Raw genomic sequence first — 57,671 nt, forward strand, 5'->3', positions numbered from 1 at the left:
CCAGTAGTGCGATCCACGCTCGATCATCGTTCAGCCATCGGCGCTTTTGCCCTGGTCAAGCGCGCGATGCTCAACGGGACTCTGCTCCAGCGTTTGCTGGAAAGCTAAAGCCGCTTTATAGTTTCGCCTTTCTCCAACGATGTCGGACAGTTCATGACCATTCAAAACATAATTTGTGATATTGACGGCGTGCTGATGCACGACAATGTGGCCGTGCCGGGCGCCGCTGAATTCATCAAGCGCATTCTCGAAAAAGAGATGCCGCTGGTGATGCTGACCAACTACCCTTCGCAAACCGGGCAGGACCTGGCAAACCGCTTTGCGACGGCGGGAATCGATGTCCCTGATACCGCCTTTTATACCTCGGCGATGGCCACTGCCGATTTTCTGCGCCGTCAGGAAGGCAAAAAAGCCTATGTGGTCGGTGAAGGCGCGCTGATTCACGAACTGTACAAAGCCGGCTTTACCATCACCGACGTCAATCCGGATTTTGTTATCGTCGGTGAGACGCGCTCCTTTAACTGGGAGATGATGCATAAGGCCGCTTTTTTTGTCGCTAACGGCGCGCGCTTTATCGCCACTAACCCCGATACCCACGGTCGCGGCTATTACCCGGCCTGCGGCGCGCTGTGCGCCGGTATTGAAAAAATCTCCGGCCGCAAGCCGTTCTACGTGGGTAAACCGAGCCCGTGGATTATCCGCTCCGCGCTCAACAAAATGCAGGCGCATTCAGAACAGACGGTCATCGTCGGCGATAACCTGCGCACGGATATTCTGGCGGGTTTCCAGGCCGGGCTGGAAACCATTCTGGTGCTTTCCGGGGTAGCCACGCTTGATGATATCGACAGCATGCCGTTCCGCCCATCCTGGATTTATCCATCGGTTGCGGAAATCGATATTTTCTAAATAAAACCACGTCCTGCGACGTGGTTTCTTATTTTCAAGCCTCTTCTGAACGCTTTCATCTAAAAGAAAAGCGTTATTACTGAATATTCATCAACAAAAGCGCTCAAAACATACTCTTTTTTCACTATTCGACAATCACAATTGCGTTATTTTCTTTTGCTGGCGTAAACCCCTTGCGCCCTTCGCCCCTTTGCGGCATTTTCTAAAGCATGCACTGAGGCTTCGCGATTAGACGAAGCCTGCACAACATCAAACAAGACAGGGTAACGGAGAAGGCTATGTGTTCGATTTTTGGCGTACTGGATATTAAAACTGACGCGGGTGAGCTGCGTAAAAAGGCACTGGAGCTTTCCCGCCTGATGCGCCACCGCGGTCCGGACTGGTCAGGCGTCTATGCCTGTGATAAAGCCATCCTGGCGCATGAACGCCTGTCAATCGTCGACGTGAACGCCGGCGCGCAGCCGCTGTACAACGCTGCAAAAACTCACGCCCTCGCCGTTAACGGTGAAATCTACAACCACCAGGCGCTGCGCGCGGAATACGGCGACCGCTATGCGTTCCAGACCGGTTCCGACTGCGAAGTTATCCTCGCGCTGTATCAGGAAAAAGGTCCGGACTTCCTCGACGATCTGCAGGGGATGTTTGCTTTCGCTCTCTACGACAGCGAAAAAGACGCGTATCTGATTGGTCGCGACCACATCGGCATCATCCCGCTGTATATGGGTCACGACGAACACGGCAACTTCTACGTTGCCTCAGAAATGAAAGCGCTGGTTCCGGTATGCCGCACGATTAAAGAGTTCCCGGCAGGCAGCTACCTGTGGAGCAAAGATGGCGAAATCCGCGAGTACTATCAGCGCGACTGGTTCGACTATGACGCGGTCAAAGACAACGTCACGGACAAAAACGAACTGCGTCAGGCGCTGGAAGAGTCGGTGAAAAGCCACCTGATGTCCGATGTCCCGTACGGCGTCCTGCTCTCCGGCGGCCTGGATTCATCGGTGATTTCCGCCATCACCAAAAAATATGCCGCGCGCCGCGTCGAAGATCAGGAAAAATCAGAAGCCTGGTGGCCGCAGCTGCACTCCTTCGCCGTCGGTCTGGAAGGCGCGCCCGATCTGAAAGCCGCGCAGGAAGTGGCTAACCATCTGGGCACCGTGCACCACGAAATCCACTTTACGGTGCAGGAAGGCCTGGACGCGATTCGCGATGTTATCTATCACATTGAAACCTATGACGTGACGACGATTCGCGCGTCAACGCCGATGTACCTGATGTCGCGTAAAATCAAAGCCATGGGCATCAAAATGGTGCTGTCTGGCGAAGGTTCTGACGAAGTATTTGGCGGCTACCTTTATTTCCATAAAGCGCCAAACGCCAAAGAGCTGCACGAAGAGACCGTACGCAAGCTGCAGGCGCTACATATGTTTGACTGCGCTCGCGCCAACAAAGCGATGTCCGCATGGGGCGTTGAAGCGCGCGTGCCGTTCCTGGATAAGAAATTCCTCGATGTGGCAATGCGTATCAACCCGCAGGACAAAATGTGCGGCAACGGTAAAATGGAAAAACATGTCCTGCGTGAATGTTTTGAATCTTACCTGCCGGCAAGCGTCGCCTGGCGCCAGAAAGAGCAGTTCTCTGATGGCGTCGGTTACAGCTGGATCGATACTTTAAAAGAAGTGGCCGCTGAACAAATTTCCGATCAGCAGCTGGAAACCGCCAGCTTCCGCTTCCCGTACAACACGCCATCATCGAAAGAAGCGTATCTGTACCGTGAGATCTTCGAAGAGCTGTTCCCGGTTCCAAGCGCGGCCGAATGCGTTCCTGGCGGCCCTTCCGTCGCATGCTCTTCAGCAAAAGCGATTGAGTGGGACGAATCTTTCAAAAAAATGAACGATCCGTCAGGACGCGCGGTTGGCGTACATCAGTCGGCCTACTAACCGGCGCGGTTTTCCAAACGGACTCTTCGGAGTCCGTTTTTGTTTTGTGCCTTATTTAAGCCGTTAAAAACGATAAATAACCAATAATTGCCGATTATTGCGCCACGCTGTTCGCAACCTAACCAAACAGTTACGTTCAGCCCATTTTCGATGAAAAAGGGGTTGACGCTTCAAGGCTCAATACGCATAATGCGCCCCGCAACGCCGATAAGGTAACGCGCAAAAAGATGGCTACGTAGCTCAGCTGGTTAGAGCACATCACTCATAATGATGGGGTCACAGGTTCAAATCCCGTCGTAGCCACCATCTTTTTTGCGGGAGTGGCGAAATTGGTAGACGCACCAGATTTAGGTTCTGGCGCCGCAAGGTGTGCGAGTTCAAGTCTCGCCTCCCGCACCATTTACTCTTTCGCGTTGGCAGTAAAAGATTTTTGTTGGGGTATCGCCAAGCGGTAAGGCACCGGTTTTTGATACCGGCATTCCCTGGTTCGAATCCAGGTACCCCAGCCATCGAAAATAGAGTAAGATTTTGGCTACGTAGCTCAGCTGGTTAGAGCACATCACTCATAATGATGGGGTCACAGGTTCGAATCCCGTCGTAGCCACCATACAAAGGAATTATTGATTCAGTTCGATAAATCCAAAAGAATTGTTGGGGTATCGCCAAGCGGTAAGGCTCTGGTTTCTGATACCAGCATTCCGAGGTTCGAATCCTCGTACCCCAGCCAATTTTAAAAGTCGCTCACGCTGTGCGCGCACTCGTTGGAGTATTTCCAGGCGCTAAGCCACCGGTTTGACCCCGGTACGAAATGGTCAACGTAAAATTGGGGTATCGCCAAGCGGTAAGGCACCGGATTCTGATTCCGGCATTCCGAGGTTCGAATCCTCGTACCCCAGCCAACAAAAGCAAAAAGCTCGCTTCGGCGAGCTTTTTGCTTTTTGGCGTTTACGCTATGCGCATCACCGTTCCGCACCCCGACCTAACCTTTGCAAGCCGGGGTCTTTCTCGTTACAAACCTAACGCATATTTCAACGCCTGACGCTTTAATCCGCCGGCGCGCTCGGCCGCCATCAGCCCTAAATTTCGCAGCATACGCACCGGCGGCAGGTCGTTGCTGAATCCGGCGTAAAACAGATCCATTCCCGACTGCATAATAAAGTTGTCCGCCTGACGCCGCGTCTGGTAGCGCTTAAGTACCGGCAGGCTGGCCCACTCCTCGCCGTGCGCTTTTGCTCTGCCAAGAATATCAAGCAGCGCCTCGACATCGCGATAGCCGAGGTTCACCCCCTGCCCCGCCAGCGGATGAATGGTGTGCGCAGCATCGCCCACCAGCGCCAGCCCCGGCTTCACATACTGCAATGCGTGGCGGCGGGTGAGCGGGAAGGCGCCCGCGCTCAGCGGCCTAACCTCTCCCAGCCGCGACGGGAAGTGACGAGTAATTTCCTGCTGTAGCTGAGCCATGCTCATGCCCTGCAGCTGGCGGATCCGCGCCGGCGCGTCGTACCACACCAGCGAAGCCCAATGGTCAAACAGCGGTAAAAACGCGCGCGGCCCCGCTGGGGTGAACTGCTGCCAGGTACTGTCGCCGGGATCGCCCGCGCACTGTACGCTTATCAACATACAGGATTGCTGATACTGCCACGCGTGGATGCCGATTCCGGCCAGCTGCCGCACCTGCGAACTGGCGCCGTCCGCGCCCACCACCAGACGCGCATCGATCTGGCTGCCGTCAGTCAGCGTTAACGACGTGTACATTTCTTCGCGCCGCATCGCCTGGAGCGATGTCCCCACCCGCAGCGATATGCGCTCATGGGCTTCCAGCGCCTGCCACAGGGCAAGCTGCAGGACGTTGTTTTCCACCATATAGCCCAGTTCAGGTAGCTTCAGCTCCGCGGCGTTGAAGACAACGTGGGCGCTTTCCCACTCCCAGGTCTCGAGCTGGCGATAGGCATGGGCGCGCATTTTCCGCACGCTATCCCAGACGCCGAGTCCTCTCAGCAGCCCTACCGATGAGGCGCTGATTGCCGAAATACGCACGTCAGGCGGTGAAGATGCATCAAAAGCCGGTGGCGCGTTTTTTTCAATAACCGTCACCGTAAAGCCCTGCTGCGCCAGGCCAAGCGCCAGGGCGCCGCCAACCATTCCGCCGCCGACGATAACGACATCTGTTGCATGAATTGTCATGGCTATTATCCTTAAACCCGAATCCCCTCAGTTTACCGGATTTTTATTCGGCTTGTGGTGATTACGGTCGTACTGGTCAGGGCGCGGTCAAAGCATTACAATACGCGCCCTGCAATCCTGGCTTTATATCCGTCACCCTTCACATTGCAGAGCAACATCCGGTGAAGACGCTGACTTTGGGTATACCTAATTAAGCATGAGCAAGTCGATGACAAAAAAACTCCATATTAAAACCTGGGGCTGTCAGATGAACGAATACGATTCATCAAAGATGGCCGATCTGCTGGATGCCACCCACGGGTATCAACTCACTGAAGTGGCGGAAGAAGCGGATGTGCTGCTGCTCAATACCTGCTCAATCCGTGAGAAGGCTCAGGAAAAAGTATTCCATCAGCTAGGACGCTGGAAGCTGCTGAAAGAGAAGAATCCCAATCTGATCATCGGCGTTGGCGGCTGCGTGGCTTCTCAGGAAGGCGACCATATTCGCCAACGCGCCCATTACGTCGATATTATTTTTGGGCCGCAGACCCTGCACCGTCTGCCGGAAATGATTAACTCGGTACGAGGCAACCGCAGCCCGGTCGTCGATATCAGCTTCCCGGAAATCGAAAAGTTCGACCGCCTGCCGGAACCGCGCGCCGAAGGCCCAAGCGCCTTTGTTTCCATTATGGAAGGTTGTAACAAGTACTGCACCTACTGCGTGGTGCCTTACACCCGCGGCGAGGAAGTGAGCCGCCCAAGCGACGATATCCTGTTTGAAATCGCCCAGCTGGCGGCACAGGGCGTGCGTGAAGTCAACCTGCTCGGGCAGAACGTGAACGCCTGGCGCGGGGAAAACTACGACGGCACCACCGGCAGCTTTGCCGATCTGCTGCGTCTGGTTGCGGCGATCGACGGTATCGATCGGATCCGCTTTACCACCAGCCATCCGATCGAGTTCACCGACGATATCATCGAGGTTTACCGCGATACGCCAGAGCTGGTCAGCTTCCTGCACCTGCCGGTGCAGAGCGGTTCTGACCGCGTGCTGAACCTGATGGGCCGAACCCACACGGCGCTGGAATATAAAGCGATTATCCGCAAACTGCGCGCGGCGCGCCCGGATATTCAGATCAGCTCCGACTTTATCGTCGGCTTCCCTGGCGAAACCACGCAGGATTTCGAGCAGACCATGAAACTGATCGCCGATGTGAATTTCGATATGAGCTACAGCTTCATCTTCTCTGCGCGTCCGGGAACGCCGGCGGCCGACATGGTCGATGACGTACCGGAAGAGGATAAGAAGCAACGTCTGTATATTCTGCAGGAGCGTATCAACCAGCAGGCGACGGCCTGGAGTCGCCGTATGCTCGGCACCGTGCAGCGCATTCTGGTGGAAGGCACTTCACGCAAGAGCATCATGGAGCTGTCTGGCCGCACCGAGAATAACCGCGTGGTGAACTTCGAAGGCTCGCCTGAGATGATCGGCAAGTTTGTCGACGTCGAAATCACCGACGTCTGGACAAACTCCCTGCGCGGTAAAGTGGTGCGCACCGAGGACGAAATGGGTCTGCGCATCGCGGAAACCCCGGAGTCGGTGATTGCCCGCACCCGTAAAGAAAACGATTTGGGCGTCGGTATCTACCAGCCATAATCCGTTCAGGCCTGCCGCTCCGGCAGGCCTTGTATTTCCTCTCCTCAACCCAATATCTACAGGGATGCTTGCGCCATATTCCGATGACGTGAATAATTTCCTGACAGGCCATCTTCTGGCTACCTATGCATAAGAGGAACAGTTTGAACACAGACACTCGCGAAATCACCCTTGAGCCCGCAGACAACGCCCGTCTGCTGAGCCTATGCGGCCCGTTTGATGACAACATTAAACAGCTGGAACGCCGTCTCGGCATCGAGATTAACCGTCGTGACAACCACTTTAAACTGACCGGTCGACCGATTTGCGTCACCGCTGCGGCGGATATCCTGCGCAGTCTGTACGTCGACACCGCGCCAATGCGCGGCGAGATTCAGGATATTGAACCGGAACAAATTCATCTGGCGATTAAAGAAGCCCGCGTGCTTGAGCAAAGCGCCGAAAGCGTGCCGGACTACGGTAAGGCCATCAATATCAAAACCAAACGTGGCGTGATTAAGCCGCGTACGCCGAATCAGGCGCAGTACATCGCCAATATTCTCGACCACGACATTACCTTCGGCGTCGGCCCCGCCGGTACCGGGAAAACCTACCTGGCGGTCGCCGCCGCGGTGGACGCGCTGGAGCGTCAGGAGATCCGCCGTATTCTTCTGACCCGTCCGGCGGTTGAGGCCGGCGAAAAACTGGGCTTCCTGCCCGGCGATTTGAGCCAGAAAGTGGACCCGTACCTGCGACCGCTGTACGACGCGCTGTTTGAAATGCTCGGCTTCGAAAAAGTCGAAAAGTTGATTGAACGCAACGTGATTGAAGTCGCGCCGCTGGCCTATATGCGCGGCCGTACGCTGAACGACGCGTTTATCATTCTCGACGAAAGCCAGAACACCACCATTGAACAGATGAAAATGTTCCTGACCCGTATCGGCTTTAACTCTAAAGCGGTTATCACTGGCGACGTCACGCAGATTGACCTGCCGCGCAGCACCAAATCGGGCCTGCGCCACGCAATTGAAGTGCTGGCAGAAGTCGATGAGATTAGCTTCAACTTCTTCCACAGCGAAGACGTCGTGCGCCATCCGGTGGTTGCCCGTATCGTTAACGCCTATGAAGCCTGGGAAGAAGCAGACCAGAAACGTAAAGCAGAGCTGGCCGCCGAGCGCAAACGCGAAGCCCAGGAACAGGAGCATAAATGAGTCAGGTCATTCTCGATTTACAGCTGGCTTGCGAAGATAACGGCGGAATGCCGGATGAAGCCCTGTTTCAGCGCTGGGTCGATAGCGTTATCCCGCAGTTTCAGGAGGAGTCGGAGCTGACGATTCGTCTGGTTGATGAAGCGGAAAGCCACGAGCTGAACCTGACCTATCGCGGGAAGGATAAACCGACTAACGTGCTCTCTTTCCCGTTCGAAGCCCCGCCGGGCATCGAAATGCCGCTCCTTGGCGACCTGGTTATCTGCCGTCAGGTGGTTGAACAGGAAGCGAAAGAGCAAGGCAAACCGCTGGAAGCGCACTGGGCGCATATGGTGGTCCACGGTAGCCTGCATCTTTTGGGCTATGACCACATCATCGACGAAGAAGCGGAAGAGATGGAATCCCTCGAAACAGAGATAATGCTTGCTCTGGGCTATGAGGATCCGTACATTGCCGAGAAGGAATAACCCGTTGCCGGCTTTGCCGGCGACTGGCCGCTATGCCGGGCGCTGAGTATACGCGTGACGAGCGACTATTTAATCAACATGAGAACCCATACGACGCCATGAGCGACGACAATTCACACAGTAGCGACACAGTAAACAGCAAAAAGGGATTCTTCTCCCTGTTACTCAGCCAGCTCTTTCACGGTGAACCCAAAAATCGTGACGAACTGCTGGCGCTGATCCGTGATTCCGGGCAAAACGACCTTATCGACGAAGATACGCGCGATATGCTCGAAGGGGTAATGGATATCGCCGACCAGCGCGTCCGCGACATCATGATCCCCCGCTCGCAGATGATTACCCTGAAACGCAACCAGACGCTGGACGAGTGCCTCGATGTGATCATCGAATCCGCCCACTCGCGTTTCCCGGTGATCAGCGAAGATAAAGATCACATTGAAGGGATTCTGATGGCCAAAGATCTGCTGCCGTTTATGCGCAGCGATGCCGAAGCCTTCAGCATGGAAAAAGTGTTGCGCCCGGCGGTTGTCGTGCCTGAAAGCAAGCGGGTTGACCGCATGCTGAAGGAGTTCCGCTCCCAGCGTTATCATATGGCTATCGTTATCGATGAGTTTGGCGGCGTCTCGGGTCTGGTGACCATTGAAGACATTCTTGAGCTGATCGTCGGTGAAATCGAAGACGAATACGACGAAGAAGAAGACATCGATTTTCGTCAGCTAAGCCGCCATACGTGGACGGTGCGCGCGCTGGCTTCAATCGAAGACTTCAACGAAGCGTACGGCACCCACTTCAGCGATGAAGAGGTCGACACCATCGGCGGCCTGGTGATGCAGGCGTTTGGTCATCTGCCTGCCCGCGGCGAGTCTATCGACATTGATGGTTACCAATTCAAGGTCGCAATGGCTGACAGCCGACGTATTATTCAGGTACATGTAAAGCTTCCTGATGATGCCCCGCAGCCGAAGCTGGAAGACTAATCCAACGGGACGATTAACCTAAATGGTATTTGCCTCTCTTATTGAACGCCAGCGCGTACGCCTGCTGCTGGCGCTGTTATTCGGAGCCAGCGGAACGCTGGCTTTTTCACCTTATGACTTCTGGCCGGCGGCGATTATTTCGCTAATTGGCCTGCAGGGTTTAACGCTCAACCGCCGTCCTTTACAAAGCGCCGCGATTGGCTATTTCTGGGGACTCGGGCTATTCGGCTCGGGTATTAACTGGGTTTACGTGAGTATCGCGCAGTTCGGCGGCATGCCCGGTCCGGTTAACGTTTTCCTGGTGATTCTGCTGGCCGCGTATCTCTCCCTTTATACCGGGTTATTCGCCGGTATTCTTTCGCGCCTGTGGCCGAAAACCAGCTGGATACGCGTGACCATCGCCGCGCCGGTGGTCTGGCAAATCAGCGAATTTCTGCGCGGCTGGGTGCTCACCGGCTTCCCGTGGCTACAGTTCGGCTACAGTCAAATCGACGGCCCGCTTAAAGGCCTGGCGCCCGTGATGGGCGTTGAGGCGATTAACTTCCTGCTGATGCTCGTCAGCGGCCTGCTGGTACTCGCTATCGCGCAGCGTAGCTGGAAGCCGCTGATCGCCGCCGTCGTGTTGTTCGCCCTGCCCTTCCCGCTTCGCTATATTCAGTGGTATCAACCGCTGCCGGAACGCGCAACCACGGTTTCGCTGGTACAGGGCGATATCCCCCAGGCGATGAAATGGGACCAGAATCAGCTGCTCAACACCCTGAAAACCTATCTGGATCTCACCCAACCGCACATGGGTAAATCGCAGCTGATCGTCTGGCCGGAGTCCGCAATTCCCGATCTGGAAATCAATCAGCAGCGTTTCCTGAGCATGATGGACGATCTGATGCGGTCGAAAAACAGCGCGCTGATTACCGGTATCGTCGACGCGCGCCTGAACGCGCAGAATCGCTACGATACGTACAACACCATTATTACGCTGGGCAAAGATAACCCATACAGCTACGACTCAAAGAATCGTTACAACAAGAACCATCTGGTGCCGTTCGGTGAGTTTGTGCCACTGGAATCGATTCTGCGTCCGCTGGCGCCGTTCTTCGATCTGCCGATGTCCTCTTTCAGCCGCGGGCCTTACGTGCAGCCGCAGCTGGTTGCGCATAATATGCGTCTCACGGCGGCTATCTGCTATGAGATCATTCTTGGCGAGCAGGTGCGGGATAACTTCCGCCCGGATACGGATTTTCTGTTAACCATCTCTAATGACGCGTGGTTCGGCAAATCTATCGGCCCGTGGCAGCACTTCCAGATGGCGCGGATGCGCGCGCTGGAGCTGGCCCGTCCGCTGCTGCGCAGTACCAATAACGGCATTACCGCGGTCATCGGCCCGCGCGGTGAAATACAGGAGATGATCCCGCAGTTCACCCGCGCCGTATTGACCACCAAAGTGACCCCGACTTCAGGGCTGACGCCGTACGCGCGTACGGGGAACTGGCCGCTGTGGGCGTTAACCGCGCTGTTTGGCTTTGCAGCGCTGCTGATGAGTCTGCGCCAGCGCCGTCGCTAATTGCTTCTCCCGCGGCGGCATTCGTCGCCGCGGTCACCTCTCCTTCTTGTCCATTTTGGCACGACCATTGCTTAATAAATTGATGTAGCAGCGCGATCCTTGAGGGTACAACCTGGTTGCACCACCACCGATCGCCATGCTGCGCTATTTTGGTGCAATGGGGGATTTTTGCCTTTAAATGGTGCGGTGCGCTTCGCAAAAATCAACAATATAAGAGCAAAATCTTTACATTAAGCCAAACTAAATGCTAACAAACACATACAAATGCTGCACGCAAAGACGGCAGCAATAAAAAGCACACACATTCACAATGGGTATCAATAGCGTCTGATGGCGCTGAGGATAAGGAGTCGGATATGCAATTACGTAAACTGGCCGCAGCAATGCTGGTCATGGGACTGACCGCCGGTGCGGCGCATGCAGAAGATGCGGCATCCACCGCTGGCCAGAGCACTCTGGATAAAATTGCCAAAAACGGCGTTATCGTCGTCGGTCACCGTGAATCATCCGTTCCGTTCTCTTACTATGACAACAAACAGCAGGTCGTCGGCTACTCTCAGGACTACTCGAACGCGATCGTTGATGCCATTAAGAAGAAGCTGAACAAACCGGATCTGCAGATCAAACTGATCCCGGTCACCTCACAAAACCGTATTCCGCTGCTGCAAAACGGCACTTATGATTTCGAATGCGGTTCCACCACCAACAACCTTGAACGTCAAAAACAGGCAGCGTTCTCCGACACCATTTTCGTTGTCGGTACCCGTCTGCTGGTGAAAAAAGGCGGCGCGATTAAAGATTTCCCGGATCTGAAGGATAAAGCCGTCGTCGTCACCTCCGGCACCACCTCGGAAATTCTGCTGCACAAGCTGAACGACGAGAAAAAAATGAATATGCGCATTATCAGCGCAAAAGATCACGGTGACTCCTTCCGTACTCTGGAAAGCGGTCGCGCGGTGGCCTTTATGATGGATGACGCTCTGCTGGCGGGCGAACGTGCGAAAGCGAAGAAACCGGATAACTGGGAGATTGTCGGTACCGCTCAGTCTCAGGAAGCCTATGGCTGCATGCTGCGCAAAGACGATCCGCAGTTCAAAACGCTGGTGGACGACACGGTTGCCCATGTTCAGACTTCCGGTGAAGCCGAAAAATGGTTCGATAAGTGGTTTAAAAATCCTATTCCGCCAAAGAATCTGAATATGAACTTTGAACTCTCTGACGAAATGAAAGCGCTGTTCAAATCACCTAACGACAAAGCTCTTAACTAATTAAAAAAACAAAGGGCGGGGAATCCTGCCCTCCCGATTGTTGCCACGGCGCGGACAGACTATACGGCGGCTGGTCGTTCCCCAGCGGCCGCGAATACCGAAACAGGCTGAGCAACAATCTTCGAGGGTAGCGCTGCTACCCTTTTTTTTCCAGGAGTCATTTATGTCAATAGACTGGAACTGGGGGATATTCCTGCAACAGGCCCCGTTCGGCAACACCACCTATTTAGGCTGGCTGTGGAGTGGTTTTCAGGTCACCGTCACCCTGTCGGTAACGGCCTGGATTATCGCGTTCTTTGTGGGGTCGCTCTTCGGTATTCTCCGTACGGTCCCGAACCGTCTGCTGTCAACTATCGGCACCTGTTACGTTGAGCTTTTTCGTAACGTTCCGCTTATCGTTCAATTTTTTACCTGGTATCTGGTGGTACCTGAACTGCTGCCGGAAAACATCGGTATGTGGTTTAAGTCCGAGCTGGATCCCAATATTCAGTTCTTCGTTTCCTCGATGCTGTGTCTGGGATTGTTTACCGCCGCGCGCGTCTGCGAACAAGTTCGCTCCGGCATCCAGTCCCTGCCGCGCGGGCAGAAAAACGCCGGGCTGGCGATGGGACTAACGCTACCGCAAACCTACCGCTACGTTCTGCTGCCCAACGCCTATCGCGTTATCGTGCCGCCGATGACCTCTGAAATGATGAACCTGGTGAAAAACTCGGCCATCGCCTCCACCATCGGACTGGCCGATATGGCCGCGCAGGCGGGCAAGCTGCTGGATTACTCGGCCCATGCCTGGGAGTCGTTTACCGCTATCACCCTCGCCTACGTGTTTATCAACGCCGTTATTATGCTGATCATGTACGTGGTCGAACGTAAGGTCCGCCTGCCGGGCAATATGGGGGGTAAATAATGTACGATTTTGACTGGAGTTCCATTATTCCTTCCATGCCGTATCTGCTGGCTGGACTGGTTATTACCTTAAAAATTACCGTGACCGCGATTGTTATCGGGATTGTCTGGGGGACGATTCTGGCCGTCATGCGCCTGTCGAGCTTCCTGCCGCTGGCGTGGTTTGCCAAAACCTACGTTAACGTCTTCCGCTCCATTCCGCTGGTGATGGTACTGCTGTGGTTTTATCTGATTGTTCCGGGGTTCCTGCAGAACGTGCTTGGCCTGTCGCCGAAAACCGATATCCGACTGATTTCAGCGATGATCGCCTTCTCCATGTTTGAAGCGGCGTATTACTCGGAAATTATTCGCGCCGGTATTCAGAGTATCTCTCGCGGCCAGTCCAGCGCTGCGCTGGCGCTGGGCATGACCCACTGGCAATCCATGAAGCTGGTGATTCTGCCGCAGGCCTTCCGCGCCATGGTACCGCTGCTGCTCACCCAGGGCATCGTGCTGTTCCAGGATACCTCGCTGGTCTACGTCCTGAGCCTGGCCGATTTCTTCCGTACCGCCTCCACTATCGGCGAACGTGATGGAACCCAGGTAGAAATGATCCTGTTCGCAGGCGCCGTATATTTTGTATTTAGTCTCAGCGCATCGCTGTTGGTCAGCTGGTTGAAGAAAAGGACTGTGTAATGATTACCCTGAAAAATGTTTCAAAATGGTATGGTCACTTTCAGGTGCTGACCGATTGCTCCACGGAAGTGAAAAAAGGCGAAGTGGTGGTGGTCTGCGGGCCATCAGGCTCGGGTAAATCCACGCTAATTAAAACCGTCAACGGTCTGGAGCCAATCCAGCAGGGTCAAATCATCGTCGACGGCACCACGGTTAACGATAAAAAGACCAATCTGGCTAAGCTGCGCTCGCGCGTCGGAATGGTATTCCAGCACTTCGAACTGTTCCCGCATTTGTCGATTATCGATAACCTGACGCTGGCGCAGGTTAAGGTGCTCAATCGCGATAAAGCCGCTTCACGCGCAAAAGGGCTCAAGCTGCTGGAACGCGTGGGACTTTCCGCTCATGCAGAAAAGTTTCCCGCTCAGCTCTCTGGCGGCCAGCAGCAGCGCGTGGCCATCGCTCGCGCATTGTGTATGGACCCCATCGCCATGCTGTTTGATGAACCCACTTCCGCGCTTGATCCAGAGATGATTAATGAAGTACTGGACGTGATGGTTGAACTGGCGAATGAAGGGATGACGATGATGGTGGTCACCCACGAAATGGGCTTTGCCCGCAAAGTAGCGAATCGGGTTATCTTTATGGATGAGGGGAAAATTGTCGAAGACGCGGATAAAGAAGCGTTTTTCGCTAACCCGCAATCAGAACGGGCGAAAGACTTCCTCGCCAAAATACTGCACTAAGCCTCCGGCGCGCACGCAAAGTGCGCGTCGTCCTTTTATTCCCCTTATCATATTGAATTATAATCACTCGCCCACGCTTAAATAACCGCCACCCATATATTCACACCCCATCGCTGATAATTCACAAGTTGAAATGACCAATTCAAATAAAATTCAGGATTAACATCGTAGCCTCGATAATCCTGCATCGCTAACATAGCACGACTATTTACGAGGACACTGAGTACTTAAAAAATTCGCTTTGGTATTTTATAAAAAATAAAATTCTTAAAATTGAAAACCACGAGCTGCTGGCGAGCTCATAACACCAGTCAGAACAAAACTCAATTTCCTTTACAAGGGCATCATTATCGAATGAAACAAATGGATATTGCTTCATGAAATACAACAATAACAAACTGTTAAACGCGCTTTTTCTTTACTTTATTTTTACTGCCTCCACGTTTGCGGATGTTGCCAACAACACTCATCAAACTGAACAGGATAAAGCTCGCCAGAGCGCATTAAAGCCCGAGCAGCAAGATTATCAATCATCGCGCACTGGCTCGCATAAATATAAACTTATTTTTCCGGTGGAGGAGACCTGCCGGTATATCAGCCACGTCAATATCATTTCCTCAAATGAAAAACTCACGCAGCGTCTCCTGCGCAATATCGCCGTCCAGGCAGAAAAGAAATGTCTGGGTATTAAAGGCATTCGCCAACTCGCTACGGCATTACAAAATGAAATCATAGTCCAGGGGTATATTACTTCACTTATTGATATACCTTCACAGTCACTGGAAGATGGCGTTTTAGACATTACCCTCACCTACGGTAAGATAGGCAATATGATATGGTCTGCCGACAGCGGCGCCACGTCCAGCCTGTGGAATGCCATACCTACCGCCACGGGTGAGATCCTCAAACTAACCGACCTTGAGCAAGGGATGGCCAATCTGCAACGGCTACCCGGATCGTCGGCGCAAATGAAAATCCAGCCCGGGAAAAACAACGCGGAAAGCGATATTCAGATAACGCGTAATCTGGATAAAAAATGGCAGGTAAGCGCGTGGATGGATGATGCCGGCAGCCGGGAAAGCGGTCGCTATCAGTCCGGGGGTGCACTCTATCTCTATGATATGGCTACGCTTAACGATATTTTCTATGTCTCCGCCGGAGGCGACGTCGAATTTAATCAGCATAATGACGGCAACCACAATAGCAGCCTCTATTATTCGGTTCCTGTCGGGTACTGGTCGCTAAGCCTTTACGGCTCGCAGAGCGAATATCGTCAGCAATTTAAAGCCAACTATTCAACCACCGAATACAAAAGCGAAAACCGTTACGCCAGCGCGACGCTCTCGAGGCTGCTTTCCCATACGCGGCAGCAAAAAACCACCCTGGACGCCCGGGTTGCAAAAAGCACGTCTCGTTACTATTTTGGCGGCAACGAACTCAAGGTTATGCGCAAGCAGAACCCGGTTTGGGAATTGACCCTTCGCCAGCAGCGCTACTTCAATAAAAAAATCATCGATGCCAGCCTGGGCATTCAGCGCAGCTTGCCCTGGCTTAGCTCCATGCCAACCCTTGAGGAAAAAGCGGGTCTCTACAGCCCACTTTCGCGGGTGATACATGCTGATATTCAGGCATTTATGAAATTTGATATTACCGGCGATCGTTTCAGCTACGCGCCGCATATTAATGCTCAGTTTAGTCCCGATATTTTATCCACGGATAATAAATTTAATATCGGCAGCCGCTGGACGGTACGGGGTTTTGATGGAGAAAATTCGCTGTCCGGCAACCAAGGCTGGTACTGGCGTAATGATTTTATCTGGGATATGCCAACCCCGGATCGGCAATTATATTTTGGTCTGGATATTGGCCGCATCACCGGCAGTGAAAAATATAAACAGGGTAAAGTTATTTCCGGCGCCGTAAGCGGGCTGCGCGGCCAGCTATTTTCCACGCAGTATGATTTTTTTATCGGTACGCCGTTCATTAAACCCGATCGTTTTCATAGCGATCCGCTCAACCTTGGTTTCTCGCTCAACTGGAGGTATTAACGTCGTTAAATAAACTAATAAATATTCATTAACTTTTAAGCAATTTATTTAAAGGAATAAACGCAATGTTCAAATTTAAATTTACTTATGTCGCCCTGGCGGCAGCACTCAGTTCGTCTTACGTCTATGCCGATCCGACGGTCTGGACCCACTCATCCGGAGCTACCGTCGTTGATATTGAAACGCCTAACGCAGCGGGCGTTTCTCACAATATGTACCGTGACTTTAATGTCAGTAACAAGGGCATGATTCTCAACAATAGTTCCAGCGATCTTACTCACGACACCTTAGGCAATATCGCTAAAAACAATAATCTGGCTAATGGCGGCGCTTCGGTGATCCTCAATGAAGTGACCTCAAATAAATCCAGCTCGCTCAATGGATTTATTGAAGTCGCCGGTCAAAAAGCCGACGTTATCATCGCTAACCCAAACGGAATCTCCTGCTCAGGCTGTAGCTTTATTAACACCGATCGCGCGGTTTTAACCACCGGCCAGGTAAAGCTCAACGACAGTGGCGCGATTGACAGCTATACCATCTCCCAAGGTCAGATCACTATTGGGCAAAACGGGATGAATGCAACAAATAGCTATGCCACCCTGCTGGCAAATGCTATTGCCATTAACGGTACCGTCAGCACTCCCAACGCGACGGTAGCCGCAGGAAACTTCACGCTTGACAACAATACAGGGCAAATGACCTCTGCGGGTAAAACGCCTACGGTACTACAGATGCTGATTCCGGAATACAGCATTGATATTAGCAATCTTGGCGGAATTAAAGCTAACAGCATCAGCATGATTGGCAACGACTTAGGTCTCGGCGTACGCAATAAAGGCGCGATTGTCGCCAATAGCACACTGACAATGTCCAGTAACGGTTCACTGACCAACGAAGGATCGATCACCAGCAACGGTATGCTTACGCAGATCGCCGCCGCCGGGAATATTAAAAACACGGGTAACATCTCGACGACAAACATTACAATTATCAATGGATTACAAACACTTACCAACAACGGAACCATATCCAGCAGCAAACAGTTGATGGTCAGCGCCTCTGGAAATATCGAAAACAACGGCACCATCAAAAGCAGCACGGCATTAAGCGTAGCGACTAACGGCAACCTGAAAACGGCTCACGGCTCTAATCTTCTTTCTGATAATCAACTGCTAGTATCGGCTCTTGGCAATATCGATAACGGCGGTTCAACCCGGGCGAAAAATACCAGCATTGCTTTTAGCGGTAGCTCGCTCAAGGTAACCGGTAACATTCACGGAACGGACAATCTCGTGATTCAATCGGTTAAAGATAAAGCGCTCTCATCCGGTGAAATCAGCAACTCGGGAACCTTAAAAGGGGGTAACGTCACCATCCAGACGAATGGTACGCTGGCGTTAAACCGTGATAGCAAAATACTCGCCAGCAATATGCTGACAACCAACAGCAACTGGCTGAATAACGATGGGGGAACCGTTCGCGGCGATTCTGCTGTCTTAAACTTTAATAACAACGCGATGCAAAACAGCGGAGAAATTATTGGCGGGACCATCAACATTTCCACCAACTCAGATCTGGTAAATAAATGGATTATGGAATCCTTTGGCGATTTCACCATTGATACCCACAATAAAGGCAACATTATCAACCGCGACAAAATCGTAGCTGGCGGAACGATGACCTTAAATGCAAAACAAGTGGTTAACGGCGGCTATAAATGCGGGTTCCTGAAAATGTTCACCTGCGATGCCGGCTTACTGAGCGGCAATAAACTGGTCCTGAATACTTCTCAGCGATATGCTTCTGAAGTGGGTGGCGAACAGTATTTCAAGTTAACGGAAGTTAACACCACCAAATAAATTATTAACCAAAAACCAGCCATCTTATTGAACTACACTCTAAAATGCCGGCGCTACCAGCGCCGGCATTTTATAAAATTGACATGAGCCGCTGAGTTTATCAGAGGCCCGGTATATTCAACTCCGGGCCTTATCGTTTAGGGCTCAAATGGCCGACGCTGGAACTGATCGTGCCCGCATTTGGGGCAACGCGGCAGCACATCCGGCGTATACACCGGCAGATGGTAATGGCACTTCTCACACACCAGATTGCCGAGCCCGACCACTTCGCCGCTATGATAAACGCCGTGGTGGCTGAGGTCCTGGAACACTTCGCGCCACTCAAGCTGGGTTTTGTCGGTAATATCCGCCAGCTCCTGCCACAGGCTCTCTTTGATCACCCGCATAAAGACGCTGTCCGTTAGCTCATCCTGGCTCTCTTCATAGCTGAGGGCGAACTCTTCCAGATCGCGTCTGACGGCGCGAATAACGTTGTCGATTTCACTCTGCGTTAACTCGCCGGACTGGCTAATCCTGACCCTGGCCTGCTCCACCAGCGCGTCAATATCGCGTTCTCCATTGCGTAACCGCTCGCTGAGCGTCGACACCAGCTCTCGGTAGAATTGAGCAACCTTGTTCATCTTTTCGCCTCCGGTGTGGTTAACTTCTTATAATGGTAGACGTTATCTGCGGATTGCTCTGCAAGCCAAGCCACAGAGTCGCGAAATTTTCTCTACCGCTTTCATCTCGGTAAGTGTGTGAAAGGCTGTTTTGACGTTGGCGTTTGGGCTATGCTATGCCGATCTGAAATAAAACATCCATTGGCTACATTTTGTAGCTGTATTGAAAACAGGACCACTGGCTGCCATGCAAGAGCAATACCGCCCGGAAGAGATAGAATCAAAAGTCCAGCAACACTGGGACGAGAAGCGTACCTTTGAAGTTACCGAAGACGAGAGCAAAGAGAAGTATTACTGCCTGTCGATGCTTCCCTATCCTTCTGGTCGACTACACATGGGCCACGTGCGCAACTATACCATCGGTGACGTGATTTCCCGTTACCAGCGTATGTTGGGCAAAAATGTCCTGCAGCCTATCGGCTGGGATGCGTTTGGCCTACCTGCGGAAGGCGCAGCGGTGAAAAACAACACCGCGCCGGCCCCGTGGACCTATGACAACATCGCCTACATGAAAAACCAGCTGAAGAAGCTGGGCTTCGGCTATGACTGGAGCCGTGAAGTGGCGACCTGCACCCCGGAATACTACCGCTGGGAGCAGAAGTTCTTTACCGAGCTGTATAAAAAAGGCCTGGTCTACAAAAAAACCTCCGCGGTGAACTGGTGCCCGAACGACCAGACCGTACTGGCGAACGAGCAGGTTATCGATGGCTGCTGCTGGCGCTGCGACACCAAAGTCGAGCGTAAAGAGATTCCGCAGTGGTTTATTAAAATCACCGCCTACGCTGACGAGCTACTGAACGATCTGGATAACCTGGATCACTGGCCTGACACCGTTAAAACCATGCAGCGCAACTGGATCGGCCGCTCCGAAGGCGTCGAAATCTCCTTCGATGTGAACGACTACGCCGACAAGCTGACCGTCTACACCACCCGCCCGGACACCTTTATGGGCTGCACCTACCTTGCCGTCGCTGCGGGCCACCCGCTGGCGCAGCAGGCTGCCGCCAATAACCCCGCGCTGGCGACCTTTATCGACGAATGCCGCAATACCAAAGTTGCCGAAGCCGATATGGCGACCATGGAGAAAAAAGGCGTCGATACCGGCTACAAAGCCATCCACCCGCTGACCGGCGAAGCGATCCCGGTATGGGCGGCAAACTTTGTGCTGATGGAGTACGGCACCGGCGCGGTGATGGCCGTCCCGGGTCACGATCAGCGCGACTACGAATTTGCCAGCAAATACGGTCTGAACATCAAGCCGGTTATCCTGGCCGCCGATGGCTCAGAGCCCGACCTCTCTGAACAGGCGCTGACCGAAAAAGGCGTATTGTTTAACTCTGGCGAGTTCGACGGTCTGGATCACGAGGCGGGCTTTAATGCTATCGCCGATAAGCTCGCGTCTCTTGGCGTCGGCGAACGTAAAGTGAACTACCGCCTGCGCGACTGGGGCGTTTCCCGTCAGCGCTACTGGGGCGCGCCGATCCCAATGGTCACCCTTGAAGACGGCACCGTGATGCCGACGCCGGAAGATCAGCTGCCGGTTATTCTGCCGGAAGATGTCGTGATGGACGGGATCACCAGCCCAATTAAAGCCGATCCGGAGTGGGCGAAAACCACCGTTAACGGCCAGCCGGCGCTGCGCGAAACCGATACCTTTGACACCTTTATGGAGTCCTCCTGGTACTACGCGCGCTACACCTGCCCGCAGTACGACCAGGGTATGCTGGACCCGGAAGCGGCGAACTACTGGCTGCCTGTCGATATCTATATCGGCGGGATCGAACACGCCATTATGCACCTGCTCTATTTCCGCTTCTTCCACAAGTTGATGCGCGACGCGGGCATGGTGAACTCTGACGAACCGGCTAAACAGCTGCTTTGCCAGGGGATGGTGCTGGCGGATGCCTTCTACTACGTTGGCGAAAACGGCGAGCGTAACTGGGTGTCGCCGAAAGAAGCGACTACCGAGCGCGACGAGAAGGGCCGTATCGTTAAAGCCTTCGACCCACAGGGCCGCGAGCTGGTCTATACCGGCATGAGCAAGATGTCCAAGTCGAAAAACAACGGCATCGACCCGCAGGAAATGGTTGAACGCTACGGCGCGGACACCGTGCGTCTGTTTATGATGTTCGCTTCTCCGGCCGACATGACGCTTGAGTGGCAGGAATCCGGGGTGGAAGGTGCGAACCGCTTCCTGAAACGCGTCTGGAAACTGGTCTACGAACATACCTCCCAGGGCGAAGCCGCTGCGCTGGACGTTGCCAGCCTCAGCGAAGATCAAAAAGCGCTGCGTCGCGACGTGCACAAAACGATCGCGAAAGTGACCGATGATATCGGCCGTCGTCAGACCTTCAACACCGCGATTGCGGCGATTATGGAGCTGATGAACAAGCTGGCGAAAGCGCCGCAGGAAGGTGAACAGGATCGCGCGCTGATGCGTGAGGCCCTGCTGGCCGTGGTTCGTATGCTCAACCCGTTCACTCCGCATGCCAGCTTTACCTTGTGGCAGGAGCTGGGCGGCGAAGGCGATATTGACAACACGCCGTGGCCGGTCGCTGACGAAAGCGCGATGGTTGAAGACACCACTCTGGTCGTGGTCCAGGTAAATGGTAAAGTTCGTGGTAAGATTACCGTTGCGGTGGATGCAACCGAAGAGCAGGTTCGTGAGCGTGCGGGTCAGGAGCATCTGGTTGCGAAATATCTCGACGGTGTGACCGTACGTAAAGTGATCTACGTTCCGGGTAAACTGCTCAATCTGGTCGTTGGCTAAGCGCAGGAGGAAGCGTGCGATATCTGGCAACATTGTTGTTATCTCTGGCGGTGTTAATCACCGCCGGCTGTGGCTGGCACCTGCGTAGCACTACGCAGGTTCCGACCGCAATGAAAACCATGATCTTCCAGTCGGGCGATCCTAATGGTCCATTAAGTCGTGCCGTCCGTAATCAGCTGCGTCTGAACGGGGTTGAACTGGTCGATAGCAGTACGCTGCGCAAGGATATTCCTTCCCTGCGTCTGGAGACATCGTCCATTCAGAAAGATACGGCATCTATTTTCCAGGACGGCCGTACTGCGGAATATCAGATGGTGATGACGGTAAACGCCAGCGTCCTGATCCCAGGTCATGATATCTATCCCATCACGACCAAAGTCTACCGCTCGTTCTTCGATAACCCGCAGGCGGCGTTAGCGAAAGATGCCGAGCAGGACATGATCGTTCAGGAAATGTACGACAAAGCGGCAGAGCAGCTGATCCGTAAGCTGCCGAGCGTACACGTTGCGGATGTCGAAGCCACCAAAGAGGATGAGAAGCCGGTCGCCACGACCCCAGCCGCTTCCACCTCCGGCAATCGCGTCTCCACCACGCTGGGTAACTGATGATTCGGTTGTACCCGGAACAGCTCCGCGCGCAGCTCACTGAAGGGCTGCGCGCGGCCTATCTGCTGCTTGGCAACGATCCGCTGCTGCTGCAGGAGAGCCAGGACGCCATCCGCGAAGCGGCCGCGACCCAGGGCTTTATCGAACACCACACCGCCACCGTTGATGCCAGTACCGACTGGCCCGCCCTCTTCTCGTTAAGTCAGGCCATGAGCCTGTTTTCCAGCCGCCAGACGCTGCTGCTGATCCTGCCCGATAATGGCCCTAATGCGGCAATTAACGAACAGCTTGCGACGCTCGTCGGCATGCTGCATGACGATTTACTGCTGATCGTTCGCGGTAATAAGCTAACGAAAGCGCAGGAGAACGCCGCGTGGATGACGGCGCTGACCAGCCGGGCGGTGCAGGTTAGCTGCCAGACGCCGGAATATGCCCAGCTGCCGCGCTGGCTCGCCGCGCGCGCAAAGCAGAATAATCTGCAGCTTGATGACGCGGCCAGCCAGCTTCTGTGCTACTGCTATGAGGGTAATCTGCTGGCGTTGGCCCAGGCTCTTGAGCGCCTTTCGCTGCTGTGGCCGGATGGTAAACTGACGCTGCCGCGGGTTGAGCAGGCCGTGAATGATGCTGCGCATTTCACACCTTATCACTGGGTGGATGCGCTGCTGGCCGGTAAAAGCAAGCGCGTTCTCCACGTTCTGCAACAGCTGCGTCTGGAAGGCAGCGAGCCGGCTATCCTGCTGCGCACCCTACAGCGCGAGCTGCTGCTGCTGGTCAACCTGAAGCGGCAATCGGCCCATACGCCGCTGCGTTCGCTGTTTGACAAGCATCGCGTATGGCAAAACCGCCGCCAGCTGGTCAGCGACGCGCTGGCACGCCTGAGCGCCGACCAGCTGCGTCAGGCCGTCACGTTGTTGACCCGCGCGGAGCTTACCTTCAAGCAGGATTACGGGCACTCCGTATGGCCCGAGCTGGAAAGTCTCTCTTTATTGCTCTGCCATAAAGCGCTGGCAGACGTTTTTATTGATGGTTGATATGACTCAGTTACAGGCGATGTACGGCGGCACCTTCGATCCGGTGCATTACGGTCACCTTAAACCGGTGGAAATTCTGGCCAACCTTATCGGCCTCAATAAAGTCACCATCGTGCCCAACAATGTGCCGCCGCACCGCCCGCAGCCCGAAGCCACCAGCGACCAACGCAGGCATATGCTGGCGCTGGCCATCGCGGATAAGCCGCTGTTTATCCTCGACGATCGTGAGCTTAAGCGCGACACGCCGTCATATTCAGCGCAAACCCTGCGCGAGTGGCGCCAGGAGCAAGGTCCACAGCGCCCCCTGGCGTTTATCATTGGCCAGGATTCGCTGCTCACCTTTACCACCTGGCACGAGTATGAAAGCATTCTTGATAACGTACATCTGATCGTTTGCCGACGCCCGGGTTATCCGCTGACCATGGCGTGCGAGCAGGATCAGCAGTGGCTGGACAAACATCTCACTCATGACGTCGAGCGGCTGCATAGCAGCCCGGCGGGCGTTATCTACCTGGCCGAAACGCCGTGGTTTGATATTTCTGCCACCCTGATTCGCCAGCGTCTTGAAGCTGGCGAGCCCTGCGCGGACATGCTGCCGGAAACCGTGCTCGACTATATCCATGAGCAGAAGCTCTACTGCTAGCCTTGCCACAAGGAGAGTCTTATAGACTCCTTTCGAGAGGGTCATCATGAAGTTATGGTTAGTTCGTCATGGCGAGACCGAGGCCAACGTCGCGGGCCTCTATAGCGGACATGCTCCCACAGCCTTAACCGAACGCGGAATCAGACAAGCGCAAACGCTGGGAAAGCGGCTGCAGGCCGTTCCTTTTCAGCGCGTGTTTTGCAGTGAACTTGAGCGCACCCAGCGTACGGCCAGCCTGCTGCTTGGCGACCGTGACGTCCCTCGCCAGTCCTTCGCCGAGCTCAATGAAATGTTCTTCGGCGACTGGGAAATGCGCCACCATCGCGATTTACAGCATGAAGATGCGGAAAACTACGCCGCGTGGTGCGCCGACTGGCAGCATGCGGCGCCCACTAACGGTGAAGGCTTTCAGGCGTTCGCCGAACGCGTCTCCGGCTTCACCGCCGCCCTCCCTCAGCACCGGGAACTTAGTCATCTGCTGATCGTCGGCCACCAGGGCGTGCTTAGCCTGTTAATCGCTCAACTTCTGAATATGCCGGATTCGGCGATGTGGCACTTCCCCATCGAGCACGGCGCGTGGAGCCTTGTCGATCTCCAGCCCGATTTCACTACCCTGCGCGTGCTGAATAGCCAGGCAGTTTGGCTGGCGGAAGAAGAATTGCGCGCAGACCATTGACAGGGCAAAGCAGGCTGTTATTCTCCGCAGCCAGGCTGCATTTACCATTTGAACTTTGCAGAAATTGTTTTACAAAAATGGCGATGCAATCATCGGCGATGGATGGGATGATAGCGGCCTTAACCGCCTATTTATCGACATTTATCCCGATTTTGCTACCAGTTCAGGTATACTGTCAGGCTGTTTATTATTATCACTCTTCACACACCCAGGGGGAACTCTTGCAGGGTAAAGCACTCCAGGATTTTGTTATCGACAAAATTGATGACCTGAAAGGTCAGGACATCGTTGCCATTGACGTTCATGGCAAATCCAGCATCACCGATTGCATGGTTATCTGCACAGGCACTTCTACGCGCCATGTTATGTCCATCGCCGACCACGTAGTGCAAGAGTCTCGCGCCGCCGGTATGCTGCCGCTGGGCGTTGAAGGCGAAGCCGCCGCGGACTGGATTGTCGTCGATCTCGGCGACGTTATGGTTCACGTCATGCAGGAAGAGAGCCGTCGTCTGTACGAGCTGGAAAAACTCTGGAGTTAACGCGTGAAGCTGCACCTGGTAGCCGTTGGCACCAAAATGCCGGACTGGGTTCAGACCGGCTTTAGCGAATATCTGCGCCGTTTTCCAAAAGATATGCCGTTCGAACTGGTGGAAATCCCCGCCGGAAAACGCGGCAAAAATGCCGACATCAAGCGAATTCTGGAAAAAGAAGGTGAAATGATGCTGGCGGCCGCAGGCAAAAACCGCATCGTCACCCTGGATATTCCGGGGAAACCATGGGATACGCCGCAGCTGGCGCGCGAACTAGAACGCTGGAAACAGGATGGCCGGGACGTCAGTCTGCTCATCGGCGGCCCGGAAGGCCTTTCACCCGCCTGCAAAGCGGCAGCGGAACAAAGTTGGTCGCTCTCAACGCTCACCTTACCTCACCCGCTGGTTCGCGTACTGGTGGCCGAGAGTCTGTATCGGGCGTGGAGCATTACCACCAACCACCCTTACCACCGTGAGTAATGATGACCAGGGTAGACTAAGCAGCGAATGAAATTACAGAATTCTTTCCGCGACTATACGGCTGAATCCTCGCTGTTCGTGCGCCGGGCGCTGGTCGCTTTTTTGGGGATTTTGCTGCTTACCGGTGTATTGATCGCCAATCTTTATAACGTGCAGATTGTGCGTTACACCGACTATCAAACGCGTTCAAACGAAAACCGCATCAAGCTGGTCCCTATTCCGCCAAGCCGCGGCATTATCTACGATCGCAACGGCACGCCGCTGGCGCTCAACCGCACGATTTACCAGCTGGAAATGATGCCGGAGAAGGTCGACAACGTTCAGCAAACGCTGGATGCGCTGCGCGACGTTATCGATCTCACCGATGACGATGTAGCGAACTTTAAAAAAGAGCGTGCCCGCTCCCACCGCTTTACCTCCATTCCGGTGAAAGTCAATCTCAGCGAAGTACAGGTCGCCCGTTTCGCGGTTAACCAGTACCGTTTTCCCGGCGTAGAAGTCAAAGGCTATAAGCGCCGCTACTATCCCTATAATTCAGCCCTGACCCACGTTATCGGCTACGTCTCCAAAATTAACGATAAAGACGTCGATCGCCTGGATAAAGAGGGAAAGCTGGCTAACTACGCCTCCACGCACGATATCGGCAAGCTGGGGATCGAACGCTATTACGAAGATGTCCTGCACGGGCAGACTGGCTATGAAGAAGTTGAAGTAAACAACCGCGGCCGGGTAATTCGCCAGCTGAAAGAGGTTCCGCCGCAGGCCGGACGCGATATCTATTTAACGCTCGACCTGAAGCTACAGCAGTATATTGAAACGCTGCTGGCCGGCAGCCGCGCGGCGGTCGTGGTCACAGACCCGCGTACCGGCGCCATCCTCGCGCTGGTCTCGACGCCAAGCTACGACCCCAACCTGTTCGTTGATGGTATTTCCAGCAAAGACTACTCCGGGCTGCTTAACGATCCTAATACGCCGTTGGTCAACCGCGCGACCCAGGGCGTTTATCCACCAGCATCAACGGTTAAGCCTTACGTGGCCGTCTCGGCGCTCAGCGCCGGGGTTATTACCCGCAACACCAGCCTGTTTGACCCCGGCTGGTGGCAGCTTCCCGGCTCGGATAAACGCTACCGCGACTGGAAAAAGTGGGGCCACGGCCATCTGAACGTCACTAAAGCGCTGGAAGAGTCGGCCGATACTTACTTCTATCAGGTTGCCTACGATATGGGTATCGATCGCCTGTCGGAGTGGATGGGCAAATTCGGCTATGGCCACTATACCGGCGTTGACCTGGCGGAAGAGCGCTCCGGCAACATGCCGACCCGCGAATGGAAGCTCAAGCGCTTCAAGAAACCCTGGTACCAGGGCGATACCATTCCGGTCGGGATCGGACAGGGCTACTGGACCGCAACGCCTATCCAGATGAACAAGGCGCTGATGATCCTGATTAACGACGGTGTGGTTAAAGTGCCGCACCTGCTGCAGAGCACGGTGGAGGACGGCAAACCGGTGCCGTGGGTTCAGCCCCATGAACCGCCGGTCGGCGATATTCACTCTGGTTTTTGGGAAATCGCCAAAGACGGGATGTTTGGCGTCGCCAACCGCGGCAACGGTACCGCGCATAAATACTTCGCCAGCGCGCCGTATAAAATTGCGGCCAAATCGGGTACCGCTCAGGTCTTCGGCCTGAAAGCCAACGAGACCTATAACGCGCACAGAATCGCTGAACGCCTGCGTGACCATAAACTGATGACGGCGTTTGCCCCTTACAACAACCCCCAGGTTGCCGTGGCCATTATTCTTGAGAACGGCGGCGCAGGTCCGGCAGTCGGTACCATTATGCGTCAGATTCTCGATCATATAATGCTGGGCGATAACAACACCAACCTGCCGAGTGAAAACCCGGCGGTAACGGCTGGGGAGGATCAATAATGACTGATAATCCGAATAAAAAATCGCTATGGGATAAAATCCACCTCGACCCCACCATGCTGCTTATCCTGCTGGCGCTGCTGACCTATAGCGCGCTGGTTATCTGGAGCGCCAGCGGTCAGGACATGGGCATGATGGAGCGTAAAATCGGCCAGATCGCCATGGGGATTGTTATTATGATCGTCATGGCGCAAATTCCGCCGCGGGTCTATGAGGGCTGGGCGCCCTATCTCTATATATTCTGTATTATCCTGCTGGTGGCGGTTGATGCCTTCGGCGCCATCTCTAAAGGGGCGCAGCGCTGGCTGGATCTCGGCATCGTCCGCTTCCAGCCGTCGGAAATCGCCAAAATAGCCGTACCGCTGATGGTGGCGCGCTTTATCAACCGCGACGTTTGCCCGCCATCGCTGAAAAATACCGCTATCGCGCTGGTGCTGATTTTCCTGCCCACGCTGCTGGTCGCCGCGCAGCCGGACCTCGGGACCTCGATTCTGGTCGCCCTGTCCGGTCTATTCGTGCTCTTTCTGTCTGGTCTGAGCTGGCGTCTGATCGGTATCGCCGTGGTGCTGGTCGCCGCCTTTATTCCGATCCTCTGGTTCTTCCTGATGCATGATTATCAGCGCCAGCGCGTAATGATGCTGCTCGACCCGGAAACCGATCCGCTCGGCGCGGGGTACCACATTATTCAGTCAAAAATTGCCATCGGCTCCGGCGGGCTGCGCGGGAAAGGCTGGCTGCATGGAACCCAGTCGCAGCTGGAGTTTCTGCCTGAACGCCATACCGACTTTATCTTTGCCGTACTGGCGGAAGAGCTGGGGCTGATTGGCGTGCTGATCCTGCTGGCGCTCTATATTCTGCTTATCATGCGCGGGTTGTGGATTGCCGCCCAGGCGCAAACCACCTTTGGCCGGGTCATGGCCGGCGGTTTAATGTTGATTTTATTCGTTTATGTCTTCGTAAATATTGGTATGGTAAGTGGTATTTTACCGGTGGTGGGGGTACCTTTGCCGCTGGTCAGCTACGGGGGCTCTGCCCTAATCGTATTGATGGCCGGGTTTGGTATCGTTATGTCGATCCATACTCACAGAAAAATGTTGTCGAAAAGCGTGTAAGGGGTTCGCGATGCGTAAGCAATGGCTGGGGATCTGCATAGCAGCAGGGCTGCTGGCGGCATGTTCGGGTGAAGACGTTCAACAAAAAACGGTCAGCACTCCACAGCCGGCCGTTTGCAATGGCCCGACGGTGGAAATTAGCGGCGCCGATCCGCAGTATGAAACGCCTAACGCAACGGCGAATCAGGATTACGAACGCGATGGCAAAAGCTATAAAATCGTTCAGGATCCCTCTAACTTCACCCAGGCGGGCTTCGCAGCTATCTACGACGCCGAGCCTAACAGCAATCTGACCGCATCGGGTGAAGCGTTTGATCCCACGCAGCTTACCGCAGCCCACCCCACGCTGCCGATCCCAAGCTACGCGCGGATCACCAACCTGGCGAACGGCCGCATGATCGTAGTACGTATCAACGATCGCGGCCCCTACGGTAACGATCGCGTGATTTCACTGTCGCGCGCCTCAGCCGATCGCCTCAATACCTCGAATAACACCAAAGTGCGCATCGATCCGATCGTCGTCGCGCCGGACGGCTCGCTTTCCGGTCCGGGGATGGCATGTACGACAGTGGCCAAACAGACCTATGCCCTGCCTGCCCGCCCGAATCTTGACGGCGATAACAGCGCGGGGATGAGTCAACCCGCACAAACTGACGTGCACGCCATCAGTAACTCAACCCTGAAGCCGGAAGACACTACCGGCGCTCCGGTTAGCAGCGGCGGTTTCCTCGGCGCGCCGACGCCGCTGAATAACGGCGTGCTGGAAGGCAGCGAGCCTGTCGTGCAAACCGCGCCGGTTACCGCACCAGGCTCAGTACAAGGCAGCGTTGCGCCTGCCGTAGCCGCCACTGCCGCCGTGACGCCTGCCGCAGCGGCCAGCGCCGGCGGAGATTTCGTCGTGCAGGTCGGCGCCGTCAGCGATCAATCGCGCGCCCAGCAGTACCAGCAGCGTCTGAGCCAGCAATTTTCCGTCCCGGGCCGCGTCACGCAAAACGGCGCGGTATGGCGGATTCAGCTCGGCCCATTCAGCAGCAAAGCGCAGGCCAGCACGATCCAGCAGCGTCTGCAAAGCGAAGCTCAGCTGCAGTCATTTATTACTCGCGCCAACTAAAGGCATCGCACCCGCGTCCCCTGCTCGTTGCGCATGACAAAGTCATTAACAAAGTCGTGCGCAATGTCGGATGCTGGTTCGTAGTGCGTTTGTTATAGTAAGGCACTTTTTTAACTCCATCACGGATGCCGTTGTTCAGACCATGAAGACCTCTTTTACCGCTCGTTTACTCGTTACGGCGCTCTCCGTGGCAGCGCTGTCCTCCGCTGCCCGCGCCGATGACCTGAATATCAAAACTATGATCCCAGGCGCCCCGCAGATTGACGCCGAATCCTGGATTCTTATCGATTACAACTCAGGCAAAGTACTGGCAGAAAACAACGCCGACTCCCGCCGTGACCCGGCAAGTCTGACCAAGATGATGACCAGCTATGTGATTGGTCAGGCCATGAAGGCGGGCAAGTTTAAAGAGTCCGATCTGGTCACCGTGGGTAACGACGCATGGGCGACCGGCAACCCGGTCTTTAAAGGCTCCTCGTTGATGTTCCTTAAACCGGGTATGCAAGTGCCGGTTTCCCAGCTGATCCGCGGTATCAACCTGCAGTCCGGCAACGACGCCTGCGTGGCGATGGCCGACTACGTCGCCGGTAGCCAGGATGCCTTCGTCAGCCTGATGAACAACTACGTTAACGCCCTTGGCCTGAAAAACACCCACTTCCAGACCGTTCACGGCCTGGATGCCGATGGTCAGTTCAGCTCCGCGCGCGACATGGCGCTTATTGGCCAGGCGCTGGTGCGCGATGTCCCGAACGAATACACCATCTATAAAGAAAAAGAGTTTACCTTCAACGGTATTCGCCAGCTCAACCGCAACGGACTACTGTGGGACAACAGCCTGAACGTCGACGGGATTAAAACCGGCCATACCGACAAAGCGGGCTATAACCTCGTGGCTTCCGCAACCGAAGGCCAGATGCGCCTGATCTCCGCCGTAATGGGCGGCCGTACTTACAAAGGCCGCGAGTCCGAAAGCAAAAAGCTGCTGACCTGGGGCTTCCGCTTCTTCGAAACCGTTAACCCGATTAAAGCCGGTAAAGAGTTCGCCTCTGAACCCGCCTGGTTCGGCGATAGCGATCGCGCCTCTCTCGGCGTGGATAAAGACGTTTATCTGACTATCCCGCGCGGCCGCATGAAAGATCTGAAGGCCAGCTACGTGCTAAATAACGCCGAGCTGCATGCGCCGCTGCAGAAAAATCAGGTGGTCGGCACGATTAACTTCCAGCTGGATGGCAAAACGATCGATCAGCGCCCTCTGGTCGTACTGCAGGAAATCCCGGAAGGCAATTTCTTCGGCAAAATCATTGATTACATTAAGTTAATGTTCCATCACTGGTTTGGTTAAAAATCGACCACTTGAAAGTGTGATTTACATCCCCATATACTAGATATCCTGATAACTCCCACACGTCGTGGGAGTTATTATTTTTTGTTGTAACACCGGAGCTGACATGAAAACCAAACTTAACGAACTGCTTGAATTCCCTACTCCATTTACTTACAAAGTAATGGGACAGGCGTTGCCGGAGCTGGTTGACCAGGTGGTTGAAGTGGTACAGCGCCATGCACCAGGTGATTACTCTCCGACGGTAAAACCCAGCAGCAAAGGCAACTACCACTCAGTCTCTATTACCATCAATGCAACCCACATTGAGCAGGTAGAAACCCTGTATGAAGAACTGGGCAATATTGAAATCGTACGGATGGTGCTGTAAATCGATTCCCCCGACCCGGCCCTGCGCCGGGTCTTTCTCGCTGTGATATACTCCCCCACTCAAATCATTCTCTCTCTGCGGAGACGTTGTTTTGCAGCACAATAAAATCCTCATCCGCCAGCTCGGCCTGCAACCTTACGAACCTGTCTCGCAGGCAATGCATGAGTTTACCGATAGTCGCGACGATGCCACCCTGGATGAAATCTGGCTGGTGGAGCATCATCCGGTGTTCACGCAGGGTCAGGCCGGAAAGGCTGAACATGTTCTGGTCCCCGGCGAGATACCGGTTATTCAGAGCGATCGCGGCGGACAGGTCACCTATCATGGCCCCGGACAGCAGGTGATGTACGTTCTGCTGAATCTTAAACGCCGCAAGCTGGGCGTGCGTGAGCTGGTGACTCTTTTAGAGCAAACTGTCGTTAACACCCTGGCGGAGTATGGTATTGAATCGCACCCGCGGGCAGACGCGCCCGGCGTCTACGTGGGCGAACAGAAGATCTGCTCTCTGGGTTTGCGTATCCGCAAAGGTTGCTCATTCCACGGTCTGGCGCTGAATATCAACATGGATCTGTCACCATTCCTCAGGATTAACCCATGCGGTTATGCCGGAATGGAGATGACGCAGATGCGCCAGTGGCGGCCTGATGCTCGTACGGATACCGTCGCGCCACGCCTCGCCGCCAATTTGCTGGCTTTACTGAACGATCCGCCGGCGGAATTTATTCAATCCCGCTAGCCATCACGTCCCGTGAGCGCGGGACGTCACATTTTTCCATCAGGCTGGATTAAGTCTTTATTTTTGCAATCAATTATCACTAATAAAATCATTGTGCCCGCTATAATGGTGCTAATCATCACTAGCGGAAATATAGAGTGGACGAAAATAACTCTCAGCCAGAACCAACCGAACGCCTTGACGATCGCCACGATCGACAGATGTTTCGCATTCTGCGTAATATTGATCTCAATTTACTCACTATTTTTGAAGCGGTTTACGTCCATAAAGGTATCGTCAACGCGGCCAAAATACTGAATATCACGCCCTCTGCGATTAGTCAGTCCATCAACAAACTGCGCGCCCTCTTCCCTGACCCGCTTTTTATCCGTAAGGGCCAGGGCGTGACGCCAACGGCTTATGCCTCGCATCTTCATAAGCATATTAGCCAGGGTATGGAAGCATTTCTCAACGCCCTGGATTTAACCGGAAATACCCGTAGCGAGCGGGTGATAACCGTGGCTACCTCGCCGGCCATTGGCGCGTTGATCATGCCGGTTATCACCAGACAGCTGCGGAGCGTCTTTCCCCAGATTTTGCTGCACAATGTCGCCATCACCGACGCGGCCAGCCAGTTAAACCAGCGTCAGGTTGACCTGCTGATTGACAGCTTCCCCCATAGCGGGCAGGCGATTACGCACCATGTGCTGTTTCAGGATAGCGTACATATCTTCTGCCGGGCAGGGCATCCGGCCCTGGCGCTGCCGGCAACCTCAGCAAACCTGAGTCAATATGAATTCGCGCTTCTGCAGCCTGAAGGCCAGCGCTATACGACCATCCTGCGCCACCTGCAGGAGCATCTCGGCGAACGTCGCTATGGGTTCAGCAGCTACAATCTGTTAACTCAGGCAGCCCTGGTCAACGACAGCGATATGCTGGGGCTAATCACGTCCGGAATGTTCTCGCTGGTCGAGAAGATTTGGCCCTTAAAAATGATCGATTTTCCGCCTCTACGGGAAGAAAGAATTGATATTGCGCTGCACTATAACAAGCTCAGCGCGCAGGAGCCCTTGTTGAAAGAGATCGTCGAGACGATTCGCCATGCTTTTTAGTCGATAAAGCACGTGAGGGAAAAGCATAAAACAACAACTATTTTACAATTTGCCGGCCAGCAGGCTGCTTTATCCCCCGTATCAATGATATACTGCCTGCGTTTAATTCAAAAATAGTTGATAAATGCAACATTTACTTGAATTGATTCGCTTTCCTTCGTCACTCGCAACTGGAACACGCACGCTATGAGTAAACCCATTGTGATGGAACGCGGTGTTAAATACCGCGATGCCGATAAAATGGCCCTTATCCCGGTGAAAAACGTGGCAACTGAGCGTGAAGCTCTGCTCAGAAAACCGGAATGGATGAAAATCAAACTTCCGGCTGACTCGTCCCGTATCCAGGGGATCAAGGCAGCGATGCGTAAGAACGGCCTGCACTCCGTGTGCGAAGAAGCCTCTTGCCCCAACCTCGCGGAATGTTTTAACCACGGAACGGCAACCTTTATGATTCTGGGCGCCATCTGTACCCGCCGTTGCCCGTTCTGCGATGTTGCCCACGGTCGCCCGGTGACGCCGGACGCCAACGAGCCGCAGAAGCTGGCGCAAACCATCGCCGATATGGCGCTGCGCTATGTGGTGGTGACTTCCGTGGATCGTGACGATCTGCGCGATGGCGGCGCTCAGCACTTTGCCGACTGCATCAAAGCGATTCGTGAAAAAAGCCCGACGATTAAAATTGAAACCCTGGTACCGGACTTCCGCGGCCGTATGGATCGTGCGCTGGAAATCCTCCAGGCGACGCCGCCGGACGTGTTTAACCATAACCTGGAAAACGTGCCGCGCCTGTATCGCCAGGTACGCCCGGGCGCCGACTACAACTGGTCGCTGAAGCTGCTGGAACGCTTTAAAGAAGCGCATCCAGAGATCCCGACGAAATCAGGCCTGATGGTTGGTTTAGGCGAAACCAACGCTGAAATCGTTGAAGTGATGCGCGATCTGCGTCGCCACGGCGTCACCATGCTGACGTTAGGCCAGTATTTGCAGCCGAGCCGCCATCACCTGCCGGTACAGCGCTACGTGAGCCCGGATGAGTTCGAAGAGATGAAAGCCGAAGCGATGGCCATGGGCTTTACCCATGCTGCCTGCGGCCCGTTCGTTCGTTCATCCTATCATGCCGACCTGCAGGCCAAAGGCATGGAAGTGAAGTAACCCCTCCGGCCGCGGCGTAATATTTTTCGCGCTGCGGCCCATCCTGCCGATGCATTCCATTACTCAGTAAAAAACCCGACGCGGTAACAGTTGGTTGCATCTTTTTCGGCGAAACTTCGTGCATATAACATAAAGAGGCCGCAGCGTTAACGCTGCGGCCTCTTTGCCGACGCGGTCTCCCCGTCGGAAGCGAGCCTCCTTCATCAGGAAACTCGTCGCGAATTACTCTTTATGAGAGAGCTTCTGTGCCGGCGCTTCTTCAGCACTGGTCTTCTTCGCACTGTCATCGTCATCGCTCATGGCTTTTTTAAAGCCTTTGATAGCCGAGCCCAGGTCTCCACCCAGCGTGCGTAACTTTTTGGTACCAAACACCAGGATAATCAGCGCTGCGACTACCAGCAGTTTGGTAATACTAATCTCACCCATAGCTAACCTTCTTCTCTAATACAAGCTGCGAATACGCCATCATACACGCATACAATTAACGGCTATTTGACGCGCGGACACAATAGCAATCTGTAACAAGGTGAATCAAGCCTTGTTTAAAAAAACGTCATAATAATTGCGGTGGCGCAAAGCGGCGATTGCGCAACACCGGCAGGCGCTCGCGTACCTGCTGAATATAATCAGCTGAAAGTTCGGCAAAAATCAACTGCGGCCGCTCTCCCGCCCCGGCAAGCGTTGTCCCTAAGGGGTCGATAATACGGCTTTGACCGATATTACGCGTCCCGCACTCTCCTGCGGCGACAATATAGCAGGTTGTATCCAGCGCCCGCGCCGCCAGCAGCGTCGCCCAGTGATGTTCCTTCAGCGGCCCTTTTACCCACGCGGCAGGCAACACTATGAGCTGCGCGCCGCTGAGCGCTAACGACAGGGCCAGCTCAGGGAAACGTAAATCGTAGCAGGTCATCAGCCCGACGCGCATCCCGTCGACTTCGATCAGCGGCGGAATTTGCCACCCGGCATCGACCAGCCTGGATTCCTGGATATTGAACGCATCATAGAGATGCAGTTTCTGATATTGCGCCACAATCTTCCCCTGACGCAGGGCCACCAGCGTATTCGTCGCTCGACCTTCGCCGGAAGGGATATGCAGGGTCAGCACCGTCGTCAAAGCGCTGTTTTCGCTCTCCGCCAGCAAGAGCTGTAAGAAGCCGCCATCCAGCTGCTGGGCGGATTTAACCGATAAATCCGCATCGTTATCGTCTCGCGCCAGCAACGCCTCAGGCAGAACCAGAAGCGACGCCCCCCGCTCCGCGGCCTGGCGCATCATGCTGACGCAGGTCTGCGCGTTTCCCGTCCAGTCCGGCGTTACGGCAAATTGTCCGGCAGCAACAAGCATCTTTTCTCTCCCATCAGGTTAGTCGTAGCCAGTGAGGTCTTTCGCGCGCTACACTCGAAGTTTAGTCTCGATCAATAAACAGGGAATGACCGTGTTGCAACTCCTTTTGGCTGTGTTTCTTGGCGGCGGCACCGGCAGCGTTTTGCGCTGGTGGCTGGGTATGAAGTTTAACCCCATGCATCATGCTATCCCCATTGGTACGCTCACCGCTAACCTGCTGGGCGCTTTTATTATCGGCGCAGGGCTGGCATGGTTTAATCGCCTGACGGATATCGATCCGATGTGGAAGCTGCTTATCACCACTGGCTTTTGCGGCGGGCTGACCACCTTCTCCACTTTCTCCGCCGAGGTGGTGTTTCTCCTGCAGCAGGGGCGCTTTAGCTGGGCGTTACTCAACGTACTCGTCAACTTATTAGGCTCATTTGCCATGACCGCCGCTGCGTTCTGGCTGTTCTCTCATGCCGCCAGCCGCTAACCGCAGGCAAAAAAAAACCCGCCATGAGCGGGTTTTTATATTCTACTGACGCGTTGCTTAGATAGGCATTACGTTTGCAGCAGAAGGGCCTTTGGCACCGTTAGTGATTTCGAACTCTACGCGCTGACCTTCAGCCAGAGTTTTGAAACCGTTGGACTGGATTGCAGAGAAATGTACGAATACATCTTTGCTGCCATCTTCCGGAGTAATGAAACCGAATCCTTTGGACTCATTAAACCACTTAACGTTACCTTTAATCTTAGACATCAAAATTACCTTTATATGAAAAAATCGACACTAATACTGTGTCGGGTATCAGTACACCAATTGTGGTACCTTTTGTCCAGCGCAACTTTGCTAAAAAGTGATAAAAGTCTCTATCTTTTTGTACCTCGTTCCCTTTAGTCTTTGTTTTTCCACAAGACAGTCCGCTTATCTCTTTTATGGCTATCAAAATTCGCATCAAAACTGAATGCGCGCCCAGGCAAAGTAAACGTTACCGTTGTTGTAGGTACCGGGTATATAGGTCATCTGGAACGTTGCCGGGCCGTAACCGATGGAAGCCAGGGGCAGCACGACCGGAATCGGGATATATTTCCAGTTATCACGCGCCGTCACGCCAAGCGTGTAGCCCAGACCAAGGTGGAAATTATCGTCCGCCAGCGGACGCCAGGTCTTCTCCCAGCCATAGCCGCCGATAGGCTCCCATTTGTTATAAGAGTCTTTAAACGCCATCAGATAGATGCCATGCCAGTTCCCTTTATCGTCCCAGCGCGAGACCCCGAAGCCGGCGCCCCACGGGCGTTCGTTATAGCGGTCCGTTTTCTCTTTATCGTAGGCGAAACGGGCATGCCAGGTCACCGCGGGGATATAAAGATCGTAGTGCTCAGGCTCATTCCACGTCTGCGAGACGTTATCGCTTAGCGTATTGTAGCCGTCGCGAAGCGTCGAGCTAAACGATGCGTTAGCGGAGGTGGATGATAGCAGCAGGCCCAGGCATCCAAGAAAAAATCCTATAAATCGACGTCGCATTAACACGTTCTCTTACCAGTATCATTTTTAAAGCGGAGTAAGATAGCAAAGATAAACTTAATACTACCTTAACGGAATTAGGCAAACTCTTGATTTGCCCGGTACAAAAAATCTGAAATCCCCCTCGCCTGACGTTTAACTATGCGGCCTTGTACCGTCAGAGAGAGATTCTCATCGATTTATTGATTTGCATCAGCGAGTTTCGCCCGTTTTTTAGGCACATTCGCTCACTTAATTTTTCCTTCGCTTTATTTATCAGCAGATTCTTTGGGTTAATGGTTTAGGGGTAAAAGAATGCTTACGCTAGTAGAGATCCTGATTGGGATTGTGGTCATTGTGGGCGTCGCCCGCTACATCATTAAAGGCTATTCCGCCACCGGCGTGCTGTTCGTCGGTGGCTTAGTATTACTCATCGCCAGTGCGCTAATGGGGCATAAGATTTTACCTGGCGACGCAAAGAGCACCGGTTACTCCGCCACCGATATTGTTGAATATATCAAGATACTGCTTATGAGCCGCGGCGGCGACCTCGGCATGATGATCATGATGCTCTGCGGGTTCGCGACCTATATGACGCACATCGGCGCCAATGACATGGTGGTGAAGCTGGCGTCGAAACCGCTGCGCTTCATTAACTCACCCTATCTACTGATGATCGCCGCCTATTTCGTTGCCTGCCTGATGTCGCTGGCCGTCTCCTCGGCAACCGGTCTGGGGGTGCTGCTGATGGCGACGCTGTTCCCGGTCATGGTCAACGTTGGCATCAGCCGCGGTGCCGCCGCCGCTATTTGCGCCTCTCCGGCGGCGATTATTCTGTCCCCGACCTCCGGTGATGTCGTGCTGGCCGCTAAGGCCGCCGAAATGCCGCTGATTGACTTTGCCTTTAAAACCACGCTGCCTATCTCGATTGTCGCCATTATCTGCATGGCGATCGCTCACTTTTTCTGGCAGCGCTACCTGGATAAAAAAGAAAACGTCGCCCATGAAATGCTCGATGTAAACGAGATAACCACCACCGCTCCCGCCTTCTACGCCATTTTGCCGTTTACCCCGATAATCGGAGTACTGATTTTCGACGGCAAATGGGGCCCAGAGCTGCATATCATCACTATTCTTGTTCTCTGCATGCTTCTGGCGGCGGTTCTGGAATTCTGCCGCGGCTTTAACACCAAAAATGTGTTTAACGGCCTGGAGGCGGCGTATCGCGGCATGGCTGACGCGTTTGCCGGAGTGGTGATGCTGCTGGTTGCCGCCGGCGTCTTTGCTCAGGGGCTGAGTACCATTGGCTTTATTAACGGCCTGATCTCCATTGCGACTTCTTTCGGCTCCGCCAGTATTATTCTGATGCTGGTACTGGTCATTCTGACCATGCTGGCGGCGATGACCACAGGCTCTGGTAATGCCCCCTTCTATGCTTTCGTTGAGATGATCCCGAAGCTGGCGCACTCTTCCGGTATCAATCCGGCTTATCTTTCGATTCCGATGCTGCAGGCGTCTAACCTTGGCCGAACCATTTCGCCGGTATCCGGCGTGGTGGTCGCCGTCGCCGGGATGGCAAAAATTTCGCCGTTTGAGGTGGTAAAACGGACCTCTGTCCCGGTTCTGGTGGGTTTGTTAGTGGTGATTATCGCCACCGAAGTGCTGGTTCCCGGCAGCGCAATCCGCTAACGGTGAAACCCTGTGAAAAGGCGCCTGTTGGCGCCTTTTTTATGCTTTAATAACGCAATGTTATCAATGACCATTCGTCATCAGGAATAAAAATGTTCAGGAAGGATTTCGTCGCCATTGCCCTTTTGCTTAGCGCCGCCCAGGTCAGCGCGGATCCGCTGATCGCCACGCAATACGGTGATTTTGACCGCTACGTGCTGGCTCTCTCCTGGCAAACGGGGTTCTGCCAAAGTATGCAAGACCGAAACCGCGGCGAGCCGGAAGAGTGTCGCCTGCAGCAGGAACTCAGCAATAAAGCCGATTTCCTCACCGTTCACGGCCTGTGGCCGAGCCTGCCAAAATCCATTGCCGCGCGCGGAGTGGACGAGCGCCGCTGGATGCGTTTTGGCTGCGCGACCCGCCCTGTTCCCAACATGCCTGAAGCGAAAGCCGGGCAAAAATGTCGGGCGGCGGAAACCGGTCTATCGCTGGAAATGGCAAATAAACTTAACGGCGTCATGCCGGGTTCGGGCGGCAACTCATGCCTTGAACGTTATGAATACGCCAAGCATGGCGTTTGCTTTGGGTTTGATCCTGACAACTATTTCGGCGCCATGGTGCGCCTGAACGGCGAAATTAAGCAAGGGCCTCTTGGCGCTTTCCTGGCCAAACATTACGGGCAAACCGTTAGCCGGGATGACTTCAACGCCGCGGTCGCTCAGGCCTATGGAAAACAGAACGTTAAGGCGTTTAAGTTGACCTGCAACGGCAACCCCCCCTATCTGACAGAGATGCAAATCTCCATCAAAGCCGCGGCTATCAATGCTCCGTTATCCGCTAACTCACTCTTACCCCAGCCCCATCCGGGGAACTGCGGTAAGCAATTTCTGCTGGATAAAGCCGGCTAGGTTTTATACGACTTAGCTATCGTTCGTTAATGAATGTGCGTTTAATCACTTCAAACCACCAGCAAGTCTCAGTATGATGAGAGGACATTAACCCTTGCCATTTTCGGTGAGGGTTTTCTTTTACGGACAGGTTCCTGGATAACATGGAGTATGAGATGACCAGACCCGCAATCATCATTAATGAACTTGACGCAGAGCGCATTGACAGGCTGCTGGAACAACCGGCTTTCGCCAACTCGCCGGTCGCGGACGCGCTAAATGACGAGCTTGACCGCGCGCAAATGCTGGCCCCTGAAGCCATGCCGCATGATGTTGTCAGCATGAATAGCCAGGTCAGGTTTCGCGATTTAACAACCGGCGAAGAGCGCATCCGCACCCTGGTTTTCCCGGCCCAGGTAACGGATAGCGCCACTCAGCTATCGGTTATGGCCCCGGTTGGCGCCGCCCTGCTGGGATTGAAAGTCGGCAGCGCGATCCACTGGGAATTACCGGGCGGCACCTCAACGCACCTTGAAGTGCTGGAACTGCTCTATCAGCCGGAAGCCGCTGGCGATTTCCACCGTTAACCCCCTTCCTGCCTGAGGCGTTTCACGCTTTATCCAGAGGATGTATCTACATCCTCTTTCTGAGCTTTTCACTCTTCACTTCTCATTTGACAAACTTTTACGCCGCACTCCAGCCGATCTGACAATTTTGCGACCTGAATGGCACAATACTTTCCTATAATGTGTTGATATAAAAGCAGACGAACAAGGAGGAATGCATATGTATAAAACAATCATTATGCCCGTTGATGTCTTTGAAATGGAGTTAAGCGATAAAGCCGTTCGCCATGCCGAGTTTTTAGCCCAGCAGGACGGGGTTATCCATCTTCTCCACGTACTACCCGGCTCATCAAGCTTCACGATGAGTCGTTTTACCGCCGACCTGCGCCGCTTTGAAGAGCACTTGCAGCACGAAGCAGAAACGCGCCTGAAAACGATGGCCGGACATTTCAGCATTGACCCGTCGCGAATCAAAATGCACGTCCGCTTTGGCAACGTGCGCGATATGGTCAATGAACTGGCCAATGAAATAAAAGCCGATGTGGTCGTGATTGGCTCCCGCAATCCTTCCATCAGCACGCACCTGCTGGGCTCCAACGCCTCAAGCGTGATTCGTCATGCCCATATTCCGGTGATGGTGGTCAGATAACTCCAGCGAGCTAAAAAAAAGAGGCTACCCAAGGGTAGCCTCTTTACTGTGCAGGTTGAGTCTTACTTTATTATGAATTATGCAGTTTTAGTGCGAATCAGGTAATCGAACGAGCTCAGCGACGCCTTCGCACCTTCGCCGGTGGCGATAATGATCTGTTTATACGGAACGGTCGTGCAGTCGCCGGCGGCGAAAACGCCCTTCACGTTGGTTTCACATTTCGCATCAATGATGATTTCACCCATGCGGTTGCGCTCAATCGCGCCTTCCAGCCAGTTGGTATTCGGCAGCAGACCTATCTGAACGAAAATCCCCGCCAGCGCCACGTGGTGTTCATCGCCGCTCACCCGGTCGCGGTACTGCAGGCCGGTGACTTTGCTGCCGTCGCCCACCACTTCTGTGGTCTGCGCGTTAAGGATGATATCGACGTTTTTCAGGCTACGCACTTTATCCTGCAGAACCTGGTCGGCCTTCATTTCCGGCGCGAACTCCAGCAGAGTAACATGCTCAACAACGCCTGCCAGATCGATTGCCGCTTCCACACCGGAGTTACCGCCGCCGATCACCGCCACGCGCTTGCCTTTAAACAGCGGGCCGTCGCAGTGCGGGCAGTAGGTTACGCCCTTGGTACGATACTGATCCTCACCCGGCACGTTCATGTTACGCCATTTCGCGCCGGTGGCAATGATCACGCTGCGCGCTTTCAGCACCGCGCCGGAGGCGGTTTCAATCTGATGCAGACCGCCTTCAACCGCCGCAGGGATCAGTTTTGAGGCGCTCTGGGAATCGATAACATCAACATCGTATTCGCTAACGTGCGCTTTTAATGCGCCAGCCAGTTTCTGGCCTTCCGTTTTAGGTACTGAGATATAGTTTTCGATATCCACGGTATCCAGCACCTGGCCGCCAAAACGCTCGCCCATCAGGCCGGTACGAATGCCTTTGCGCGCGGAGTAAACGGCTGCAGCTGCGCCGGACGGGCCGGAACCGACGATTAAGACATCGTAGGCTTCACGTTTATTCAGCTCTTCCGCCGCACGTTTTTCCGCACCGGTATCCACTTTAGCCACGATTTCAGTCAGCGTCATGCGGCCCTGACCAAATTCCTTACCGTTCATAAATACCGCCGGTACGCCCATCACGTTGCGTTCGGTGATTTCATTTTGATACGTTCCGCCGTCAATCGCCGTGTGCTTGATGCGCGGGTTCAGTACCGCCATCAGGTTCAGCGCCTGAACCACATCCGGGCAGTTATGGCATGAAAGCGAATAGTAGGTTTCGAATTCAAAATCGCCGTCGATATTGCGGATCTGCTCCAGCAGGGTCTGGGCTTCTTTTGACGGATGACCGCCGGTCCACAGCAGAGCCAGAACCAAAGAGGTGAATTCATGTCCCAGCGGAGAGCCGGCAAAGCGCGGTCCCTGGCTGGAGCCGGGGTTGGTAATCAGGAATGACGGCTTACGCACCGCCAGGCCGTTATCTTCTTTGAAGGTGACTTTATCTGAGAGTTCAGCAATTTCAGCCAGCAGTTCCCTGATTTCTGCCGATTTAGCGCCGTCATCCAGCGTGGCAATCAGCTCAACAGGTTTAGTCAGCTTCTCAAGGTAAGCCTTGAGCTGGGTTTTCATGTTGGTGTCGAGCATTTTTATCTCCTGGGCTTAAAACATCATCATGCAAGCGGCCTCGTCCAGGCAGCCTGAATACGCTTGCATCATGGTGTTGGAATAAAACGGGCGCCGGTGCGCCCATGACTGAAATAATTTCCAAACTATTTCGCGTCAGAGCAAGGCGGCGAGCCTGAGAATCCCCGGGAGCTTACTGAAGTAAGCGACCGGGGTGAGCAGGCGACGCCAACGCAGCTATGGCGTGAAAGACGATGGAAATTTAGATTTTGCCGACCAGGTCCAGGGATGGAGCCAGAGTCGCTTCGCCTTCTTTCCACTTAGCCGGGCAAACTTCGCCTGGGTGAGAAGCTACGTACTGAGCTGCTTTGATTTTGCGCAGCAGGTCAGACGCGTCGCGGCCGATACCTTCAGCGGTAACTTCGATAGCCTGGATAACACCCTGCGGGTCAACAACGAAGGTGGCGCGATCTGCCAGACCTTCATCTTCACGCATGTTGTCGAAGTTACGGGTCAGGGCGCCAGTCGGGTCGCCGATCATCGCGTATTTGATTTTGGCGATGGTTTCAGAGCTGCTGTGCCACGCTTTGTGGGTGAAGTGGGTGTCGGTAGAGACGGAGTACACGTCTACGCCCAGCTTCTGCAGTTCTTCGTAATGGTCTGCGACGTCGCCCAGTTCGGTCGGGCAAACGAAAGTGAAGTCAGCCGGGTAGAAGAAGAAGACGCTCCAGCGGCCTTCGGTATCTTTCTCGGTTACTTCGATGAATTCACCGTTTTTGAACGCCTGGTTTTTGAAAGGTTTGATTTTGGTATTAATTAAGGACATCTATACTTCCTCCGTGTTTTCGTTGAGGTCTAAGTTAACGAATTTTTCCTGACTCGACCAATGCGTTTGCATTATCGAATCAATAAGCGTTATCTAACAACCGGAACAAGACAACTTTGTGAACCTGTCAACGCGATGGCAAACTTCTGCCGCGTTTCGCATGATATGCGCTGAAAAGTAAAAAGGCCGCCCTCGCAGGCGGCCCCGTTACCTGAAACACCCGCAGGTAGGTTCAGCGCCAGTAGCTGGCAATGTGTTGCGCTCTACACCTTAATGTAACAGCTCAGCGATTACATCACCCGCTGAACGAAAGGGCAATCCATGCGTCTTCAGGTCTTACCTATGGCTGTAATAGGTTTTACCGCAGCCCTGGCTTTTATCATTGATTTTACAGGTCTTCACTAAATTGCCCCCTGTTCATACGGATCTGAATCCCCGGCTTCCGCGATGAGCTTCCTCCCGGCCGGCACATAGGAAGCGCCTTAATGACCCTCATCGGTTGATAAACGATACAGGCGTCAACGTCATAACGGCAATTGACCCTATGATAACGAAAATAGGCTTCAACACGCGATTAGGCCGCAGATAAAGAAAAACTACAGATTATGAAGGAGGTAAAGTCAGACTTCATAAACGCCCTTCAGCCTCAGGCGTTGCGGTAAACAAAAGGATCTGGCGGAATGTACGACGGTGGTATATATTTAGATAAACTTAATGACGACGCGAGTAATAAATAATAAGAAACAAATATTCACCCAGCAAATATGATGCGACCATATAATAATCTATTTTTCTTACCGCCAGCTTAACAGGACGTTGAAAATGGCTAATCTTTACGATCTCAAGAAATTCGATCTGAACCTACTCGTTATTTTTGAATGTATTTACCAGCACTTAAGCATCAGTAAGGCGGCGGAAACGCTATTTATTACTCCCTCTGCCGTCAGTCAATCACTCCAGCGTCTACGTAACCAGCTCAATGACCCGCTATTCGTTCGTTCAGGTAAAGGGATAACGCCGACTACGGTAGGCGTTAATCTGCATCATCATCTGGAAAAAAATCTAAATCAATTAGAACAAACTATTTATCTGACCAATCGTTCTGAATTAAAGAAACGTCTTGTGGTTTATGCCCCGCAGCTTTTTATTACCCCTAAAACAACCAATTTGCTTCATATGTTATTAAATGATTCAAACCTGTACGTTGAGCATCACGATCTGCTGGCATCAGGAGAGTCGGTAGAAAGCTTGTTATCCTACCGTAAAGCCGACCTGGTATTCAGCACTCTGCCGCTGTCATCGCGAGCCACCGTCTGTAAACGCATCCAGGAAATGGACATTTCGCTGGTGTGTAATGAAAACCATCCCAGGCTGGCATCACTGACCACGACGAAGGCCATACTGCAGGAACGATTTACTTATTACCTGTCTAACGATCAGGGAACTAAATCCTTTCAGAACCAGGCTGCCGGCATTCTTGCTGATAGAAAAATCGCTTTCAGTAGCGATTCATACACTGCCATACTTAATGTTATTCAACAAACTGATTTAATCGGTTTTGTGCCGACCTGTATTTTAGAATACATTAGCTTTCAAAATAAGTTTAAAATTATAGAGGCGCCATTTAAGATCCCCGCCATCAACATTTACATGATTTACAACCGGGTAAATATAGACGATCCAAAGTTTGCAAAATTCATCGATGATTTCGAAAGAAATAACGTCATCAAATAATTAAAATAATTTCATTGAATTGATGAATAATAACCAACCTCTTGATTACAAAAAGAGTATGATATAAGTAAAAAGTATCTTTCGCATTAAAGGAATAATGGCTGTGTCTTTTATAAAACTTCCATTACCAGAGTCCGTTCTGCAGGCTAGCCAGCAAAGAATAGAGTGGGTAATGGAAAACTTCTCCCGTATTTGCGTCTCTTTTTCTGGCGGTAAAGATTCAACAACCATGCTGCATCTCACGGCGCAGCATGCCCGCCATACAGGCAAAAAGATTTGCGTCCTGTTTGTTGATTGGGAAGCGCAGTTTTCCTGCACCATTGCGCATTGCGAAAGGATGCGCGAAGAGTATCGCGACGTTATTGAGCAATTTTTCTGGGTGGCGTTGCCCCTCACCACGCAAAACTCGCTGACCCAATACAACCCCGAATGGCAGTGCTGGGAACCCGGTGCGAACTGGGTGCGCCAACCGCCGAAAGATGCGATTACCGATCCCGGCTATTTCCCGTTTTATCAATCGGGTATGAGCTTTGAAACGTTCGTCCGCGAATTTGCCGATTGGTTTTCGCAAAACCGTCCCGCGGCGGTTATGGTCGGCATCCGCGCCGATGAATCGCTTAATCGGTTTATCGCCATCTCCTCGCAGCGTAAGCTTCGCTTTGCCGACGATAAACCCTGGACCACCTCAGCGCCGGGCGGTCACGCGTGGTACATCTATCCTATCTACGACTGGAAAACCGCCGATATCTGGACCTGGTTTGGTAAAAGCGGCCTGTCCTATAACCCGCTCTATAACTTGATGTATCAGGCGGGCGTTCCGCTGCGCTATATGCGTATTTGCGAACCCTTTGGCCCGGAACAGCGCCAGGGGCTGTGGCTCTACCATGTGCTGGAGCCTGAACGCTGGGCTGCCATGTGCCAGCGCGTCAGCGGCGTCCACTGCGGCGGGGTCTATGCCGGTCACGATAATCAGTTCTACGGTCATCGGAAGCTGGATAAGCCGGAGCACCACACGTGGAAAAGCTATGCCCTGTTCTTGCTCGATAGCATGCCGGAGAAAACGGCGGAACACTATCGCAATAAAATCGCTGTTTATCTGCACTGGTACCAGAAGCGGGGAATGGCGGATATTCCGGATACCCAACCGGCGGATATTGGCTCCAAAGATATCCCCTCATGGCGGCGCATCTGCAAAGTTCTCCTGAACAATGATTACTGGTGCCGCCAGCTCTCTTTTAGTCCGACCAAATCTCATCAATATAAACGCTATCGCGAGCGTATGAATAAGAAGCGCCAGCAATGGGGAATACTATGCAACGACAATTAATCCAGGCTATTGAACGCTATCTGCAATCGCTGGAAGATGAAGAGGAAAAGATTACTGCGCTTAACGCCTTCCGCCAGACTCTGCATAAATATAGCCCCTTCAAATCACAACCGGTTGATTGCGTACTGTGGGTCAAACAGGAAAACGTTTTGCCTAATGATTACAACCCAAATAACCTTGCGCCGCCAGAAAAGCGCCTGTTGTTCACCTCGCTGGAAACGGACGGCTTCACGCAACCCGTGGTGGTGTTGAAACAGGAGCATGAGCGCTACGCCATTATCGATGGTTTTCATCGCCATGAGCTGGCCAGCGGCAAAGCGGCGCTGAAAAAACGGCTGAAAGGCTATCTGCCCATCGCCTGCCTGGAAAATAACGGCGCTAAGCGTGATTCTCTGATGGCCGCGACCATTCGCCACAACCGGGCGCGGGGGCGGCATCAGATTCATGCGATGTCGGAAATTGTCCAGGAACTGACGCATCTCGGCTGGTCCGACGCGAAAATCGGCAAAGAGTTAGGTATGGATTCAGACGAAGTATTGCGCCTGAAGCAAATCAACGGTCTGGTGGAGATGTTCGGCGACCGTCAATTTTCTCAGGCGTGGACCGTTAAATAACTACAGACGACACAAACGTTCCGCCGCAGCCAGCAGCGTTGCTGGCTGTTTGGCAAAGCACAGGCGTATCAGCTTATGCGGGAACGGATCGGCGCAGAACACCGACAGCGGGATCGCCGCGACGCCGATTTCAGTGGTTAACCAGCGGCAGAAGCTGACATCATCCAGATCCGAGACGGCGCTATAGTCCGCCAGCAGGAAGTAGGTCCCTTCGCAGGGCAAAATTTCCAGGCGGCTGGAACGCAGCGCATCAATAAACAGATCCCGCCGCTCGCGGTAAAACGCCGGAAGCTGCCGGTAATGCTCCGGTTCGCGACGCAGCATATCAGCAATCGCCAGCTGCGCGGGCGTATTGACGGCAAAAGTCAGATACTGATGCACTTTCCGCAGCTCGCCGCTAATGGCGGCAGGCGCCACGCAGTAGCCAACCTTCCAGCCGGTCATATGAAAGGTTTTGCCAAATGAAGAAACCGCTACCGCCCGTTCGCGCAGCTGCGGATGCGCCAGCACGCTGGCATGGCCTTCGGCGGCAAAGCAGATATGTTCATAAACTTCATCGCTAAGCACGTAGATTTCACGATCGGCAATCGCCTGCCATAGCGCGGCAAAATCTTCACGCAGCCACACCGTTGCTGACGGGTTGTGCGGCGTATTGAGGATAACCAGTCGGGTTTTGTCGCTGAGGCTCGCGGCGAACTGCTGCCAGTCAACGCGAAAATGTGGCGGCTGGAGGGCAATACGCTTCAGCACGCCGCCCGACAGCTCGATCGCCGGGGCATAGCTATCGTAGCTTGGGTCAAAGCAGATAACCTCGTCGCCGGCGCGCACCAGGGCGGTAATCGCCGCATACAGCGCTTCCGTCGCTCCGGCGGTCACGGTCACGTCGCTGTTGGCATCGGGACGGTAGCCGTACAGCTCTTCGGTTTTATCGACGATGGCTTCGCGCAGCGCGGCCACGCCGGTCATCGGCGCATACTGATTGGCCCCCTGCGCCACATGATATGCCAGTCGCTCCTGCAGATAGCGTGGGCCGTCGAAATCCGGAAACCCCTGCGACAGGTTAATCGCCTGATGCTGCTGGGCCAGGGCGCTCATTTGGCTAAAAATGGTCGTGCCCAGTGAGGGGAGTTTACTCTCAGGAATCAGTGGCTTATTGCTCATTCTTTTTGTACCGTTTGTGATGCTGTTGTTGAAGCCACTATAACACGATGTTAATATTTGGCAATCAAGACGCTTAGACGTCTAAATGATAACGTTATTTCGCTTATGATTGAAAAACCGCTATCAACACAACGCCACCGTCAGCACGACCTACCGTTCACTCTGGAGAACTCATGATCCGCGCTATCGTGACCGATATTGAAGGCACCACCAGCGACATTCGCTTCGTCCACAACGTTCTGTTCCCGTACGCCCGCGAACGCCTGGCCGGTTTCGTTACCGCTCAGCAGTTTGTCGAGCCGGTGAAGACCATTCTCGATAACCTGCGCGAAGAGATCGCCCAGCCGGCGGCTGGCGCCGAAGAACTTATTGCTACCCTCTTCGCCTTTATGGATGAAGACCGCAAATCGACCGCCCTCAAGGCGCTGCAGGGCATTATCTGGCGCGATGGCTACGTTCATGGCGACTTTACCGGCCACCTGTATCCGGATGTTCTGCCGGCGCTGGAAAAATGGAAGTCACAGGGTATTGATTTATATGTATATTCCTCAGGCTCCGTTGCTGCGCAGAAATTGTTATTTGGCTACAGCGATGAAGGTGATATTACTCATCTGTTCAACGGCTATTTCGATACCCTGGTAGGCGCCAAGCGTGAAGCGCACTCCTACCGCAACATTGCTGAGCAACTGGGACAGCCTCCTGCCGCCATCCTGTTCCTGTCCGATATTCATCAGGAGCTGGATGCCGCGGAAGAGGCCGGTTTCCGCACCCTACAGCTGGTGCGCGGCGACCGCGACCCGGCCAGCCACCATCCGCAGGTTCAGCGTTTTGACGATATTCATCCGGAGCAGATCCCAGCATGAGCGCATTAACCATTTTTTCCGTGAAAGACCCGCAAAACTCGCTCTGGCACAGCACTAACGCCGAAGAGATCCAGCAGCAGCTCAACGCCAAAGGCGTCCGTTTTGAGCGCTGGCAGGCCGACCGTGATTTAGGCGCGGCGCCAACCGCAGAAACGGTTATTGCCGCCTATCAGCATGCGATTGATAAGCTGGTGGCAGAGAAAGGCTATCAGAGCTGGGACGTGATCAGCCTGCGCGCGGATAATCCGCAAAAAGAGGCGCTGCGGGAAAAGTTTCTCAACGAGCATACCCACGGGGAAGACGAAGTGCGCTTCTTCGTCGAGGGAGCCGGTCTGTTTTGCCTGCATATTGGCGATGAGGTGTTCCAGGTCCTGTGTGAGAAGAACGACCTGATTTCGGTTCCCGCGCATACGCCGCACTGGTTTGATATGGGTTCTGAGCCCAACTTCACCGCCATCCGCATCTTCGACAACCCGGAAGGCTGGATTGCCCAGTTTACCGGGGACGATATCGCCAGCGCCTACCCGCGGCTGGCGTAATGCCGCGACTCAACGGGTGAACAGGCTTATCACCACTCTCATGGCGTTTTCCCGGAAGCCGCGCGTGGCGCGCCTGTCCGGGCTAGCCGACCCGCAGACGGCGATGATCCTGTAGGCCGGGCAAGGCGGCCAGCTATCGCCCGGCGATTCCCTGCGCCTAAGCGCCAATAAACCTCGGCGGATCGAAAGCGGTCACCGGCGGCAGCGCCTCGCGCCATGGCTCAATTTCCACCCAGCAGCTCTGGGCGCTACAGCCCTGCCCCAGGCGCGAACTGCCGCGATCCTCGGTGAGCACGTTGGGATTACCGTGCTTATCCAGCGATCCCTTTTCATTCGGATCCAACGGATCGTACCAGGCGCCGGTCGACATCTGCACCACCCCCGGCAAAATCTGCTCGCTCAGGTGCACGCCGGCGAGAATCGCGCCGCGGGCGTTATAAACCTTGACCACGCTGCCTTCGCGGATATCCCGCGCCTGCGCATCCTGCGGGTGCATCCACAGCGGTTCGCGTCCCTCAATTTTCGTCGCCCGGCTCACGCTGCCGTGATCGTACTGGCTATGCAGACGGGTGCGCGGCTGGCTGGAGAGCAGGTGCAGCGGCCAGCGCGCCGCTTCCTGCCGCTGCCGCTGCGCCTCCTGCTCATCCCACCACGGGTGGCCTGGGCACTCGCGATAACCAAATCCGGCGATGGTTGCTGAAAAAAGCTCAATCTTGCCGGACGGCGTGGCGAGCGGATAGCGCTGCGGGTCGGCGCGAAAATCCGCCAGAAAGACCTGCGGTTTCTCCGGCGCGCTATACTCCAGCACTCCCTGCTGCCAGAACGCCTCAAACGACGGCAACGCGATCCCTTCTTCCTGCGCGCGCGGCCGCGACGCTTCGTAGATTTGCCGCAGCCACTGCCCGGCGTCGCGCCCCTCGCTAAAACGCTCAGCGAACCCCACCCGTTCGGCGAGATCGCAGAAGATGGCGTAATCATCGCGCGCTTCGCCCACCGGCGGGATCTGCGCGCTCATGGCGATCATAAAGCCATCGTGACCGCCGCTGCCGATATCTTCCCGCTCCAGCGAAGTGGTGGCCGGCAAAACGATATCGGAAAATTTGGCCTGCGCGGTCCAGAACTGCTCATGTACCACTACCGTTTCCGGCCGCCGCCAGGCTTCGCACAGGCGGTTAAGATCCTGATGATGATGAAACGCATTGCCGCCCGCCCAGTAGACGAGACGAATATCGGGGTAGCGCAGATGCTGGCCGTCAAACTCGTACGCTTCGCCCGGATGCAGCAGCATATCGGAAAGACGCGCCACCGGAATCACACTGTTCACGGCGTTATCCCCGGCCGGAAGACGCGGCCCGGAAAAGGCCTTCCGCGCCGCCCCAGCCAGATTAGTACAGGCGTAGCCAAATCCTAATCCGCCGCCCGGCGTACCGATTTGCCCCAGCAGCGCGGTGAGCGCCACCGTCGCCCAGTAGGCCTGCTCGCCCTGGCGCGCCCGCTGAATCGACCACGAGATATTGACCATCGTGCGCAGGCTCGCCATCTCGCGCGCCAGCGCGGCAATCCGCTGCGCCTCAATACCGGTTATCGCCGCCGCCCATTCCGGCGTTTTTGCGACGCCATCGCGCTCCCCCATCAGGTAGGCGCGATAAGGCGCGAAGCCCACGGTATGGCTGGCGACAAAAGCGCTGTCGTAGAGGGATTCAGTAATCAGCACGTAGCAGAGCGCCAGCAGCAGCGCGGTGTCGGTCCCCGGACGAACCGCAAGCCACTCTGCGCTCTCCACGGCGCTCAGGTCATTGCGCACCGGGCTGATATTAATAAAGCGCGTCCCCTGCTCCTGCATCTTTTCCAGCCAGTATTTCAGCATATGATCGTTGGCGCCGCCGCCGTTGACCTGCGCATTACGCAGCGGCAGGCCGCCGAACGCGACGAACAGCTGACACTCGCGCGCCAGCTCGGAAAAGTGGGTATGCTGGCGGTGCAGCGGGCTCAGCGGACCGAGTATATGCGGCAGGATGCGCTCGCCCGCCGCGCTGCTGTAGGTATTGGTGCTGGCGGTATAGCCGCCAAAGCACTTAAGGAAGCGATGCAGCTGGCTTTGCGCGTGATGGAAACGCCCGGCGCTGGCCCAGCCGTAGGAACCGCCGAAAATCGCTTCATTGCCGCAGCGCGCTTTGACCGAATTCAGTTCACGCGCCAGCAGATCGAGCGCCACCTCCCAGCTCACCTCCACGAACGGCTCTTTACCGCGCCCCTCGCGGGAAGCCGGGCCATTTTGCAGATAGCCGGCGCGCACCGCCGGACGGCGAATGCGCGTCTTGCTGGTGACCGCATCCGGGAGCGACTGTCCGATAGGTGAGGGATTTTTATCCCACGGCACCGGCGTCACCGCCTCAATGTTGCCGTCACGAGCCTGGACCTGCCAGGTCCCCCAGTGCATCACGGTCAGATTATGTTGTTTTTTCATAGTGCCTGTTGTTTGTCACCCGATAATGGTCGCTATAATAAATCGCCGGAACAATAAAAATAAAACATCGGCAGCCATACAATCCACTGCATCAAAGGCATTATCCATTAAGAATGACTCAAGGTTATTGCATAAAGCGATATATTAAAGAGCCACATTAATAATAATTAAGCAGCAATAGTGTATTGAATAAATAATACTGGCAAGCAAATTAAACCCACAAAATAAAAATGGACAAAGCCGCATCATGAAATATTTTCAGGTTGCCGATGACAAATTTAAGTTTTCCTCAGGCAAATCTGCGATATAACATTGTTGATATAACTTAGACATATTTTGTATTTGAGGTTGCGTGGCGGTTATTGTCATGCTACTGCTCCGCAGCCACCTCCATCACAGGACCATAATAACAATGTCGCAGAAAATGAAATTATTGCCCATCGCGCTGGGCCTGCTCTCGCTTGCCTCCGTTAACGCTCTGGCGGCAGAGGCGTTATCGCTTCAGGGAAAAACCATCGGCGTCGCCGTGGTCGGCACGCAGCACTTCTGGGATCGTGAAGCCTATAAGGGTGCGACCGAAGAGGTAGAGAAACTGGGTGGTAAAGCGATCGGCGTCGACGGCGGCCGCGATAACCAGGTTCATGCGAATAACCACGATATTTTACTGTCGCGTAAGGTTGATGCGGTAATTAGCATTCTGGGCGACAGCGCCGTTGAGCCTAAATTCAAAGCGCTACGCGATGCCGGCATTCCGGTATTTACCGTAGACCACGTTTCGAAATATTCGGTCAATAACACCACCTCAGATAACTACACTTTAGGGTCAACCATTGGTCGTTATATGGCCGATGAGCTGGGCGGCAAAGGCAACGTCGCGGTATTTAACGCATTCTCCAGCTCCCTGCGTATTTGCGGCATTCGTTACGACCAGTGGAAATATGTTCTTAAAGATTACCCGGATATTCATATTATTCAGCCGGAGCTGGCCGAACAGTTTGCCAACTCCCCGGAAGACGCGCGGAAGAAAACCCTCGAACTGCTGAGCCAGTACCCGAAAGGTAAGCTCGACGCAATTCACGTGGCCTGCTGGGATCAGCCGGCAATCGGTATTGTCCAGGCGCTGGAAGAGACCGGACGCGATAAAGACGTGAAAGTCACCGCCATCGACGCCGGCCCGGAAACCCTGGAGATCATGGCCGAACCGGGCAGCCCGTTCGTCGCCAACGTCGCCCAGCAGCCGCACCTGATTGGCCAGACCTCCGCCGATAACGTCGCGCGCTACTTCGACAAACAGAAGCTGCCGCTGCAAACCTTTATTCCGGTAGTCCCGGTGAAAGGCCCGCAGGAGGCGAAAGCGGTCTACAAACAGCTGGGATATGGCGAACTGCAGTGATCACTCAATCCTCCGGCGGGACGAACCCCGTCGCTGGCCTGGCGATGAACCAGATCAGCAAAAGCTTTGCCAACGTGACTGCATTAAATGCGGTCACGCTGCTTCTGAACCCCGGTGAAATTCACGGCCTGATCGGCGAGAACGGCGCGGGAAAATCGACGCTGATAAAAATCCTCGCTGGCGTCTACCGGGCCGATAGCGGCAACGCCACGCTGGACGGCGCGCCGCTGCCGCTCGGCAATCCCGCGGCGATTGAAGCGCTGGGCATCCGCGTTATTCACCAGGAGCTCAACCTGATCCCGCACTTTACCGTGGCGGAATCGGTGTTCCTCGGCCAGGAGTATCGCACCCGCTGGGGGGCGCTGGACCGAGGGCGAATGAACGCCGCCACCCAGGCGTTTTTTCGCGACAGCTGGCAGTTGGACATCAATCCCCGCCGCCTGATCCGCGACCTCAGTCTCGCCGAGCGCAAGCTGGTGCAAATCGCCAGGGCGCTGATCGACGGCGCGGCAAAGCTGGTGGTCTTCGATGAGCCCACCGCGCCGCTGGAGGCGCAGGAGGCCAGCCTGGTCTCCTCAGCGATTCTGCGCCTTCGCGAGCAGGGGATCGCGATCCTCTATATTTCCCACTATCTCAACGAAATCGCCGCCCTTTGCGATCGCGGTACGGTGCTGCGTAACGGCGAGGTCGTCGGCTATCCCGACCGGGACCTCCTGCAGAATACCGACGCGCTGATTAAAATGATGGTCGGTCGCGACATTGAACAGCTCTATACCCCTCGCCAGAGCAGCGCGCATCAGGTCGATGCCGCCGCGCCGGTGCTGTCGGTTCGCCATCTCAGCGACGGTCAGCAGCTGCACGATATTAGCTTTGATATTCAGCCGGGAGAGATCGTCGGCGTCGCCGGGCTGCTGGGCGCCGGGCGCGACGTGCTGGTCGATCTGCTTTACGGGCTGCGCCGCCCCCGCAGCGGCACGATAAGCATCGACGGCCAGGCGAAGCGGCTGCGGACGCCGTATCAGGCGACCCGCGCCGGACTGGCGCTGGTGCCGCGCGACCGTCGCCATCAGGGGCTGATTCTCCCCTTCTCCACCGCCGACAATATCAATCTGGCTTCGCTACCGGAAACCGCCACTTTCGGCTGGGAGCATCGCGGCAAAGCGCTGGATAAAGCGCGCGGCTGGATCGAACAGCTCGCCATCCGCCCCGGCCGTCCGGAACTGCCGGTGCGTTTTATGAGCGGCGGCAACCAGCAAAAGGCGATTCTCGCCCGCTGGCTGGGCACCGATGCGCGGCTTTTCATTCTCGATGAACCCACCCTCGGGGTGGATATCGGCGCGCGCAGCGATATCTATCAGCGTACCCGCGAGCTGGCGGATCGCGGTCGCGGCGTGCTGGTCTCATCCAGCGACGCGCCGGAGCTGCTGGGCCTTTGCGACCGTATCCTGGTGATGTGGCGCGGCGAGCTGGTGGCCAACCTCCCGACCCGCGGGCTGACGCTGGACGCGCTGCTGGTGACGATTAACGGTGGACAGGAACAACAGGTATGAGTGCAGGTATCCAGCGCCGCCCCCTTCCGGGCATCACGACGCTTATCGAAAAATTTCCCCTGATTCTCTTTTTTGCGCTGCTGGTCTGGCTCAGCCTGCAGTCGCCTTTCTTTTTAAGCTGGCAAAATATCAGCATGATGCTGGTGCAGAGCGTGCCGCTGGCGATCCTCTGCTTTGGCCTGGTCTGCGTGATTGCCGTCGGCGGCGATGATGTGGTCTCCGGCGGCATCGACCTGTCGCTGCCCGCCATCGCGGTGCTCGGCGTCGCGCTGCTCAGCCTCGGCATGGCCGAGTGGAACACCCCGTACCTGGCGCTGTTTTTACTGCTGATTGCCGTGAGCCTGGCCTGCGGCGCGGTCAACGCTACGCTGGTGCTGGCGGCGGGTCTGCCGCCGCTGCTGGCGACCCTGTCAACCTCGGTGGCCTTCACCGGACTGACCGACCTGCTGACCGGACAGCGGCGCATCGCGGTAAACGACCCGCTGATGGTGGCCTTTCGCGATAACGATCTTTTCGGCATTCCCTTGCCGCTGCTCTATCTGCTGGCAGTCTTCGCGTTGTTTCAGTTTTTGCTCCACCACTCCCGCTTCGGCCAGCATTTACAGGCGGTGGGCGGTAACCGCGATATGGCGCAGATGAGCGGGCTCAACGTTCGCCGTTTGACCATTATCGTCTGGCTGCTGGCGGGCATCGCCGCCGGCCTGGCGATTTTGCCGCTGCTCAGCCAGGGCTCCGGCAGCTCCAGCGGCACGGCGACGCCGCTGCTGCTGGAAACCGTCCTCGCCACTTTTATCGGCGCGGCGTTTTCGCGGCGTCGGGTGGTCACCATCTGGGGGGCGCTGCTCGGCGCGGTACTGGTCAATGCGCTCTCGAACGGGCTCGGCCTGCTGGGGGTGAATATTTTCTGGATGGGCGCGATCAAAGGCGGCCTGATCCTCGTGGTGCTGGCGGCGTCGGCGGTCAGACATAAAGGAGGCAACTGATGAGCCAGATGACGCTCAAGACCCCATCAACGAGTCAAACCGGCAGCAGCCCGCTGGCGTGGCTTTCCCGGGCGGGATTCGGCGGGATTACCCTGCTGGCGATTGCCCTGTTCGGCTGGGCGAACCCGGTATTTTTGACCTTCGATAACTGGGCCAATCTGCTGCAGGGCAGCGCGATTTTGTTGATCGTGGCGATGGCGATGACCCTTATCGTTAGCGCCGGGGCGATTGACCTCTCCGTCGGCGTCGCGCTTGATTTCGGCGCCGCCTTTGCGCTGGTGGCGCTCAAAACCTGGCACCTGCCGTGGCAGGCGGCGGTGGGCTGCGCGCTGCTCGGCGGGGTGATTATCGGCCTGCTGAACGCCTTCCTGATCCTGGTCTGCCAGATTCGCCCGTTCCTCGCCACCCTCGGCACCTGGTTTATCGCCAGCAGCGCCGAACGCATCTATACCGACGGCGGCGGCTCTATCTCCTACCGCCGGATGGCGCCGGAGTATCACGATCTGGCGGTCGGCAATATCGCCGGTATTCCAACGCCGGTGGTGATTGTGCTGGCGCTGTGGCTGGCGGCCTGGCTGATGACCGAACGCACGCTGTTCGGCAAATACGTACGCGCTATCGGCCAGAACGGCGAAGCGGCGCGGATCGCCGGGATCCGCGATCGCCGGACCATGCTATGGGTGCTGGTGGCGGCCTCCGCGCTGTGCGCCGTCGGCGGCGTCATTCTCTCCGCCAACTTGCGCCAGTTTACGCCGCTGGCCGGCCAGGCCTACCTGATGGACGCCATCGCCGCGGTCTTTATCGGCACCGCCTTCAACCGGCTGGGTCGGGTCAGCATCGCCGGCACCCTCGGCGGGGTGCTATTTCTGGCGATCATCGATAACGGCCTGAACCTGATGGGGCTGAACTACCTGGTGAAAGACGCGCTGGTTGGCGTGATTCTGGTGGTGGCGCTGGCCCTCTCCTTCTGGCAGGCGCGTCTGCGCCAGACCCATCGTTAAGCGGAGCTCTCATGGCAACCTTTGACGCCGTCTTTGTCGGCCTGACTATTCTTGATATCGCCGGTCGTCCGGTTATCGACATCCCGCCGCGCGGCGGGGTAGCCTTTATCGAACAAATCCGCCTTAACCCCGCAGGAACCGCCGCCGGGGCCAATATTAACGCCGCGAAGCTGGGCATTCGCACCGCCGCGGTGGCCTGCCTCGGCAAAGATGAAAAAGCCGATTTTATCCTCGCCAGCTACGCGCGCCTGGGGATCGACTGCTCGCTGATCCAGCGCACCGCGCAGCAGGAAACATCGGCGACGATCCTGCCCATCCGCCCCAACGGCGAGCGCCCGGCACTGCACTGTCGGGGGGCCTCCGATGCCCTTTTCGTCGGCGAAGAGGAGTTTGACGCGATCCTTGATTGCCGCTTTCTGCACC

54 protein-coding genes and 6 tRNA genes (2 of these 60 only partly in view) are annotated in these 57,671 nt (G+C 54.8%); 50 read left to right on the plus strand and 10 right to left on the minus strand.

Annotated elements, in window-relative coordinates:
* From CMQ96_RS17720 to CMQ96_RS17760, 9 genes are all read left to right on the plus strand, one after another.
* Positions 1-108, plus strand: partial view of an N-acetylglucosamine repressor gene (locus CMQ96_RS17720; RefSeq protein WP_098067088.1) — the final stretch only. It extends 1,113 nt beyond the left edge of the window; only the last 108 of its 1,221 coding nucleotides appear in the window; the start codon falls outside the window, past its left edge; its stop codon occupies positions 106-108.
* Between the two features lie 45 nt (positions 109-153).
* Positions 154-906: an HAD-IIA family hydrolase gene (locus tag CMQ96_RS17725; RefSeq protein WP_024358802.1), complete on the plus strand. Its 753-nt coding sequence runs from the start codon at positions 154-156 to the stop codon at positions 904-906.
* 278 nt (positions 907-1,184) lie between these two features.
* A complete protein-coding gene (gene asnB / locus CMQ96_RS17730) occupies positions 1,185-2,846 on the plus strand; it encodes an asparagine synthase B (RefSeq protein WP_004130452.1) in 1,662 nt (553 codons plus the stop codon).
* A 229-nt stretch (positions 2,847-3,075) separates the two neighbouring features.
* A tRNA-Met gene (locus CMQ96_RS17735) sits at positions 3,076-3,152 on the plus strand.
* Between the two features lie 8 nt (positions 3,153-3,160).
* Positions 3,161-3,245: transfer RNA gene (locus tag CMQ96_RS17740), tRNA-Leu, on the plus strand.
* Between the two features lie 35 nt (positions 3,246-3,280).
* Positions 3,281-3,355: transfer RNA gene (locus CMQ96_RS17745), tRNA-Gln, on the plus strand.
* Positions 3,356-3,376: 21 nt separating this feature from the next.
* Positions 3,377-3,453: transfer RNA gene (locus CMQ96_RS17750), tRNA-Met, on the plus strand.
* Positions 3,454-3,498: 45 nt separating this feature from the next.
* Positions 3,499-3,573: transfer RNA gene (locus tag CMQ96_RS17755), tRNA-Gln, on the plus strand.
* A gap of 97 nt (positions 3,574-3,670) precedes the next feature.
* Positions 3,671-3,745, plus strand: a tRNA-Gln gene (locus tag CMQ96_RS17760).
* Positions 3,746-3,854: 109 nt separating this feature from the next.
* On the opposite strand, the gene ubiF is transcribed toward CMQ96_RS17760, so the two are convergent.
* The gene (gene ubiF / locus CMQ96_RS17765) at positions 3,855-5,030 is read right to left on the minus strand and encodes a 3-demethoxyubiquinol 3-hydroxylase (RefSeq protein ID WP_098067089.1); all 1,176 of its coding nucleotides are present in this window, start codon (positions 5,028-5,030) and stop codon (positions 3,855-3,857) included.
* Between the two features lie 208 nt (positions 5,031-5,238).
* On the opposite strand from ubiF, the gene miaB reads away from it, so the two are divergent.
* From miaB to CMQ96_RS17820, 11 genes are all read left to right on the plus strand, one after another.
* Positions 5,239-6,663 (plus strand): tRNA (N6-isopentenyl adenosine(37)-C2)-methylthiotransferase MiaB, encoded by a 1,425-nt coding sequence (miaB, locus tag CMQ96_RS17770; protein WP_024358804.1) that lies wholly within the window; start codon positions 5,239-5,241, stop codon positions 6,661-6,663.
* Between the two features lie 143 nt (positions 6,664-6,806).
* Positions 6,807-7,853 (plus strand): PhoH family protein, encoded by a 1,047-nt coding sequence (locus CMQ96_RS17775; protein WP_004134159.1) that lies wholly within the window; start codon positions 6,807-6,809, stop codon positions 7,851-7,853.
* On the plus strand, positions 7,850-8,317 hold the full coding sequence (gene ybeY, locus CMQ96_RS17780) for an rRNA maturation RNase YbeY (protein WP_024358805.1): 468 nt from the start codon (positions 7,850-7,852) through the stop codon (positions 8,315-8,317). Before CMQ96_RS17775 ends, ybeY begins: the two co-directional genes overlap by 4 nt.
* A gap of 98 nt (positions 8,318-8,415) precedes the next feature.
* Complete coding sequence (corC, locus tag CMQ96_RS17785; RefSeq protein ID WP_004130445.1) at positions 8,416-9,294, plus strand: CNNM family magnesium/cobalt transport protein CorC; 879 nt, start codon at positions 8,416-8,418, stop codon at positions 9,292-9,294.
* 22 nt (positions 9,295-9,316) lie between these two features.
* Positions 9,317-10,855 carry an apolipoprotein N-acyltransferase gene (gene lnt, locus CMQ96_RS17790; RefSeq protein WP_004134166.1) on the plus strand — a complete coding sequence of 513 codons (1,539 nt, stop codon included), beginning with the start codon at positions 9,317-9,319 and terminating at the stop codon, positions 10,853-10,855.
* A 356-nt stretch (positions 10,856-11,211) separates the two neighbouring features.
* Positions 11,212-12,123 carry an amino acid ABC transporter substrate-binding protein gene (locus CMQ96_RS17795; protein ID WP_004134168.1) on the plus strand — a complete coding sequence of 304 codons (912 nt, stop codon included), beginning with the start codon at positions 11,212-11,214 and terminating at the stop codon, positions 12,121-12,123.
* A gap of 163 nt (positions 12,124-12,286) precedes the next feature.
* Positions 12,287-13,027 (plus strand): amino acid ABC transporter permease, encoded by a 741-nt coding sequence (locus CMQ96_RS17800; protein ID WP_004111387.1) that lies wholly within the window; start codon positions 12,287-12,289, stop codon positions 13,025-13,027.
* Positions 13,027-13,701 carry a glutamate/aspartate ABC transporter permease GltK gene (gene gltK / locus CMQ96_RS17805; protein WP_004130439.1) on the plus strand — a complete coding sequence of 225 codons (675 nt, stop codon included), beginning with the start codon at positions 13,027-13,029 and terminating at the stop codon, positions 13,699-13,701. Before CMQ96_RS17800 ends, gltK begins: the two co-directional genes overlap by 1 nt.
* Entirely contained in the window at positions 13,701-14,426 is a 726-nt protein-coding gene (locus CMQ96_RS17810) for an amino acid ABC transporter ATP-binding protein (protein ID WP_004100186.1), read from the plus strand. Before gltK ends, CMQ96_RS17810 begins: the two co-directional genes overlap by 1 nt.
* Before the next feature lie 377 nt (positions 14,427-14,803).
* Complete coding sequence (locus CMQ96_RS17815; RefSeq protein ID WP_098067091.1) at positions 14,804-16,474, plus strand: ShlB/FhaC/HecB family hemolysin secretion/activation protein; 1,671 nt, start codon at positions 14,804-14,806, stop codon at positions 16,472-16,474.
* Between the two features lie 65 nt (positions 16,475-16,539).
* The gene (locus CMQ96_RS17820) at positions 16,540-18,333 is read left to right on the plus strand and encodes a filamentous hemagglutinin N-terminal domain-containing protein (RefSeq protein ID WP_098067092.1); all 1,794 of its coding nucleotides are present in this window, start codon (positions 16,540-16,542) and stop codon (positions 18,331-18,333) included.
* A 137-nt stretch (positions 18,334-18,470) separates the two neighbouring features.
* On the opposite strand, the gene CMQ96_RS17825 is transcribed toward CMQ96_RS17820, so the two are convergent.
* Entirely contained in the window at positions 18,471-18,953 is a 483-nt protein-coding gene (locus CMQ96_RS17825) for a zinc ribbon-containing protein (protein ID WP_098067093.1), read from the minus strand.
* A 226-nt stretch (positions 18,954-19,179) separates the two neighbouring features.
* On the opposite strand from CMQ96_RS17825, the gene leuS reads away from it, so the two are divergent.
* The 15 genes from leuS (at position 19,180) to lipA (ending at position 34,570) form a co-directional block, all read left to right on the plus strand.
* Positions 19,180-21,762: a leucine--tRNA ligase gene (gene leuS, locus CMQ96_RS17830; RefSeq protein WP_024358809.1), complete on the plus strand. Its 2,583-nt coding sequence runs from the start codon at positions 19,180-19,182 to the stop codon at positions 21,760-21,762.
* Between the two features lie 14 nt (positions 21,763-21,776).
* On the plus strand, positions 21,777-22,367 hold the full coding sequence (gene lptE, locus CMQ96_RS17835) for an LPS assembly lipoprotein LptE (RefSeq protein ID WP_004134176.1): 591 nt from the start codon (positions 21,777-21,779) through the stop codon (positions 22,365-22,367).
* Positions 22,367-23,398 (plus strand): DNA polymerase III subunit delta, encoded by a 1,032-nt coding sequence (gene holA, locus CMQ96_RS17840; RefSeq protein ID WP_004134178.1) that lies wholly within the window; start codon positions 22,367-22,369, stop codon positions 23,396-23,398. The genes lptE and holA overlap by 1 nt, the downstream gene beginning before the upstream one ends.
* Positions 23,391-24,041 carry a nicotinate-nucleotide adenylyltransferase gene (gene nadD / locus CMQ96_RS17845; protein WP_049085343.1) on the plus strand — a complete coding sequence of 217 codons (651 nt, stop codon included), beginning with the start codon at positions 23,391-23,393 and terminating at the stop codon, positions 24,039-24,041. The genes holA and nadD overlap by 8 nt, the downstream gene beginning before the upstream one ends.
* Before the next feature lie 46 nt (positions 24,042-24,087).
* Positions 24,088-24,717 (plus strand): adenosylcobalamin/alpha-ribazole phosphatase, encoded by a 630-nt coding sequence (locus CMQ96_RS17850; protein WP_064342348.1) that lies wholly within the window; start codon positions 24,088-24,090, stop codon positions 24,715-24,717.
* A 221-nt stretch (positions 24,718-24,938) separates the two neighbouring features.
* Entirely contained in the window at positions 24,939-25,256 is a 318-nt protein-coding gene (gene rsfS, locus CMQ96_RS17860) for a ribosome silencing factor (protein WP_004100162.1), read from the plus strand.
* A 3-nt stretch (positions 25,257-25,259) separates the two neighbouring features.
* A complete protein-coding gene (rlmH, locus tag CMQ96_RS17865; RefSeq protein ID WP_004100160.1) occupies positions 25,260-25,727 on the plus strand; it encodes a 23S rRNA (pseudouridine(1915)-N(3))-methyltransferase RlmH in 468 nt (155 codons plus the stop codon).
* 27 nt (positions 25,728-25,754) lie between these two features.
* Positions 25,755-27,656 (plus strand): peptidoglycan DD-transpeptidase MrdA, encoded by a 1,902-nt coding sequence (gene mrdA / locus CMQ96_RS17870; RefSeq protein ID WP_004130417.1) that lies wholly within the window; start codon positions 25,755-25,757, stop codon positions 27,654-27,656.
* Complete coding sequence (mrdB, locus tag CMQ96_RS17875) at positions 27,656-28,768, plus strand: peptidoglycan glycosyltransferase MrdB (protein WP_004100156.1); 1,113 nt, start codon at positions 27,656-27,658, stop codon at positions 28,766-28,768. The genes mrdA and mrdB overlap by 1 nt, the downstream gene beginning before the upstream one ends.
* A gap of 10 nt (positions 28,769-28,778) precedes the next feature.
* Entirely contained in the window at positions 28,779-29,879 is a 1,101-nt protein-coding gene (gene rlpA, locus CMQ96_RS17880; protein ID WP_004134184.1) for an endolytic peptidoglycan transglycosylase RlpA, read from the plus strand.
* A 142-nt stretch (positions 29,880-30,021) separates the two neighbouring features.
* Positions 30,022-31,221 carry a D-alanyl-D-alanine carboxypeptidase DacA gene (gene dacA / locus CMQ96_RS17885; protein WP_004134186.1) on the plus strand — a complete coding sequence of 400 codons (1,200 nt, stop codon included), beginning with the start codon at positions 30,022-30,024 and terminating at the stop codon, positions 31,219-31,221.
* 106 nt (positions 31,222-31,327) lie between these two features.
* The gene (gene ybeD, locus CMQ96_RS17890; RefSeq protein WP_004100153.1) at positions 31,328-31,591 is read left to right on the plus strand and encodes a DUF493 family protein YbeD; all 264 of its coding nucleotides are present in this window, start codon (positions 31,328-31,330) and stop codon (positions 31,589-31,591) included.
* A gap of 91 nt (positions 31,592-31,682) precedes the next feature.
* Positions 31,683-32,327, plus strand: coding sequence for a lipoyl(octanoyl) transferase LipB (lipB, locus tag CMQ96_RS17895; RefSeq protein WP_024358813.1), 645 nt, complete (start codon positions 31,683-31,685; stop codon positions 32,325-32,327).
* A 137-nt stretch (positions 32,328-32,464) separates the two neighbouring features.
* Positions 32,465-33,418: a YbeF family transcriptional regulator gene (locus CMQ96_RS17900; protein WP_098067094.1), complete on the plus strand. Its 954-nt coding sequence runs from the start codon at positions 32,465-32,467 to the stop codon at positions 33,416-33,418.
* 186 nt (positions 33,419-33,604) lie between these two features.
* Complete coding sequence (lipA, locus tag CMQ96_RS17905; protein WP_004130412.1) at positions 33,605-34,570, plus strand: lipoyl synthase; 966 nt, start codon at positions 33,605-33,607, stop codon at positions 34,568-34,570.
* Positions 34,571-34,792: 222 nt separating this feature from the next.
* On the opposite strand, the gene tatE is transcribed toward lipA, so the two are convergent.
* Positions 34,793-34,996 carry a twin-arginine translocase subunit TatE gene (gene tatE, locus CMQ96_RS17910; protein ID WP_004100149.1) on the minus strand — a complete coding sequence of 68 codons (204 nt, stop codon included), beginning with the start codon at positions 34,994-34,996 and terminating at the stop codon, positions 34,793-34,795.
* Between the two features lie 127 nt (positions 34,997-35,123).
* Positions 35,124-35,912, minus strand: coding sequence for a deaminated glutathione amidase (locus tag CMQ96_RS17915; RefSeq protein ID WP_098067095.1), 789 nt, complete (start codon positions 35,910-35,912; stop codon positions 35,124-35,126).
* Positions 35,913-36,003: 91 nt separating this feature from the next.
* On the opposite strand from CMQ96_RS17915, the gene crcB reads away from it, so the two are divergent.
* Positions 36,004-36,387, plus strand: a complete 384-nt coding sequence (crcB, locus tag CMQ96_RS17920; protein ID WP_024358815.1) for a fluoride efflux transporter CrcB — start codon at positions 36,004-36,006, stop codon at positions 36,385-36,387.
* Between the two features lie 57 nt (positions 36,388-36,444).
* Here crcB and cspE read toward each other — a convergent pair whose 3' ends face one another.
* Positions 36,445-36,654, minus strand: a complete 210-nt coding sequence (gene cspE, locus CMQ96_RS17925; RefSeq protein ID WP_004100146.1) for a transcription antiterminator/RNA stability regulator CspE — start codon at positions 36,652-36,654, stop codon at positions 36,445-36,447.
* A 195-nt stretch (positions 36,655-36,849) separates the two neighbouring features.
* Positions 36,850-37,425, minus strand: coding sequence for a lipid IV(A) palmitoyltransferase PagP (gene pagP, locus CMQ96_RS17930; protein ID WP_162685303.1), 576 nt, complete (start codon positions 37,423-37,425; stop codon positions 36,850-36,852).
* Between the two features lie 288 nt (positions 37,426-37,713).
* Between pagP and dcuC the strand changes: the two genes are divergently transcribed.
* The 4 genes from dcuC to uspG all read left to right on the plus strand — a co-directional run bounded on the left by dcuC (position 37,714) and on the right by uspG (position 41,168).
* Positions 37,714-39,087: an anaerobic C4-dicarboxylate transporter DcuC gene (gene dcuC, locus CMQ96_RS17940; RefSeq protein WP_024358817.1), complete on the plus strand. Its 1,374-nt coding sequence runs from the start codon at positions 37,714-37,716 to the stop codon at positions 39,085-39,087.
* Between the two features lie 92 nt (positions 39,088-39,179).
* A complete protein-coding gene (rna, locus tag CMQ96_RS17945; protein WP_049086610.1) occupies positions 39,180-39,974 on the plus strand; it encodes a ribonuclease I in 795 nt (264 codons plus the stop codon).
* A 155-nt stretch (positions 39,975-40,129) separates the two neighbouring features.
* The gene (rnk, locus tag CMQ96_RS17950; protein WP_004111326.1) at positions 40,130-40,540 is read left to right on the plus strand and encodes a nucleoside diphosphate kinase regulator; all 411 of its coding nucleotides are present in this window, start codon (positions 40,130-40,132) and stop codon (positions 40,538-40,540) included.
* 199 nt (positions 40,541-40,739) lie between these two features.
* Positions 40,740-41,168, plus strand: coding sequence for a universal stress protein UspG (uspG, locus tag CMQ96_RS17955; protein ID WP_004100140.1), 429 nt, complete (start codon positions 40,740-40,742; stop codon positions 41,166-41,168).
* A gap of 77 nt (positions 41,169-41,245) precedes the next feature.
* On the opposite strand, the gene ahpF is transcribed toward uspG, so the two are convergent.
* Positions 41,246-42,811: an alkyl hydroperoxide reductase subunit F gene (ahpF, locus tag CMQ96_RS17960; RefSeq protein WP_024358819.1), complete on the minus strand. Its 1,566-nt coding sequence runs from the start codon at positions 42,809-42,811 to the stop codon at positions 41,246-41,248.
* Between the two features lie 241 nt (positions 42,812-43,052).
* Positions 43,053-43,616, minus strand: a complete 564-nt coding sequence (gene ahpC, locus CMQ96_RS17965) for an alkyl hydroperoxide reductase subunit C (protein WP_004130404.1) — start codon at positions 43,614-43,616, stop codon at positions 43,053-43,055.
* A gap of 822 nt (positions 43,617-44,438) precedes the next feature.
* Between ahpC and CMQ96_RS17970 the strand changes: the two genes are divergently transcribed.
* From CMQ96_RS17970 to CMQ96_RS17980, 3 genes are all read left to right on the plus strand, one after another.
* Positions 44,439-45,350 (plus strand): LysR family transcriptional regulator, encoded by a 912-nt coding sequence (locus CMQ96_RS17970; protein WP_098067096.1) that lies wholly within the window; start codon positions 44,439-44,441, stop codon positions 45,348-45,350.
* Between the two features lie 103 nt (positions 45,351-45,453).
* Positions 45,454-46,677 (plus strand): phosphoadenosine phosphosulfate reductase, encoded by a 1,224-nt coding sequence (locus CMQ96_RS17975; RefSeq protein ID WP_024358821.1) that lies wholly within the window; start codon positions 45,454-45,456, stop codon positions 46,675-46,677.
* The gene (locus tag CMQ96_RS17980) at positions 46,662-47,291 is read left to right on the plus strand and encodes a ParB/RepB/Spo0J family partition protein (RefSeq protein WP_004135395.1); all 630 of its coding nucleotides are present in this window, start codon (positions 46,662-46,664) and stop codon (positions 47,289-47,291) included. Before CMQ96_RS17975 ends, CMQ96_RS17980 begins: the two co-directional genes overlap by 16 nt.
* Here the strand turns inward: CMQ96_RS17980 and CMQ96_RS17985 are convergent, their stop codons facing one another.
* Positions 47,292-48,437, minus strand: a complete 1,146-nt coding sequence (locus CMQ96_RS17985; protein ID WP_162685305.1) for a pyridoxal phosphate-dependent aminotransferase — start codon at positions 48,435-48,437, stop codon at positions 47,292-47,294.
* A 188-nt stretch (positions 48,438-48,625) separates the two neighbouring features.
* Between CMQ96_RS17985 and mtnC the strand changes: the two genes are divergently transcribed.
* Entirely contained in the window at positions 48,626-49,315 is a 690-nt protein-coding gene (gene mtnC, locus CMQ96_RS17990; RefSeq protein WP_098067097.1) for an acireductone synthase, read from the plus strand.
* Complete coding sequence (locus CMQ96_RS17995) at positions 49,312-49,854, plus strand: acireductone dioxygenase (protein WP_004135399.1); 543 nt, start codon at positions 49,312-49,314, stop codon at positions 49,852-49,854. Before mtnC ends, CMQ96_RS17995 begins: the two co-directional genes overlap by 4 nt.
* Before the next feature lie 157 nt (positions 49,855-50,011).
* Here the strand turns inward: CMQ96_RS17995 and CMQ96_RS18000 are convergent, their stop codons facing one another.
* Positions 50,012-52,321, minus strand: coding sequence for a molybdopterin-dependent oxidoreductase (locus CMQ96_RS18000; RefSeq protein WP_098067098.1), 2,310 nt, complete (start codon positions 52,319-52,321; stop codon positions 50,012-50,014).
* A gap of 412 nt (positions 52,322-52,733) precedes the next feature.
* Between CMQ96_RS18000 and CMQ96_RS18005 the strand changes: the two genes are divergently transcribed.
* The 5 genes in view from CMQ96_RS18005 to CMQ96_RS18025 are tightly spaced (at most 44 nt apart) and all read left to right on the plus strand, a layout consistent with a single transcriptional unit that may run on beyond the window.
* Entirely contained in the window at positions 52,734-53,714 is a 981-nt protein-coding gene (locus tag CMQ96_RS18005) for a sugar ABC transporter substrate-binding protein (RefSeq protein ID WP_004135401.1), read from the plus strand.
* Between the two features lie 44 nt (positions 53,715-53,758).
* The gene (locus CMQ96_RS18010; RefSeq protein WP_176518991.1) at positions 53,759-55,264 is read left to right on the plus strand and encodes a sugar ABC transporter ATP-binding protein; all 1,506 of its coding nucleotides are present in this window, start codon (positions 53,759-53,761) and stop codon (positions 55,262-55,264) included.
* Positions 55,261-56,247, plus strand: a complete 987-nt coding sequence (locus CMQ96_RS18015) for an ABC transporter permease (protein ID WP_064411362.1) — start codon at positions 55,261-55,263, stop codon at positions 56,245-56,247. Before CMQ96_RS18010 ends, CMQ96_RS18015 begins: the two co-directional genes overlap by 4 nt.
* The gene (locus tag CMQ96_RS18020) at positions 56,247-57,248 is read left to right on the plus strand and encodes an ABC transporter permease (protein ID WP_004135403.1); all 1,002 of its coding nucleotides are present in this window, start codon (positions 56,247-56,249) and stop codon (positions 57,246-57,248) included. The genes CMQ96_RS18015 and CMQ96_RS18020 overlap by 1 nt, the downstream gene beginning before the upstream one ends.
* 11 nt (positions 57,249-57,259) lie before the next feature.
* Positions 57,260-57,671 carry the beginning of a carbohydrate kinase family protein gene (locus CMQ96_RS18025; protein ID WP_049130977.1) on the plus strand. 533 nt of this gene lie beyond the right edge of the window, so the window shows 412 of its 945 coding nt (coding positions 1-412); the start codon lies at positions 57,260-57,262; the stop codon falls past the right edge of the window.

Source organism: Klebsiella sp. MBT K-1 (genome assembly GCF_002556465.1).
Taxonomy (GTDB): Bacteria; Pseudomonadota; Gammaproteobacteria; order Enterobacterales; family Enterobacteriaceae; genus Klebsiella; species Klebsiella grimontii.

What these genes read in the sequence shown, in the direction of transcription:
- CMQ96_RS17725 (WP_024358802.1), top strand. Translation starts at nt 154, where the DNA reads ATGACCATTCAAAACATAATTTGTGATATTGACGGCGTGCTGATGCAC.
- asnB (WP_004130452.1), top strand. Translation starts at nt 1,185, where the DNA reads ATGTGTTCGATTTTTGGCGTACTGGATATTAAAACTGACGCGGGTGAG.
- ubiF (WP_098067089.1), bottom strand. Translation starts at nt 5,030, where the DNA reads ATGACAATTCATGCAACAGATGTCGTTATCGTCGGCGGCGGAATGGTT.
- miaB (WP_024358804.1), top strand. Translation starts at nt 5,239, where the DNA reads ATGACAAAAAAACTCCATATTAAAACCTGGGGCTGTCAGATGAACGAA.
- ybeY (WP_024358805.1), top strand. Translation starts at nt 7,850, where the DNA reads ATGAGTCAGGTCATTCTCGATTTACAGCTGGCTTGCGAAGATAACGGC.
- corC (WP_004130445.1), top strand. Translation starts at nt 8,416, where the DNA reads ATGAGCGACGACAATTCACACAGTAGCGACACAGTAAACAGCAAAAAG.
- lnt (WP_004134166.1), top strand. Translation starts at nt 9,317, where the DNA reads ATGGTATTTGCCTCTCTTATTGAACGCCAGCGCGTACGCCTGCTGCTG.
- CMQ96_RS17795 (WP_004134168.1), top strand. Translation starts at nt 11,212, where the DNA reads ATGCAATTACGTAAACTGGCCGCAGCAATGCTGGTCATGGGACTGACC.
- CMQ96_RS17800 (WP_004111387.1), top strand. Translation starts at nt 12,287, where the DNA reads ATGTCAATAGACTGGAACTGGGGGATATTCCTGCAACAGGCCCCGTTC.
- gltK (WP_004130439.1), top strand. Translation starts at nt 13,027, where the DNA reads ATGTACGATTTTGACTGGAGTTCCATTATTCCTTCCATGCCGTATCTG.
- CMQ96_RS17810 (WP_004100186.1), top strand. Translation starts at nt 13,701, where the DNA reads ATGATTACCCTGAAAAATGTTTCAAAATGGTATGGTCACTTTCAGGTG.
- CMQ96_RS17815 (WP_098067091.1), top strand. Translation starts at nt 14,804, where the DNA reads ATGAAATACAACAATAACAAACTGTTAAACGCGCTTTTTCTTTACTTT.
- CMQ96_RS17820 (WP_098067092.1), top strand. Translation starts at nt 16,540, where the DNA reads ATGTTCAAATTTAAATTTACTTATGTCGCCCTGGCGGCAGCACTCAGT.
- CMQ96_RS17825 (WP_098067093.1), bottom strand. Translation starts at nt 18,953, where the DNA reads ATGAACAAGGTTGCTCAATTCTACCGAGAGCTGGTGTCGACGCTCAGC.
- leuS (WP_024358809.1), top strand. Translation starts at nt 19,180, where the DNA reads ATGCAAGAGCAATACCGCCCGGAAGAGATAGAATCAAAAGTCCAGCAA.
- holA (WP_004134178.1), top strand. Translation starts at nt 22,367, where the DNA reads ATGATTCGGTTGTACCCGGAACAGCTCCGCGCGCAGCTCACTGAAGGG.
- nadD (WP_049085343.1), top strand. Translation starts at nt 23,391, where the DNA reads ATGGTTGATATGACTCAGTTACAGGCGATGTACGGCGGCACCTTCGAT.
- CMQ96_RS17850 (WP_064342348.1), top strand. Translation starts at nt 24,088, where the DNA reads ATGAAGTTATGGTTAGTTCGTCATGGCGAGACCGAGGCCAACGTCGCG.
- mrdA (WP_004130417.1), top strand. Translation starts at nt 25,755, where the DNA reads ATGAAATTACAGAATTCTTTCCGCGACTATACGGCTGAATCCTCGCTG.
- mrdB (WP_004100156.1), top strand. Translation starts at nt 27,656, where the DNA reads ATGACTGATAATCCGAATAAAAAATCGCTATGGGATAAAATCCACCTC.
- rlpA (WP_004134184.1), top strand. Translation starts at nt 28,779, where the DNA reads ATGCGTAAGCAATGGCTGGGGATCTGCATAGCAGCAGGGCTGCTGGCG.
- dacA (WP_004134186.1), top strand. Translation starts at nt 30,022, where the DNA reads ATGAAGACCTCTTTTACCGCTCGTTTACTCGTTACGGCGCTCTCCGTG.
- ybeD (WP_004100153.1), top strand. Translation starts at nt 31,328, where the DNA reads ATGAAAACCAAACTTAACGAACTGCTTGAATTCCCTACTCCATTTACT.
- lipA (WP_004130412.1), top strand. Translation starts at nt 33,605, where the DNA reads ATGAGTAAACCCATTGTGATGGAACGCGGTGTTAAATACCGCGATGCC.
- tatE (WP_004100149.1), bottom strand. Translation starts at nt 34,996, where the DNA reads ATGGGTGAGATTAGTATTACCAAACTGCTGGTAGTCGCAGCGCTGATT.
- CMQ96_RS17915 (WP_098067095.1), bottom strand. Translation starts at nt 35,912, where the DNA reads ATGCTTGTTGCTGCCGGACAATTTGCCGTAACGCCGGACTGGACGGGA.
- cspE (WP_004100146.1), bottom strand. Translation starts at nt 36,654, where the DNA reads ATGTCTAAGATTAAAGGTAACGTTAAGTGGTTTAATGAGTCCAAAGGA.
- dcuC (WP_024358817.1), top strand. Translation starts at nt 37,714, where the DNA reads ATGCTTACGCTAGTAGAGATCCTGATTGGGATTGTGGTCATTGTGGGC.
- rna (WP_049086610.1), top strand. Translation starts at nt 39,180, where the DNA reads ATGTTCAGGAAGGATTTCGTCGCCATTGCCCTTTTGCTTAGCGCCGCC.
- rnk (WP_004111326.1), top strand. Translation starts at nt 40,130, where the DNA reads ATGACCAGACCCGCAATCATCATTAATGAACTTGACGCAGAGCGCATT.
- uspG (WP_004100140.1), top strand. Translation starts at nt 40,740, where the DNA reads ATGTATAAAACAATCATTATGCCCGTTGATGTCTTTGAAATGGAGTTA.
- ahpF (WP_024358819.1), bottom strand. Translation starts at nt 42,811, where the DNA reads ATGCTCGACACCAACATGAAAACCCAGCTCAAGGCTTACCTTGAGAAG.
- ahpC (WP_004130404.1), bottom strand. Translation starts at nt 43,616, where the DNA reads ATGTCCTTAATTAATACCAAAATCAAACCTTTCAAAAACCAGGCGTTC.
- CMQ96_RS17970 (WP_098067096.1), top strand. Translation starts at nt 44,439, where the DNA reads ATGGCTAATCTTTACGATCTCAAGAAATTCGATCTGAACCTACTCGTT.
- CMQ96_RS17980 (WP_004135395.1), top strand. Translation starts at nt 46,662, where the DNA reads ATGCAACGACAATTAATCCAGGCTATTGAACGCTATCTGCAATCGCTG.
- mtnC (WP_098067097.1), top strand. Translation starts at nt 48,626, where the DNA reads ATGATCCGCGCTATCGTGACCGATATTGAAGGCACCACCAGCGACATT.
- CMQ96_RS17995 (WP_004135399.1), top strand. Translation starts at nt 49,312, where the DNA reads ATGAGCGCATTAACCATTTTTTCCGTGAAAGACCCGCAAAACTCGCTC.
- CMQ96_RS18000 (WP_098067098.1), bottom strand. Translation starts at nt 52,321, where the DNA reads ATGAAAAAACAACATAATCTGACCGTGATGCACTGGGGGACCTGGCAG.
- CMQ96_RS18005 (WP_004135401.1), top strand. Translation starts at nt 52,734, where the DNA reads ATGTCGCAGAAAATGAAATTATTGCCCATCGCGCTGGGCCTGCTCTCG.
- CMQ96_RS18010 (WP_176518991.1), top strand. Translation starts at nt 53,759, where the DNA reads ATGAACCAGATCAGCAAAAGCTTTGCCAACGTGACTGCATTAAATGCG.
- CMQ96_RS18015 (WP_064411362.1), top strand. Translation starts at nt 55,261, where the DNA reads ATGAGTGCAGGTATCCAGCGCCGCCCCCTTCCGGGCATCACGACGCTT.
- CMQ96_RS18020 (WP_004135403.1), top strand. Translation starts at nt 56,247, where the DNA reads ATGAGCCAGATGACGCTCAAGACCCCATCAACGAGTCAAACCGGCAGC.